General features: G+C 59.9%; 55 protein-coding genes. 42 read left to right on the top strand and 13 right to left on the bottom strand.

The window, feature by feature from the left end; translation table 11 throughout:
* Positions 1 to 200, top strand: a 200-nt coding sequence (locus tag QZR30_RS26765) for a hypothetical protein (protein ID WP_311904642.1), incomplete at its 5' end; no start/stop codon positions are given.
* 99 nt (positions 201 to 299) lie between these two features.
* On the top strand, positions 300 to 1673 hold the full coding sequence (locus QZR30_RS26760; RefSeq protein ID WP_056846827.1) for an MFS transporter: 1374 nt from the start codon (positions 300 to 302) through the stop codon (positions 1671 to 1673).
* A 59-nt stretch (positions 1674 to 1732) separates the two neighbouring features.
* Here QZR30_RS26760 and QZR30_RS26755 read toward each other — a convergent pair whose 3' ends face one another.
* From QZR30_RS26755 to flgA, 4 genes are all read right to left on the bottom strand, one after another.
* Positions 1733 to 2482, bottom strand: coding sequence for a flagellar brake protein (locus QZR30_RS26755; RefSeq protein ID WP_046069176.1), 750 nt, complete (start codon positions 2480 to 2482; stop codon positions 1733 to 1735).
* 96 nt (positions 2483 to 2578) lie between these two features.
* Positions 2579 to 3049: a flagella synthesis protein FlgN gene (locus QZR30_RS26750; protein WP_068967607.1), complete on the bottom strand. Its 471-nt coding sequence runs from the start codon at positions 3047 to 3049 to the stop codon at positions 2579 to 2581.
* Positions 3050 to 3097: 48 nt separating this feature from the next.
* Complete coding sequence (gene flgM / locus QZR30_RS26745; RefSeq protein WP_046069175.1) at positions 3098 to 3421, bottom strand: flagellar biosynthesis anti-sigma factor FlgM; 324 nt, start codon at positions 3419 to 3421, stop codon at positions 3098 to 3100.
* Positions 3422 to 3562: 141 nt separating this feature from the next.
* A complete protein-coding gene (gene flgA / locus QZR30_RS26740) occupies positions 3563 to 4327 on the bottom strand; it encodes a flagellar basal body P-ring formation chaperone FlgA (RefSeq protein WP_068967794.1) in 765 nt (254 codons plus the stop codon).
* A gap of 73 nt (positions 4328 to 4400) precedes the next feature.
* Between flgA and QZR30_RS26735 the strand changes: the two genes are divergently transcribed.
* The 7 genes from QZR30_RS26735 to QZR30_RS26705 all read left to right on the top strand — a co-directional run bounded on the left by QZR30_RS26735 (position 4401) and on the right by QZR30_RS26705 (position 10723).
* On the top strand, positions 4401 to 5333 hold the full coding sequence (locus QZR30_RS26735; protein ID WP_046069174.1) for a chemotaxis protein CheV: 933 nt from the start codon (positions 4401 to 4403) through the stop codon (positions 5331 to 5333).
* 43 nt (positions 5334 to 5376) lie between these two features.
* Complete coding sequence (cheR, locus tag QZR30_RS26730) at positions 5377 to 6204, top strand: protein-glutamate O-methyltransferase CheR (protein ID WP_046069173.1); 828 nt, start codon at positions 5377 to 5379, stop codon at positions 6202 to 6204.
* 302 nt (positions 6205 to 6506) lie between these two features.
* Complete coding sequence (gene flgB, locus QZR30_RS26725; protein ID WP_046069172.1) at positions 6507 to 6914, top strand: flagellar basal body rod protein FlgB; 408 nt, start codon at positions 6507 to 6509, stop codon at positions 6912 to 6914.
* A 3-nt stretch (positions 6915 to 6917) separates the two neighbouring features.
* On the top strand, positions 6918 to 7361 hold the full coding sequence (gene flgC / locus QZR30_RS26720; RefSeq protein ID WP_043050111.1) for a flagellar basal body rod protein FlgC: 444 nt from the start codon (positions 6918 to 6920) through the stop codon (positions 7359 to 7361).
* 16 nt (positions 7362 to 7377) lie between these two features.
* On the top strand, positions 7378 to 8097 hold the full coding sequence (gene flgD / locus QZR30_RS26715) for a flagellar hook assembly protein FlgD (RefSeq protein ID WP_046069171.1): 720 nt from the start codon (positions 7378 to 7380) through the stop codon (positions 8095 to 8097).
* A gap of 30 nt (positions 8098 to 8127) precedes the next feature.
* Positions 8128 to 9444, top strand: coding sequence for a flagellar hook protein FlgE (gene flgE / locus QZR30_RS26710; RefSeq protein ID WP_046069170.1), 1317 nt, complete (start codon positions 8128 to 8130; stop codon positions 9442 to 9444).
* 181 nt (positions 9445 to 9625) lie between these two features.
* Positions 9626 to 10723 (top strand): hypothetical protein, encoded by a 1098-nt coding sequence (locus QZR30_RS26705; RefSeq protein ID WP_442967614.1) that lies wholly within the window; start codon positions 9626 to 9628, stop codon positions 10721 to 10723.
* Between the two features lie 93 nt (positions 10724 to 10816).
* On the opposite strand, the gene QZR30_RS26700 is transcribed toward QZR30_RS26705, so the two are convergent.
* Positions 10817 to 13711, bottom strand: a complete 2895-nt coding sequence (locus tag QZR30_RS26700; RefSeq protein ID WP_311904634.1) for a ribonucleoside-diphosphate reductase subunit alpha — start codon at positions 13709 to 13711, stop codon at positions 10817 to 10819.
* A 651-nt stretch (positions 13712 to 14362) separates the two neighbouring features.
* Between QZR30_RS26700 and QZR30_RS26695 the strand changes: the two genes are divergently transcribed.
* Both QZR30_RS26695 and QZR30_RS26690 read left to right on the top strand, forming a co-directional pair.
* Positions 14363 to 15088 (top strand): response regulator, encoded by a 726-nt coding sequence (locus QZR30_RS26695; protein ID WP_046069163.1) that lies wholly within the window; start codon positions 14363 to 14365, stop codon positions 15086 to 15088.
* Positions 15085 to 16698, top strand: coding sequence for an ATP-binding protein (locus QZR30_RS26690; protein WP_311904632.1), 1614 nt, complete (start codon positions 15085 to 15087; stop codon positions 16696 to 16698). The genes QZR30_RS26695 and QZR30_RS26690 overlap by 4 nt, the downstream gene beginning before the upstream one ends.
* Before the next feature lie 7 nt (positions 16699 to 16705).
* Here the strand turns inward: QZR30_RS26690 and QZR30_RS26685 are convergent, their stop codons facing one another.
* The gene (locus QZR30_RS26685; RefSeq protein ID WP_046072543.1) at positions 16706 to 17422 is read right to left on the bottom strand and encodes a 4'-phosphopantetheinyl transferase family protein; all 717 of its coding nucleotides are present in this window, start codon (positions 17420 to 17422) and stop codon (positions 16706 to 16708) included.
* Positions 17423 to 17561: 139 nt separating this feature from the next.
* On the opposite strand from QZR30_RS26685, the gene QZR30_RS26680 reads away from it, so the two are divergent.
* The 3 genes from QZR30_RS26680 to QZR30_RS26670 are packed head-to-tail and all read left to right on the top strand — an operon-like array spanning position 17562 to position 19909.
* Positions 17562 to 17870, top strand: coding sequence for a hypothetical protein (locus QZR30_RS26680; protein WP_046069161.1), 309 nt, complete (start codon positions 17562 to 17564; stop codon positions 17868 to 17870).
* An 18-nt stretch (positions 17871 to 17888) separates the two neighbouring features.
* A complete protein-coding gene (locus tag QZR30_RS26675; RefSeq protein ID WP_043050102.1) occupies positions 17889 to 18566 on the top strand; it encodes a response regulator in 678 nt (225 codons plus the stop codon).
* Entirely contained in the window at positions 18563 to 19909 is a 1347-nt protein-coding gene (locus tag QZR30_RS26670) for an ATP-binding protein (RefSeq protein ID WP_046069160.1), read from the top strand. Before QZR30_RS26675 ends, QZR30_RS26670 begins: the two co-directional genes overlap by 4 nt.
* Before the next feature lie 134 nt (positions 19910 to 20043).
* Here QZR30_RS26670 and QZR30_RS26665 read toward each other — a convergent pair whose 3' ends face one another.
* Positions 20044 to 21042: an AraC family transcriptional regulator gene (locus QZR30_RS26665; RefSeq protein ID WP_056846824.1), complete on the bottom strand. Its 999-nt coding sequence runs from the start codon at positions 21040 to 21042 to the stop codon at positions 20044 to 20046.
* A gap of 337 nt (positions 21043 to 21379) precedes the next feature.
* Here QZR30_RS26665 and QZR30_RS26660 point away from each other — a divergent pair, with 337 nt between their 5' ends.
* The 3 genes from QZR30_RS26660 to QZR30_RS26650 all read left to right on the top strand — a co-directional run bounded on the left by QZR30_RS26660 (position 21380) and on the right by QZR30_RS26650 (position 24423).
* Positions 21380 to 22711: a dicarboxylate/amino acid:cation symporter gene (locus QZR30_RS26660; protein ID WP_046069158.1), complete on the top strand. Its 1332-nt coding sequence runs from the start codon at positions 21380 to 21382 to the stop codon at positions 22709 to 22711.
* 144 nt (positions 22712 to 22855) lie between these two features.
* Positions 22856 to 23842 (top strand): XdhC family protein, encoded by a 987-nt coding sequence (locus tag QZR30_RS26655; RefSeq protein ID WP_046069157.1) that lies wholly within the window; start codon positions 22856 to 22858, stop codon positions 23840 to 23842.
* On the top strand, positions 23839 to 24423 hold the full coding sequence (locus tag QZR30_RS26650) for a nucleotidyltransferase family protein (protein ID WP_311904628.1): 585 nt from the start codon (positions 23839 to 23841) through the stop codon (positions 24421 to 24423). Before QZR30_RS26655 ends, QZR30_RS26650 begins: the two co-directional genes overlap by 4 nt.
* A gap of 107 nt (positions 24424 to 24530) precedes the next feature.
* On the opposite strand, the gene rne is transcribed toward QZR30_RS26650, so the two are convergent.
* Entirely contained in the window at positions 24531 to 27710 is a 3180-nt protein-coding gene (rne, locus tag QZR30_RS26645; protein WP_442967613.1) for a ribonuclease E, read from the bottom strand.
* A gap of 759 nt (positions 27711 to 28469) precedes the next feature.
* Here rne and rluC point away from each other — a divergent pair.
* From rluC to QZR30_RS26630, 3 genes are read left to right on the top strand one after another with little or no spacing between them, the layout of a single operon-like run.
* Entirely contained in the window at positions 28470 to 29429 is a 960-nt protein-coding gene (rluC, locus tag QZR30_RS26640) for a 23S rRNA pseudouridine(955/2504/2580) synthase RluC (protein WP_005790558.1), read from the top strand.
* A complete protein-coding gene (locus QZR30_RS26635) occupies positions 29416 to 30078 on the top strand; it encodes an HAD-IA family hydrolase (protein ID WP_311904625.1) in 663 nt (220 codons plus the stop codon). The genes rluC and QZR30_RS26635 overlap by 14 nt, the downstream gene beginning before the upstream one ends.
* Before the next feature lie 21 nt (positions 30079 to 30099).
* Positions 30100 to 31083 carry a S49 family peptidase gene (locus tag QZR30_RS26630; RefSeq protein WP_046069153.1) on the top strand — a complete coding sequence of 328 codons (984 nt, stop codon included), beginning with the start codon at positions 30100 to 30102 and terminating at the stop codon, positions 31081 to 31083.
* A 128-nt stretch (positions 31084 to 31211) separates the two neighbouring features.
* Here QZR30_RS26630 and QZR30_RS26625 read toward each other — a convergent pair whose 3' ends face one another.
* Positions 31212 to 31790, bottom strand: coding sequence for a Maf family protein (locus tag QZR30_RS26625; protein ID WP_046069152.1), 579 nt, complete (start codon positions 31788 to 31790; stop codon positions 31212 to 31214).
* A gap of 105 nt (positions 31791 to 31895) precedes the next feature.
* Between QZR30_RS26625 and QZR30_RS26620 the strand changes: the two genes are divergently transcribed.
* From QZR30_RS26620 to QZR30_RS26525, 20 genes are all read left to right on the top strand, one after another.
* Positions 31896 to 32426, top strand: a complete 531-nt coding sequence (locus tag QZR30_RS26620) for a YceD family protein (RefSeq protein WP_005790551.1) — start codon at positions 31896 to 31898, stop codon at positions 32424 to 32426.
* Positions 32427 to 32439: 13 nt separating this feature from the next.
* Positions 32440 to 32622 carry a 50S ribosomal protein L32 gene (gene rpmF / locus QZR30_RS26615; RefSeq protein ID WP_003179396.1) on the top strand — a complete coding sequence of 61 codons (183 nt, stop codon included), beginning with the start codon at positions 32440 to 32442 and terminating at the stop codon, positions 32620 to 32622.
* 4 nt (positions 32623 to 32626) lie between these two features.
* Positions 32627 to 33637, top strand: coding sequence for a phosphate acyltransferase PlsX (plsX, locus tag QZR30_RS26610; RefSeq protein ID WP_080944651.1), 1011 nt, complete (start codon positions 32627 to 32629; stop codon positions 33635 to 33637).
* A gap of 139 nt (positions 33638 to 33776) precedes the next feature.
* Positions 33777 to 34715, top strand: a complete 939-nt coding sequence (gene fabD / locus QZR30_RS26605) for an ACP S-malonyltransferase (RefSeq protein ID WP_046069150.1) — start codon at positions 33777 to 33779, stop codon at positions 34713 to 34715.
* Between the two features lie 24 nt (positions 34716 to 34739).
* Positions 34740 to 35483, top strand: coding sequence for a 3-oxoacyl-ACP reductase FabG (gene fabG / locus QZR30_RS26600; protein WP_003189275.1), 744 nt, complete (start codon positions 34740 to 34742; stop codon positions 35481 to 35483).
* Between the two features lie 191 nt (positions 35484 to 35674).
* A complete protein-coding gene (gene acpP / locus QZR30_RS26595; RefSeq protein ID WP_003175607.1) occupies positions 35675 to 35911 on the top strand; it encodes an acyl carrier protein in 237 nt (78 codons plus the stop codon).
* A gap of 128 nt (positions 35912 to 36039) precedes the next feature.
* The gene (gene fabF, locus QZR30_RS26590; RefSeq protein WP_059396916.1) at positions 36040 to 37284 is read left to right on the top strand and encodes a beta-ketoacyl-ACP synthase II; all 1245 of its coding nucleotides are present in this window, start codon (positions 36040 to 36042) and stop codon (positions 37282 to 37284) included.
* The gene (gene pabC, locus QZR30_RS26585; protein ID WP_046069148.1) at positions 37284 to 38099 is read left to right on the top strand and encodes an aminodeoxychorismate lyase; all 816 of its coding nucleotides are present in this window, start codon (positions 37284 to 37286) and stop codon (positions 38097 to 38099) included. Before fabF ends, pabC begins: the two co-directional genes overlap by 1 nt.
* Before the next feature lies 1 nt (position 38100).
* Positions 38101 to 39222, top strand: coding sequence for an endolytic transglycosylase MltG (mltG, locus tag QZR30_RS26580; protein WP_046069147.1), 1122 nt, complete (start codon positions 38101 to 38103; stop codon positions 39220 to 39222).
* Positions 39223 to 39241: 19 nt separating this feature from the next.
* Positions 39242 to 39874 carry a dTMP kinase gene (tmk, locus tag QZR30_RS26575; protein ID WP_046069146.1) on the top strand — a complete coding sequence of 211 codons (633 nt, stop codon included), beginning with the start codon at positions 39242 to 39244 and terminating at the stop codon, positions 39872 to 39874.
* Positions 39867 to 40856: a DNA polymerase III subunit delta' gene (locus tag QZR30_RS26570; RefSeq protein ID WP_046069145.1), complete on the top strand. Its 990-nt coding sequence runs from the start codon at positions 39867 to 39869 to the stop codon at positions 40854 to 40856. Before tmk ends, QZR30_RS26570 begins: the two co-directional genes overlap by 8 nt.
* A gap of 64 nt (positions 40857 to 40920) precedes the next feature.
* Positions 40921 to 41709, top strand: a complete 789-nt coding sequence (locus QZR30_RS26565; RefSeq protein ID WP_046069144.1) for a TatD family hydrolase — start codon at positions 40921 to 40923, stop codon at positions 41707 to 41709.
* Between the two features lie 444 nt (positions 41710 to 42153).
* Entirely contained in the window at positions 42154 to 42819 is a 666-nt protein-coding gene (locus tag QZR30_RS26560) for a TetR/AcrR family transcriptional regulator (RefSeq protein WP_046069143.1), read from the top strand.
* Positions 42820 to 42945: 126 nt separating this feature from the next.
* Positions 42946 to 43914, top strand: coding sequence for a GTP 3',8-cyclase MoaA (locus QZR30_RS26555; RefSeq protein ID WP_056846816.1), 969 nt, complete (start codon positions 42946 to 42948; stop codon positions 43912 to 43914).
* A 136-nt stretch (positions 43915 to 44050) separates the two neighbouring features.
* The gene (locus tag QZR30_RS26550) at positions 44051 to 44656 is read left to right on the top strand and encodes a DUF4823 domain-containing protein (protein ID WP_046069142.1); all 606 of its coding nucleotides are present in this window, start codon (positions 44051 to 44053) and stop codon (positions 44654 to 44656) included.
* Positions 44657 to 44672: 16 nt separating this feature from the next.
* On the top strand, positions 44673 to 45233 hold the full coding sequence (locus tag QZR30_RS26545) for a DUF1285 domain-containing protein (protein ID WP_046069141.1): 561 nt from the start codon (positions 44673 to 44675) through the stop codon (positions 45231 to 45233).
* A 70-nt stretch (positions 45234 to 45303) separates the two neighbouring features.
* A complete protein-coding gene (locus tag QZR30_RS26540) occupies positions 45304 to 46017 on the top strand; it encodes a GntR family transcriptional regulator (RefSeq protein WP_311904623.1) in 714 nt (237 codons plus the stop codon).
* On the top strand, positions 46014 to 47015 hold the full coding sequence (locus QZR30_RS26535) for an ADP-ribosylglycohydrolase family protein (RefSeq protein ID WP_046069139.1): 1002 nt from the start codon (positions 46014 to 46016) through the stop codon (positions 47013 to 47015). The genes QZR30_RS26540 and QZR30_RS26535 overlap by 4 nt, the downstream gene beginning before the upstream one ends.
* Positions 47016 to 47103: 88 nt before the next feature.
* Complete coding sequence (locus tag QZR30_RS26530; protein WP_046069138.1) at positions 47104 to 48570, top strand: purine-cytosine permease family protein; 1467 nt, start codon at positions 47104 to 47106, stop codon at positions 48568 to 48570.
* Positions 48563 to 49480, top strand: coding sequence for a PfkB family carbohydrate kinase (locus QZR30_RS26525; protein WP_056846814.1), 918 nt, complete (start codon positions 48563 to 48565; stop codon positions 49478 to 49480). The genes QZR30_RS26530 and QZR30_RS26525 overlap by 8 nt, the downstream gene beginning before the upstream one ends.
* Before the next feature lie 116 nt (positions 49481 to 49596).
* On the opposite strand, the gene QZR30_RS26520 is transcribed toward QZR30_RS26525, so the two are convergent.
* From QZR30_RS26520 to QZR30_RS26505, 4 genes are read right to left on the bottom strand one after another with little or no spacing between them, the layout of a single operon-like run.
* Complete coding sequence (locus tag QZR30_RS26520) at positions 49597 to 49977, bottom strand: Rho termination factor N-terminal domain-containing protein (RefSeq protein WP_043050076.1); 381 nt, start codon at positions 49975 to 49977, stop codon at positions 49597 to 49599.
* A gap of 50 nt (positions 49978 to 50027) precedes the next feature.
* On the bottom strand, positions 50028 to 50294 hold the full coding sequence (locus QZR30_RS26515) for a hypothetical protein (protein ID WP_043050075.1): 267 nt from the start codon (positions 50292 to 50294) through the stop codon (positions 50028 to 50030).
* Between the two features lie 51 nt (positions 50295 to 50345).
* A complete protein-coding gene (locus tag QZR30_RS26510) occupies positions 50346 to 50696 on the bottom strand; it encodes a hypothetical protein (protein ID WP_046069135.1) in 351 nt (116 codons plus the stop codon).
* The gene (locus tag QZR30_RS26505; protein ID WP_235577304.1) at positions 50693 to 51979 is read right to left on the bottom strand and encodes an MFS transporter; all 1287 of its coding nucleotides are present in this window, start codon (positions 51977 to 51979) and stop codon (positions 50693 to 50695) included. Before QZR30_RS26505 ends, QZR30_RS26510 begins: the two co-directional genes overlap by 4 nt.
* Positions 51980 to 52167: 188 nt before the next feature.
* Here QZR30_RS26505 and QZR30_RS26500 point away from each other — a divergent pair, with 188 nt between their 5' ends.
* Both QZR30_RS26500 and QZR30_RS26495 read left to right on the top strand, forming a co-directional pair.
* Positions 52168 to 52647: a GNAT family N-acetyltransferase gene (locus QZR30_RS26500; RefSeq protein WP_043050118.1), complete on the top strand. Its 480-nt coding sequence runs from the start codon at positions 52168 to 52170 to the stop codon at positions 52645 to 52647.
* Between the two features lie 148 nt (positions 52648 to 52795).
* On the top strand, positions 52796 to 53617 hold the full coding sequence (locus QZR30_RS26495; RefSeq protein ID WP_046069134.1) for an SDR family oxidoreductase: 822 nt from the start codon (positions 52796 to 52798) through the stop codon (positions 53615 to 53617).
* Positions 53618 to 53721 lie beyond the last annotated feature (104 nt).

Below are 53721 nucleotides of genomic sequence, written 5' to 3'. Positions count from 1 at the left end.
TTCGAAAAATGCCGCCCGGTGCTTGTTCCATATCCTTTACTGGTTCTCCTCTGCGCTGCACTATTGAGACTTTTTGCAATGCTGCCCAAGTTCAGTCGAACCTTGCAGCGGTTCGGGGTTCACAGCAGGTGCGTTATGTATTTATCTCTATGGTGTACCTGCAGACACCGGTGCAGCGTCTGAGCTCTTATGCAAAATAATCCCCGGAAACAGACAATACCGCCTGTCCGGACCCGCCCACCCCGGACTATCATGCCGATAGCCCTGTCTCTCACTGCAAGGAGCCGCTCGGAACGCCGATGCGCCAGATCTGGAAATCTTTTCGAGCCCTTTATTTCGCTTCCTTGATGATGCTGATTGGCTCCGGCCTGCTCAGTACTTATCTGGCCTTGCGCCTTGCGGCAGACAATGTCGACAGCCTGTGGGTCGGTGCGCTGATGGCCGCCAACTATTTTGGCTTGGTCCTGGGTGGCAAGATCGGCCACCGCCTGATTGCCCGGGTCGGGCATATTCGTGCCTACGCCACCTGCGCTGGGATCGTCGGCGCAGCGGTGCTGGGCCACGGTTTGATCGATTGGTTGCCTGCCTGGATCGTGCTGCGGATGATCGTAGGCCTGGGCATGATGTGCCAGTACATGGTCATTGAAAGTTGGCTCAACGAGCAGGCGGATGCCAAACAGCGCGGCGTAGTGTTCAGTGGCTACATGATCGCGTCTTATCTAGGGCTGGTGCTAGGCCAGTTGATCCTGGTCATGCACCCTCACCTTGGCCTCGAGCTGTTGATGCTGGTCGCCTTGTGCTTTGCCCTGTGCCTGGTGCCGGTGGCCATGACCCGACGTATTCACCCGGCACCATTGCACCCGGCGCCGATGGAGCCTCGCTTCTTTATCAAGCGTGTGCCGCAGTCGCTCAGTACGGTGCTGGGCGCAGGGTTGATCGTGGGCTCGTTCTACGGTTTGGCGCCGCTCTACGCGTCCCAGCAGGGGCTGACGACTGAACAGGTTGGCTTGTTCATGGGTAGCTGTATTTTCGCCGGTTTGCTTGTGCAGTGGCCTCTGGGCTGGTTGTCGGACCGCTATGACCGAGCACTGCTGATTCGCTGCTTTGCCTTGTGCCTGGCGATAACGGCATTGCCCCTGGCGATCATGACTCAGGTGCCCTTGGAAGTGCTGTTCGTGACGGGGTTCTTTTGTTCGCTGGTGCAGTTCTGCCTGTACCCCTTGGCTGTGGCTTTTTCCAACGACCACGTCGAAGGTGACCGTCGGGTTTCGCTGACGGCCATGCTGCTGGTGACCTATGGCATAGGTGCGAGCGTCGGGCCCCTGTTGGCAGGTGTCGTCATGAAGCTATTCGGCAGCCAGATGCTCTACGCGTTTTTCAGCCTCTGTGCGTTGATCCTGGTGTGGCGAATTCGACCGAAGGCGGTCACCAATCTGCATCAGGTCGACGACGCGCCGCTGCATCACGTGGCGATGCCCGACAGCATGTCCAGTTCGCCGTTGGTCGCTGCCCTGGACCCTCGGGTGGATGAGCAGGTGGTGCAGGAGCAGATGCAAGTCAGTGTTCCTGATCCAGAGCCTGAACCAGCAATGGATGAGCCGGCTAGCGAAGAGCCAAAAGAGCCCCTGGCCCCGGACGAACATCCTCATGACTTGAGCAGGGCGCGCCCCTGAACGAAAAACGGGCAGATCCCACCAGGATCTGCCCGTTTTTTTGCCTCAGCGTTTAGAGCTTAAAAATCGTCGTCTTTGTCGAAACGCCGAGCTTCCCGCTGCAACTGATACACAAAGCGCTCCACTTGGCGTTGCACCAAGCCACTCATGTTGTGGAAGCGCACGCCGGCGAACGTGATGTTGAGCTTGTCTTCGAAGTGCAGGTAGCGCAATTCTACGGCGGTGGTCATGCTGCCAAAGGGCAGGGCAGCGACAAAGCGGTCGTAGACCTGGCCCAGTTGCAGGCGCTCGGAGATGTCGCCTTCGAAGCGAAGCTTGCAGCCAGTGGCGGAGATATCCAGCAACTTACCGTTGACTGGCACCTTGAGCTTCTCGCCACCCAACTCGATATTCACCAACTGCGCCAGTTTCAATGCGGCGCGAAAAGCATTACGGCGCTGATGGTAGACCACCTCGTCGGGCATGTTGCCGCTGTAGATGCGGTGGCCGTCCTTTTCGCTGAGGCTCAGTGTGCCGTTGCTTTCCCACGCAATCCGCACACCATCGTGAAAACCTTCGATACGAAAGGGTTCGCCATTCTCCAGGTAGCGTTCACCGTCACGGGGAATCATTTCATCCAGTACCAGCGTCTTGCTATCGCGGGAAACGTCCACCAGATAGCTTTGGAAGCGTTGGCTGCGCTCGTGGAAGGTGATGATCAAAGGATCATGGCTGTCTTGGAGCATCCGCAAAGTGCTGGCGATTTCCAGAGGCGTGGTGAGCACCTTCGGTGGCTGCGGGGCATCTTCCGCATTAAGGGCGTTGAACACGGTTCTTCCATCTCCAGGCAAAATACGACTACACGCAAGAACCGGCATTTTGCCAGTATGTAGCGCACCTTGGATAGGCCACGCTGTAAACCGGCGTCAGGCTTGGCTGCGAGTGCTTGGCTTGACCAGGCGTGATGTGGAGCCTTGGGCGTTGTACAGGGCCGGAGGTTCGCCGCCGTGGAGTATGCGTAACTGATTGGCGGTCGTGGCTTGTTGAAGCTGGATCGACTGGCCGTTGAGCTGGTTGGCTTCCTGGCACAGGGCGAGCAATTGGTTGAGTTCCTTGCTTTGTGACAGCAACTGGTCGCCGACCGATGAATGGCTGGCCAGTTGCGCGAGGCCATCGTGATCGGCCGGCAGGCCCAGGCTGATCAGGATCTCGCTGCGCTTCTTGCCATGCTGTTCAAGCAGCACGATCAGCGACTGTTTGCGCGCCAGGATTTCTTCCAGCAAGGGCATATCCCGGCCGTACAAGGCCAGGGACTCTTCTTTGAGCAGCTCGAGCAATTGCTGCGTCGGCGCCAGATCATCAATGATCAGTTGAAGCAAATGTTCGTCGTGGTGCATGGCTGGCCTTGGGTTTTAAGCGTCCAAAAGCCCTGCGCAGGCCTTTGCCTAGCGCTCGGCTTCGAAGTTGAGCAGCTTGCTGGCGACACGGTTGCTGTCGACTTTATAGCTGCCATCGGCGATGGCCTGTTTCAACTCGGCCACCCGGGCTTTATTGACAACCGGCTGGTCGCGCAGCGAGTCAGTGACCTTCTGCAACTGTTGAGCCTCATTGCTCAGGTGAACCGATTCCCCACTCTGGCTGACGCTGGCCTGTTCTGCCTTGGCGGGCAGGGGCTGTGGCTTGGCTTCTACGCTGTCCTTGGCACCGCTGGTGCGCGTACTGCCTGGCAAAGCCGGGGCGTTATTCAAACGACTGAAATCAATGACCATGTTGAAAAAACCTCTGGGTATTTGGACGCTTGCCATGTTTTCGGCCATACCCAAACAAACTTTAGGCGCGAATGACAATAAATCTCCACACGGAACTTCTCGTGCACAGTGTAGGAAAACCCAGCGTCCTCTACCAGTGTTCTATAAAGCGACCTCGACTTGCCCGGGGGCGGTCACGCGCGCCTTGATGACGCGGTTGGAGTTGAGATTCTTGACACGGATCTGTTCGCTCATGCCGCCGTTGGACAGCGCTTCACCCGGCATTCTTACATTCAACCCGCCGCTGCTGGCGGAAATCACCACCTGGTCACCTTTGCGAATCACTTCGGCCTGTTCCAGGTGAACCAATGTGATGACTTGATCGGTAACCATTGGTCGGGTGAGCCGCTGCCCAATAGCCTGGTCCACTGAGGTCATATAGCCCTGGTTGATCTGGCTGATGTCCCGTTCACGCAGGGCCACATCCTCAAAGCTGATAATACCGGTGCGTTTCAGCGGCCGCGCAACGACAACCACATCACGGAACAGCTTGACCTGGGCAGGCACGAATACTGTCCACGGCGAGGCACCTTCACAACGTACTTTCACCGTGACCCGGCCAATGGGTTGAGAAGGGCTTTCCAGGGTGGCTGTCAATTCCCTGTCGCACATGGGCATGCGCAAACGCGGGTCCAACTGATTGACCTGGATTTCATAACGCCCCGGCGTCTGTGTGGTTGCCAGATAATCTTCTACAGTGAACTCAAGAAACCCTTGGGTGACGCCGATAAGTACATCAGGCAGGGTAACGTTGTCGGCACGGGTCGCAGCACTGAGCCCCAAGGCAAGCAACGCCATCGTGGCGCAGAGCAATCTGCGATAGCGTTGGCAGCCGAAGTGTCGGGAAACTGTCGTTTTAATATCCATGAACAACAAATAGCAAAGCTCGTGCCGTTTAGTGTTGGGTACGCTTCGTACCCCTAGTTTTAGGAGTCTGGGCATGGCAGGTGTAATGGATTCAGTAAACCAGCGCACACAGCTGGTAGGGCAGAATCGCCTGGAGTTGTTGCTTTTCCGCCTGGACGGCAAGCAGTTGTATGGCATCAACGTGTTTAAAGTGCGTGAAGTGCTGCAATGCCCCAAGTTGACGATCATGCCCAAGTCCAATCCGGTCGTGTGTGGCGTGGCCAACATCCGTGGCGCGACTATTCCGATTCTCGACCTGGCATTGGCCACGGGGTCCTCAGGTTTGCAAGACCGCCAGAGTCCCTTCGTGATCATTACCGAGTACAACACCAAGACCCAGGGGTTCCTGGTGCGCTCGGTGGAACGTATCGTCAATATGAACTGGGAAGAAATCCACCCGCCGCCCAAGGGCACCGGGCGCGATCACTACCTGACGGCGGTGACGCGGGTCGATAACCAGTTGGTGGAAATCATCGACGTGGAGAAAATCCTCGCCGAAGTAGCGCCGACCTCGGAAACCATCTCCGTCGGTGTGGTGGATGCCGAGACCGCGCATAAGGCCGTGTCTTTGCGCGTACTGACCGTGGACGACTCTTCAGTGGCGCGCAAGCAGGTCACGCGTTGTCTGCAAACTGTCGGTGTGGACGTAGTGGCGCTCAATGATGGTCGCCAGGCCCTGGACTACCTGCGCAAGCTGGTGGACGAAGGCAAGAAGCCAGAAGAAGAGTTCTTGATGATGATTTCCGACATCGAGATGCCGGAAATGGACGGATACACCCTTACGGCCGAGATACGCAACGATCCACGCATGCAAAAATTGCATATCATCCTGCATACTTCGTTGTCGGGGGTATTCAATCAGGCAATGGTCAAGAAGGTCGGTGCTGATGACTTCCTGGCCAAATTCCGTCCTGATGACCTCGCATCCCGGGTAGTCGACCGGATCAAGGCAGCAGATCACAGCTGAGGGATTCTCCCCTGGCGGTCACACGATTTAAGAGGCGGTACCATTGTCTACGGGTAATTTGGATTTCGAACAGTTCCGGGTCTTCCTGGAAAAAGCCTGTGGCATATTGCTCGGTGAAAACAAGCAATACCTGGTATCCAGCCGTCTCAACAAGCTGATGGAACAGCAGGGCATCAAGTCCCTGGGTGAGTTGGTCCAGCGGATCCAGGCGCAGCCGCGCAGCGGGCTCAAGGAGATGGTGGTCGATGCCATGACCACCAACGAAACCTTATGGTTTCGCGATACTTACCCCTTTGAAGTGCTCAAGAACAAAGTGCTGCCGGAGGCGATCAAGGCCAGCCCGGGCCAGCGCTTGCGTATCTGGTCGGCGGCGTGCTCTTCGGGGCAGGAACCGTACTCGATCTCGATGTCCATCGACGAGTTCGAACGGACCAATATGGGCCAGTTGAAAGCTGGCGCGCAAATTGTCGCCACGGACCTGTCCGGCACCATGCTCACCAACTGCAAGACCGGTGAGTACGACAGCCTGGCGCTGGGCCGCGGCCTGTCCCAGGAGCGCCTGCAGCGTTACTTCGATCCGAAAGGGGCGGGGCGCTGGGCGATCAAGGCACCGATCAAGAACCGCGTGGAATTCCGCTCGTTCAACCTGCTCGACAGTTATGCCAGCCTGGGCAAGTTCGACATGGTGTTCTGTCGTAACGTGCTGATCTATTTCTCGGCCGAAGTAAAGAAAGACATCCTCTTGCGCATCCACGGCACGCTCAAGCGCGGCGGGTATCTGTTCCTCGGTGCTTCCGAAGCCTTGAACGGCCTGCCGGACCATTTCCAGATGGTGCAGTGCAGCCCGGGAATCATCTACCAGGCCAAGTAAGTCAATGTGGGAGTGTGGGAGGGGGCTTGCTCCCGATAGCAGTGTGTCAGTGATAGATTTATCAACTGAACCACCGCCATCGGGGGCAAGCCCCCTCCCATCTTTGTATTGCGGCAAGATAAATAAAAGTGGCAATGCCCATTGCCGCTTTACTGGCGCCACGCGGAAAACACTTGCCGCTTTTCTGACATAGCCGCCGGCAATCTCCCCGAAAGCCCTTGATATAGGGGGCTTAACAAGATTGGCATGCACCTTGCTATAACCCTGCTAACGAACAGCAGGTCAGCCTAAAGGTCTCCGCCATGAGCATCAGCTTCGATAAAGCGCTCGGTATCCACGAACAAGCCCTGGGCTTCCGCGCCCAGCGTGCCGAAGTCCTGGCCAACAACATTGCCAACGCCGATACCCCGAACTACAAGGCTCGGGATCTGGACTTCTCCGCCGTGCTCGCCGCCCAGCAGGACAAGACCAAGAACGGCACCTTCGCCTTGAACATGACCAACAACCGTCATATCGAAGCGCAGGGCCTGGGCAATGCTGACGAGTCGCTGCTGTATCGCACGCCGATGCAGCCGTCGATCGACCAGAACACCGTCGACGCCCAACTGGAGCAATCGAATTACGCCGAGAACTCGGTGAACTTCCAGGCCAGCTTCACCCTGCTCAATAGTAAATTCAAAGGGCTGATGTCAGCCCTGCGTGGAGAGTAAGCCATGTCTCTGTCCAGTGTTTTCAATATTGCCGGCAGTGGCATGAGCGCGCAAACCACGCGCTTGAACACCGTCGCCAGTAACATCGCCAACGCCGAGACCGTGTCTTCGAGCATTGACCAGACTTACCGCGCCCGTCACCCGGTGTTTGCGACCATGTTCCAGGCTGGTCAGAGCGGCGGCAGTGATTCGTTGTTCCAGGACCAGGACGCAGCCGGCTCCGGTGTGCAGGTGCTGGGTGTAGTCGAAGACCAGAGCAACCTTGAGGCCCGTTACGAGCCGAACCATCCCGCTGCGAACGAAAAGGGTTACGTCTACTACCCCAACGTCAACGTGGTCGAGGAGATGGCCGACATGATTTCCGCAAGCCGCTCGTTCCAGACCAACGCGGAAATGATGAACACCGCCAAAGCCATGATGCAGAAGGTCTTGACCCTGGGTCAGTGATAAGGGGCGCCAAATAATGGCCATCGTTGATACGTCTAACAACACGGCAGTCCAAGACCTGTTCAATTCCAAGGTCAAGGATGCTTCGAACAATGTAGCGAATGTTTCCAAAGCCGCGACCGGCAACCAGGCGCTGGGCAAGGATGCATTCCTGCAGTTGCTGGTCACCCAGCTGAAAAACCAGAACCCGCTGTCGCCCCAGGACAACGGCGCGTTCGTGGCCCAGCTAGCGCAGTTCAGCAGCCTTGAAGGCATCAACACCCTCAACGACTCGGTGAATAACATCTCCAGCAACTTCAGCTCCTCGCAAGCGCTGCAGGCTTCGTCGCTGGTGGGGCGGTCGATCATTATCCAGACCGACAAAGCCATGGTTGATACCAGCAAGAGCATGAACGGTTCGGTGGAGGTGCCATCGGCGGTGGGCAACGTTTCCGTCAAGATCACCGATAAGGACGGCAACGTCGTGCGCACCGTGGATATGGGCGCGCAGAGTGCCGGCAGCCAGAGCTTTATCTGGGATGGCAAGAATGAGAAGGGCGAAATCGCCCCAGCCGGCACCTACACCTTCAATGCCTCCACCAAGAACGACAAAGGTGATGCGGTGGCCCTGGCCACCTCACTGCCGGCCACGGTAACCAGCGTGACCCTGAGCAAGACCGGCGGCGAAATGCTGCTCAACCTTGCAGGCGGCATGGGCAGCGTCAAGCTGTCGCAAATTCAGACTATCGGTACATAGAGCCGGCTAGATACGGCAGAGGGAGAGAACATGTCTTTTAATATCGGCCTTAGCGGCCTCTATGCGGCCAACAAACAACTGGACGTGACCGGCAACAACATCGCCAACGTCGCGACCACTGGCTTCAAGTCATCCCGTGCGGAATTTGCCGATATCTACGCGGCCTCCAAACTGGGTACTGGCCAGAATACTATCGGCAACGGTGTGAACCTGGCGGCGGTGTCCCAGCAGTTCACCCAGGGCGACGTCAACGGCGGTGGCGGCATCCTCGACATGGCGATCCAGGGTGGTGGTTTCTTCGTGCAGAAGGGTAGCGACGGCTCGCTGGAATACACCCGTAGCGGTGCTTTCCGTGCGGACAAGGACGGCTACATCACCAACAACACCGGCACTTCGCGTCTGCAGGGTTACGCGGCGGACGAGAATGGCAAGATCACCAAGGGTGGCCTGGTCGACCTGCAACTGAACCTGGCGAACTTGCCACCGAAGGCGTCCACCAAGGTGGATTCGGCCAGCAACCTCAACTCCTCGTCGCCGGTGATCGACCAGACCAAGAATCCGTTTGATCCGAGCAAGTCCGAAACATTCACCACGCAATACGGCACTACGTTGTACGACGCTCAGGGTAACGCCCACCCTATGGTGCAGTACCTGGTGAAAACCGATGCCAACCAGTGGCAGTCCTACACCTTGATCGATGGCCGCAACCCTGATGGTTCGGCGCCTACCGGTACTGGTGCTGACGTGAAGGCGCCTGTGCCCTCGACTCTGAGTTTCGATGGTGCCGGTAATCTCAAGAGCATCGTGACCGGTGGTGTCGCCGGCAACACCTTGACCATCAAGGATTGGGTACCTGGCACAGTCACCGATGGTGTTTGGAAGCCTAACGATGCGACAGCGAACAAGGACGGCATTGCTATCAACATGGGCAACGTCACTCAGTACAACTCGGCCAGCTACCGCAATCCGCCGGTCACTGACGGTTATGCCACTGGCCAGATCACCGGCCTGAAAATCGACGGCAGCGGTGTATTGTTCGCGACCTTCAGCAACCAGCAGAGCAAGGCCATCGGCCAGATTTCCCTGGCCAGCTTCAACAACGAGCAAGGCCTGCAGCCGGCTGGCGGTACGGCTTGGAAAGAGACCTTTGCATCGGGCCAGCCGGGTTACGACGCGCCGGAATCTGGCACCCTGGGTTCGATCAAGGGCTCCTCTCTGGAAGCCTCCAACGTCAACCTGACCAACGAGCTGGTGGACCTGATCAAGGCCCAGAGCAACTACCAGGCGAACGCCAAGACCATCTCCACCCAGAGCACCATTATGCAGACCATCATTCAGATGACCTGATACCGTCGCTCAAGTACCAGCGTTCAATCAAAGGCCCCTCGATCGAGGGGCCTTTTTTTGTGTGCGCTACATAGTTATTTACTGCTCGTTTCACCACGCCCCGATGCGGGAACGCATAACGCCGATTTGGCCACGGATCAGCCAGCGGACGGTTGTCGTCCGGCGAATATAGGGGAAGTAAATGGCGGGTTATGCATTGTGGGAGAGCGGCGCGCGGGGAGCGCGCGGTTTCGACGCGGGTATCTATGGCGATGTATATGGGCGGCAAAGTCCGGCGTACGGGGCCAATGACGACAAGGCCGCCAACACTGAGTCGGTCAGGCAACTGCTCAGCCAACTGATGGATGCCGAAAAAACCTCCAAGAGCCAGACCGCTCAGGAGCTTCGCGACAAGCTGAACGATAAGCGCGAAGAGCTCGGTGACGAAAAATTCAAAGAGATCATGAAGGAGCTGATGGAGAAGGCCGACGTCTCTTGGTTGGAGTTTCTGCGGCGCCTGATGAAGTTGTGGTTTCCAGAACTGGATGATGAATCCCCAACGCCCTCACCGCCTTCCCCTGGCCCATCGCCAAGAGGTGGAGGTGGTGGAGGCGGCGGTGGCAGGCCAAGTCCCAACAATTTCGGCCCCAGCGAGCCCATGAGTAATCTGCCGATTACCGAAGGCTCCAAGCACTTCAATTACAAGCCCGATGAAAGTAACCCAGGTAAAAAACCAGACAATATCTGGAGTGGATTCAGCCAGGGGCCGGACGGCAATTGCGTCACCGTTTCAGCGATTAAGGGCGCAATGATGAAGTTTGGTCAGAAGCCCACTGACGTCTTCGCAGAGGTCAAAGAGACGAGCAATGGCTATTACGTGAAAATGCGCGATGGGAAATCGGTTAACTTTTCCAAAGATGAATTACGGCAGGCTGCCAGGTATGCACAGTTCAAGGGCGATAACCCGCAGATGTTGACTGATGCCAACTTCATGTTTGCGGCGAGCGCCAAGCGTGCGCAGATGGAGGGCAATGGCCTGGACGACAACCCGAACGAATCGAAAAAGAGCTTTGCCCATGCGATGCAAAGCCTGAACAACGGCGAAATGCCCCACGAAGCTTTGGATCGCCTTGGTTTGAAAGGGCTCTACAGGCAATCCTCGAGTAGCGAACTGGCGAGCGGCAAGCTGGGCGTCGTGGCCTATGATCGCCATTCAATGGCGGTCATCGACGGTAAAGTTGAGCTATGGGGGCGGCGAGGTGGCGCGCCGAAGCAGGGTATTGCGTACGCGTTCCTCTAGGCGTGATAAACGAAAAAGCCCGATAAACCCTGTGCAGTCGGGGTTCATCGGGCTTTTTAAATCCAGGGCGTTCAAGCCCTGGATCGGTTCAGCTTATTGGCAAGCTTCGCAATCCGGCTCGTCAATCGCGCAGGCCTTTGGCACTGGTGCCGGGCCGGCGGGGGCTGCGAGTACCGAATCATCACCGTGGTTGCCGCTGGAAACAGCATTGAGCTTACCGGTGTTGATGGTCGACTTCTCGGTGCTGGTCGCGGCCAGGGCACGGAGGTAGTAAGTGGTTTTCAGGCCACGGTACCAAGCCATGCGGTAGGTCACGTCCAGCTTCTTGCCCGATGCGCCAGCGATGTAGAGGTTCAGGGACTGGGCCTGGTCGATCCACTTCTGACGACGACTGGCGGCGTCAACGATCCACTTGGTGTCCACTTCGAACGCGGTCGCGTAGAGCTCTTTGAGTTCTTGCGGGATGCGCTCGATCTGCTGCACCGAACCGTCGTAGTACTTCAGGTCGTTGATCATGACCGAGTCCCACAGGCCGCGGGCTTTCAGGTCGCGGACCAGGTACGGGTTGATCACGGTGAATTCGCCCGACAGGTTCGATTTCACATACAGGTTCTGGTAGGTCGGTTCGATCGACTGCGACACGCCGGTGATGTTGGCGATGGTAGCGGTCGGTGCGATGGCCATGATGTTGGAGTTACGAATACCTTTCTGTACACGGGCACGTACCGGTGCCCAGTCCAGGGTTTCGTTCAGGTCGACATCGATGTACTTCTGGCCACGCTGTTCGATCAGGATCTGTTGCGAATCCAGCGGCAGGATGCCCTTGGACCACAGCGAACCCTGGAACGTCTCGTAGGCGCCGCGTTCGTCGGCCAGGTCGCAGGAAGCCTGGATCGCGTAGTAGCTGACCGCTTCCATGGACTTGTCGGCGAACTCGACCGCAGCATCCGAACCGTAAGGAATGTGCTGCAGGTACAGCGCGTCCTGGAAGCCCATGATGCCCAGGCCCACTGGACGATGCTTGAAGTTGGAGTTCTGCGCCTGTGGCACCGAGTAGTAGTTGATGTCGATGACGTTATCGAGCATGCGTACTGCGGTGTTGACGGTGCGTTGCAGCTTGGCGGTGTCGAGCTGGCCGTTGACGATGTGGTTCGGCAGGTTGATCGAGCCCAGGTTGCAAACGGCGATCTCGTCCTTGTTGGTGTTCAAGGTGATCTCGGTGCACAGGTTCGAACTGTGGACCACGCCCACGTGCTGCTGCGGGCTGCGCAGGTTGCATGGGTCCTTGAAGGTCAGCCATGGGTGGCCGGTTTCAAACAGCATGGACAGCATTTTGCGCCACAGGTCTTTGGCCTGGATGGTCTTGAACAGCTTGACCTTGCCTGGGTACTCGGTGAGGGCTTCGTAGTACTCGTAGCGTTCCTCGAAGGCCTTGCCGGTCAGGTCGTGCAGGTCTGGTACTTCGGATGGCGAGAACAGGGTCCACTTGCCGTCATCGAAGACACGCTTCATGAACAGGTCAGGGATCCAGTTGGCGGTGTTCATGTCGTGGGTACGACGACGGTCATCACCGGTGTTCTTGCGCAGCTCGATGAACTCTTCAATGTCCATGTGCCAGGTTTCCAGGTAGGCACACACAGCGCCTTTGCGCTTGCCACCCTGGTTCACGGCGACGGCGGTATCGTTCACCACTTTCAGGAAGGGGACGACGCCCTGGGACTTGCCGTTGGTGCCCTTGATGTACGAGCCCAAGGCACGCACCGGCGTCCAGTCGTTACCCAGGCCGCCAGCGAATTTGGACAGCATGGCGTTGTCATGGATCGCGTGGTAGATGCCCGACAGATCATCCGGCACGGTGGTCAGGTAGCAGCTCGACAGCTGTGGACGCAGGGTGCCGGCGTTGAACAGGGTCGGGGTCGACGACATGTAGTCGAAGGACGACAGCAGATTGTAGAACTCGATGGCACGGTCTTCTTTGTTCTTCTCTTCGATCGCCAGGCCCATGGCCACGCGCATGAAGAACACTTGCGGCAGTTCGAAGCGGATACCGTCCTTGTGGATGAAGTAACGGTCGTACAGGGTTTGCAGGCCCAGGTAGGTGAACTGCTGGTCACGCTCGTGGTTGATCGCCTTGCCGAGTTTTTCCAGGTCGAAGGTGGCCAGGATCGGGTTGAGCAATTCGAATTCGATACCTTTGGCGATATAGGCCGGCAGGGCCTTGGCGTACAGGTCGGCCATCTCGTGGTGGGTAGCGCTGTCGGCCACGCCCAGAAAGCCCAGGCCTTCGGCACGCAGGGTGTCCATCAGCAGGCGCGCGGTCACGAACGAGTAGTTCGGCTCGCGTTCAACCAGGGTACGGGCGGTCATCACCAGGGCGGTGTTGACGTCGGTCAGGGCCACGCCGTCGTACAGGTTCTTCAGGGTTTCGCGCTGGATCAGGTCACCATCGACTTCTTCCAGGCCTTCGCAGGCTTCGGTGATGATGGTGTTCAGGCGGCCCAGGTCCAGCGGCGCAAAGCTGCCGTCGGCCAGGGTGATGCGGATCGACGGGTGCGCTTGCACGGCAGCTTCTTCAGCCGGGGAACGCACGGCACGTTCCCTGGCGCGCGAATCACGGTAGATCACGTAGTCGCGTGCGACTTTCTGCTCGCCGGCACGCATCAGGGCCAGTTCGACCTGGTCCTGGATTTCTTCGATATGGATAGTGCCGCCCGATGGCATGCGACGCTTGAAGGTTGCGGTGACCTGTTCGGTCAGGCGGGCAACCGTGTCGTGGATGCGCGACGAGGCAGCAGCGGTGCCGCCTTCAACTGCAAGAAACGCTTTGGTGATGGCGACGGTGATTTTGTCATCGGTATAAGGAACGACAGTGCCGTTACGCTTGATCACGCGCAGTTGGCCAGGTGCAGTGGCGGACAGATCCAGGTTCGAATCAGCGGCCTGCGGCACGGAGCCCTGCGGGTTCTCGCGAGTTGTGTCGGTTTGCATGGGGGGTTGTCTCCACGTTCTATATTTGATTGCGAGTGCCAGGCTTTTTCCTGCAACACCCGTACCGTTTTCCATGTCGGGGATGGAGAACAGCTGCCATCCGCGTGAGCGGTTTGGTCTACTGAAAAATCTGTTGGTTCAACGCTGCGCTAGCAATAAAACGCTTGAGTTTCGAGCCACTTGTGTGGTTGGACGCTGGTGTCGAAAACCCTACATGTAGGGTCTTCATGAGCGCCGAGGTACAAGATAATGCGTTTTCGAGGGGTTAGCAACGGAGTAACCTGTGGATAACGCTGTGAGTAAAATGTGTAAGAAAGGTCGAATAGGCGTGTAGGCCGCATTGCTGCTGGATTACGCCGTTTGTCATTAAATATTTCGGGCTTGAAACAGCCTGCCCATTTTCGGAGGGCGCGAACCCTATCACAAACAAACGTGATCTCCGAATGGATTTCCAGGCTTGTTTTTAAGGGGCGAGCCATGGCTACAATCGGCCTTGATCAGGGCGATAGCATGCTTGCTCCTCATGACAACTATAGGAGCGAGCTTGCTCGCGAAAATCGTCAACGATAATGCAGCACACTTGGATAAGCGCGGTGCCCTTGCGTTCTTCGCGAGCAAGCTCGCTCCTACAATAAAGAACCGAGGTAGCGCATGGAGCAAGAAGCCTGGCAGATATTGATCGTCGAGGACGACGAGCGACTCGCCGAGTTGACCCGCGAATACCTGGAAAGTAACGGCCTGTGTGTGTCGGTGGAAAGCGACGGCGCACAGGCGGCGGCGCGCATCATCGCCGAACAACCAGACCTGGTGATCCTCGACCTGATGCTGCCCGGCGAAGATGGCCTGAGCATCTGCCGCAAGGTGCGCGAGCGCTATGACGGTGTAATCCTGATGCTCACTGCGCGCACCGACGATATGGACCAGGTACTGGGCCTGGACATGGGTGCAGACGACTATGTATGCAAACCCGTGCGCCCACGTTTGTTACTGGCGCGTATCCAGGCATTGCTGCGCCGCAGCGAGTCGGCGTTACCTGCCATAGTGGAAAACCAGCGCCGCCTGCAGTTCGGCCCCTTGGTGGTGGACAACGCCTTGCGCGAGGCCTGGTTGCACGATGGCGGTATCGAACTGACCAGCGCCGAGTTCGACCTGTTGTGGCTGTTGGTGGCGAACGCCGGGCGCATCCTGTCCCGCGAGGAAATCTTTATCGCCCTGCGCGGCATCGGCTACGACGGCCAGGATCGCTCCATTGATGTGCGCATCTCGCGCATTCGGCCGAAGATCGGCGACGATCCGATTCATCCGCGCCTGATCAAGACGATCCGCAGCAAAGGCTACCTGTTCGTCCCCGAAGCCGCCGCCGATATGCCGTTGTGAACTCGATCTTCCTGCGCATCTACGGCGGCATGTGCGCGGCGCTGATCCTGGTGGCGCTGCTCGGTGCCCTGGCGTTGCACCTGCTCAACGATGTGCGCAGCGGCCAGTACCGCGAGCGCCTGGCCCACGGCACCTTTGCGTTGATGGGCGATAACCTGCAACCCATGAGTGCCATTGAGCGGCTGCGCGCCTTGGCGGTGTGGGAGCGCTTGCTGGGCATTCCGCTGGAACTGCGCACGTTCACCCAGGCGCAACTGGACCTGGGTCAGCGCAATCGCCTGCAACGTGGCCAGGTCTTGGTGGAACAGACCGGCCCCCATGCGGCGCGGGTGCTGCGATTGGTCAGCGAACAGGAGCAGTTGGTGCTCACCGGCGAAGTGCAGCAGATCAGCGAGCAATTGGCCCGTGCGACCATTTACCTGCTGGCCGACGAACTGGTGCGCTTTCCAGTCGCCGAGCAGCCGCAGCGCCTGGCCGATATAAAGCAAGCCAAGGGCTTTGGTTTTGAAATGCACTTGGTGGCCCTTGACCAGGCCGACATGGACGACGACCAGCGCCGGCGCGTAGCGGAAGGCGATACGGTGATGGCCCTGGGCAAGGGCGGCGATTCGATCCGCGTGTTTGCCGGCATGGTTGGCACACCATGGGTGCTGGAGATCGGCCCGCTGTATCAAATGAACCCTTACCCGGCGCAATGGCTGATTCTGATCACCTTGATCGGCCTGACCCTGATCGGCTTGATCGTTTATTTGCTGGTGCGTCAGCTTGAGCGCCGGCTCAAAGGCCTGGAAGCGGCAGCTACACGCATCGCCAAGGGCAACCTGGAGGTCCGCGTGCCGGCCCGAGGAGCTGATTCGGTCGGGCGCCTTGCGGCCGCATTCAATGGCATGGCCGAGCACTTGCAACAATTGCTGGCGATTCAGCGCGAGCTGGTGCGTGCGGTGTCCCATGAGTTACGCACACCGGTGGCGCGCCTGCGGTTTGGCCTGGAGATGATCGGTGATGCCGCCACCCCCGAAGCTCGGCGCAAATACCTGGAAGGCATGGACGGCGATATCCAGGACCTCGATGGCCTGGTGGATGAGATGCTCACCTATGCGCGCCTGGAGCAAGGGGCGCCGGAGCTGAATTTCCAGCGGGTGGACCTCGATGCCTTGCTCGACCAGGTGATCGGCGAATTGTCGCCACTGCGCCCGCAGGTCGCCGTTACCCGCGGTATTTGCCTGTCATCGACGCATTGGGATGACGCCTGGGTCGACGCCGAACCACGCTACCTGCACCGTGCCCTGCAGAACCTGGTGAGTAACGCCATGCGCCACGCCAAGGGCCACGTGCTGATCAGTTACCAGGTAGGCCAGGTGCGCTGTCGCATTGACGTGGAAGACGATGGCCCAGGCGTGCCGGAAAGTGCCTGGGAGCGGATCTTTACGCCATTCCTGCGCCTGGACGACAGCCGCACCCGAGCGTCTGGCGGCCACGGCCTGGGCCTGTCGATTGTGCGGCGGATCATCTATTGGCACGGCGGGCGGGCGTTGATCAGCAAAAGTAACAATCTGGGCGGGGCGTGTTTCAGCCTGAGTTGGCCCCGGGATCAAGAGAAACCCCGATAGCGTCCTATCAAGCGCCGACGGCCACCAGGCTCAACAACTGTTCCCCCTCCAGCACAAATTGCCCCTCCAACTCCTTGCCACAACACCACTCACTCGACAGGTCCGTCAGCAACCGCAGCCGCACGTGCCCAGCCTGCGACCACTCCAATACCTCGGCATGTTCAAAGTAAAAACGCTTTTGCACGATCGGATAGAGCGCCTTGAACAGACTCTCCTTGACCGAAAACGTCAACGTCACCAGCAGCCCGAGCTGCTCACGCGGTAGTGCCGCCATGCGCTGCAACTCATCGGCCGTCAGAATCTCCCCAGCCAGGCGTTCCGCCCGTTCCAGGGCCAGCAGGTTCTCCAGGTCCATCCCCAGCCCGCGCCACTGCGTCTTGTGGCCGACAATGGCTGCCGCGTGCCCGGTGCTGTGGGTGATGGAGCCACTGATATGCCCAGGCCAGACCGGTGCGCGGTCTTCACCGATCGCCGGGATGCAGTTGAGGTTATCGAGTCGTTGCAGCGCTTCGCGGGCGCACAGGCGGCCGGCGAGAAACTCCGCTTGCCGCTTGGCCACCGAGCGCTGGATGCTCGCCGGCGGCGGCACGGCGCTACGCTGGAAATCCAAGGGGTTCAATAAGGCCGGGTCGAATCGCGTGCTCAAAAACACCGTACCCGGCAAGGGGGCAGGCAGCGGCCAACGGGCATCGAGTGGGGTACAGCAAGCGGGTAGGGGCGTCATGCGCAGCATTTTGCCGAGTTGGCGCGCCAGTGGATAGCCCGGCAGCGGTTCAGTTGTGGTTCAGAGCCTGTTCAGGGGGAGTTCAGGGGCGCTTGCGTAGTCTGGACCCCACAGCCTAAACGCGTATGAGGTAACCACCATGACTGCGATCAAGAAGCTGATGTTGGCGTTAACCATGCTCGGCGCCACCGCCGGCGTGCAAGCCTCGGATGGCGACTTTAGGGCATTTGGCAGCGAGAAAACCAAGAAATCCGGCAGCCCGATCCATCGTGTCAGCTTCGAAGACGCCGGCACCCAGACCGCGCCGTGGGGGCGGGCCCTGGGCGCTAGCGCCGCGCAACCCGACTATCGCAGCGGCTACCCGCACCTGACGGGCCATTACAATGGCATTAAACTGCGCCCGCAAGACGTGCAGGGCCGCTATGATATCCCTCGGTCGGATAGTTGAATTGCCTTGGAGAGCCTTATGAAATTGCTGGTGGTGGAAGATGAGGCGCTGCTGCGCCATCACCTGTTTACCCGCCTGACCGACAGCGGGCATGTGGTCGAAGCCGTGGCCAATGCCGAGGAAGCCCTGTACCAGACAGGCCAATTCAATCATGACCTGGCGATCATCGACCTTGGCCTGCCCGGCATGGGCGGCCTGGACCTGATTCGCCAACTGCGCACCCAGGCCAAGACCTTTCCGATCCTGATCCTGACTGCCCGCGGCAACTGGCAGGATAAAGTCGAAGGCCTGGCGGCCGGTGCCGACGACTATGTGGTCAAGCCGTTTCAGTTCGAAGAGCTGGAGGCGCGGATGAACGCCTTGTTACGCCGCTCCAGCGGTTTTACCCAGTCCACCATCATTGCCGGGCCCTTGTTGCTGGACCTCAATCGCAAGCAAGCCTCCTTGGATGAACAGCCGCTGGCGTTGACCGCTTATGAGTATCGAATCCTCGAATACCTGATGCGTCACCATCAACAAGTGGTGGCCAAGGATCGTTTGATGGAGCAGCTCTACCCCGATGACGACGAACGCGACCCGAACGTCATCGAAGTGCTGGTCGGCCGCCTGCGCCGCAAGCTGGAAGGACCGACCGGGTTCAAGCCGATCGATACTGTGCGCGGCCTGGGTTACCTGTTCAATGAGCGCTGCCGTTGATTCGCTCGCTACGTGTGCGCCTGATGCTGGCGGCCGCCACCCTGGCCGTGCTGTTCATGCTCGGCTTGTTGCCCGCCATGCAAGGCGCGTTCAGCCTGGCCCTGCAGGATTCCATCGAGCAGCGCCTGGCGTCGGACGTGACCACCCTGATCTCCGCCGCGCGGGTCGAAAATAATCGCCTGCTGATGCCGGCGCAGCTGCCGGATGAACGCTTCAACCTCACCGACAGCCGGCTGCTTGGCTATATTTACGACCGCGAGGGCCACTTGGTATGGCGTTCGCGGGCGACCCGGGAAGAAAACATCAACTACAAGCCGCGCTACGATGGGCGCGGCAACGAGTTTGCGCGCATCCGCGAAGCTAATGGCCAGGAATTTTTCGTGTATGACGTCGAGGTCAAGCTGCTGGGGGGCAAGAGTGCGGCGTTCAGTATCGTCGCCCTGCAACCGGTGCGTGAATATCAACTGACCCTCGAAGGCTTGCGCGAGAACCTCTACCTGGGCTTCGGCGCCGCCTTGCTCGTGCTGTTGACGCTGTTGTGGCTGGGCCTGACCTGGGGCTTGCAAGCCCTGCGACGCTTGAGCCAGGAGCTTGACCAGATCGAAGGTGGCACCCGTGAGAGCCTTTCCGAAGAACACCCCCGCGAACTGCTGCGACTTACCGGCTCCCTCAACCGATTGCTGCACAGTGAACGCGAGCAACGCACCCGCTACCGCGATTCCCTGGATGACCTGGCCCATAGCCTGAAAACCCCGCTGGCGGTCTTGCAGGGAGTGAGTGAGGACATGGCTCAGCGCCACGAAGACCGTGGCCAGGCGTGGGTGCTGCAATCGCAGATCGAGCGCATGAGCCAGCAGATAGGCTATCAATTGCAGCGTGCCAGCCTGCGTAAAAGCGGCCTGGTGCGCCACCAGGTGCGTTTGGAGCCGGTGTTGCAAAGTCTGTGCGATACCTTGGAAAAGGTCTACCGCGACAAGCGCGTCAACGTCTCCTTTGACCTGCCGCAAGAGTGTGACGTGCCCATCGAGAAAGGCGCCCTGCTCGAAATGCTCGGCAACTTGCTGGAAAACGCCTATCGCCTATGCCTGCGTCAGGTGCGTATCAGCCTGGTGGAAAACCTTGACGGTATTGAGTTGTGTATCGAAGACGACGGCCCCGGTGTGCCGCCCGACCAGCGCGCACGGATTCTGCAGCGCGGCGAGCGGCTTGATCGCCAGCACCCGGGGCAGGGCATCGGGCTGGCGGTGGTCAAGGACATTATCGAGAGCTACAACGCGCGTTTGACGCTAGGGGACTCGGCACTAGGCGGCGCGGCTTTCAGGATCCATTTTCCGGCGTTGTGATGTCTATCGACTGGGCTTACGCGATGATGGCCAGACAGTCGACCGCTATCTGACTGATGCCCTGCGATCCAAATGTGGGAGGGGGCATACCAAAAGTTGTGTAGATACCCGTGCTGAGCCAAGTCCACCTCCGTTTAACTCCCCTGCGCGCGATACGCCCCCGGTGTCAGCCCCGTCCACTTCTTGAATGCCCGATGAAACGCCGACGGCTCAGAAAACCCCAAATGCTCGGCAATCTCCTGCAAGGACAAATCCGCCCGCCCCAAATGGTAGATGGCAATATCCCGGCGTAACTCATCCTTCAATGCCTGAAAGCTGGTGCCTTCTTCGCGAAGGTGCCGGCGCAGGGTCTGCGGGCTGATGTGCAAATGCTGGGCGACGGCCTCCAAGTCCGGCCAGGGCGTACGATCGCGACTCAGCAAGCGGCGCAACTGGCTGCTCAGGCTGTCGCCTTCATCCGGTCGGGACAATAAGTCGGCAGGCGAGCGCTGCAAGAAATGCTTGAGGGTGCGTTCATCCTGCAACAGGGGCAGGCTCAGGTAGCGGCTGGGAAATACCAGGCTGCTGTTCGGCGCGTCGAACATGTGAGGGCAGGGGAACAACAGGTCGTATTCACTGGCATGGGCCGGCGTGGGGTAACTGAAGGTTGCCTGCTGCAGACGGATTCGCTGGCCGATCAACCAACTGCCCAGGCGATGCCAGATCACCAGCAGGCACTCACTGAGAAAGTGATCCGGGTCCCATAGCTGTGAGTCGTCCAGGCTCAGTCGCGCCATATCGCCTTCTTTCGTCAGCTGCCAGCGCGGGCCCTGCGGGAAGAGGCTATAAAACAATAAGCCGCGCTCCAGAGCCTTCTCCAGCGTGCGGCAATGGATCAGGGCGTGGCACATCATGGCGAAGGTGCCGCGTTTGCTCGGCCCATCGGCAAACCCCAGGTACTCGTCATCCAGCTCCAGCCAGAGCATTTGCAGCAGCCGGGTGAATTGCTCCGGTGCAATGCGGGCGCGAGGCTCGCTCAGCAGTTCAGGGGTGATGCCCACCTGCTGCAACAACACCGAGTAGTCGTAACCGGCTCGACGCGCACCGCCGAGGGCTGCTCGGGCGTAGTGACTGGCGATGGTACGTTCGCGCATGCAAGGGCCTCGTCCGTGGAGTGGCGGATGGTAGCCATGACCCGGCCGAGCGACAAGGCGGATATCCGCCAAATTGTAGGACGAGACCGGCTAGGTGGGCGGAAATCCGCCATATGATCGAGTGCTCAGGGGCGGAAGTAACCCGCCTGGCCCAGATGTCTAAAGGCCTTCAGCGGATTTGCGCAAAGTGGCACGCCGTTTGCGATAAGGACTACAGCGCAGGCTTTGTCCTACAGGCTTCGCCAACAACAAATCCCTCCAGTGCAGGAGGGTTCGCAATTCAAGTGTCGTGGGCAATGGCGGATATTTGCCCCCGGGACGTTTGAGGAACTTTGCAATGACGACTCGTCAGCCAATCTACAAATCCCTGTATTTCCAGGTGATCGTCGCAATCGTTATCGGTATTCTGCTCGGCCACTTCTACCCGCAGACCGGCGTGGCCCTCAAGCCACTGGGTGACGGCTTTATCAAGCTGATCAAAATGGTCATCGCCCCGATCATCTTCTGCACCGTGGTCAGCGGCATCGCTGGTATGCAAAGCATGAAGTCGGTGGGCAAGACCGGTGGCTATGCGCTGCTGTACTTCGAAATCGTCTCCACCATCGCCCTGCTGATCGGCCTGGTCGTGGTCAACGTCGTGCAACCGGGTGCGGGCATGCACATCGATGTAGCGACCCTGGACGCCTCCAAAGTGGCGGCCTACGTCACCGCCGGTAAAGACCAGAGCATTGTCGGCTTTATCCTGAACGTCATCCCGAACACCATCGTCGGCGCCTTCGCCAACGGCGATATCCTCCAAGTGCTGATGTTCTCGGTGATCTTCGGTTTCGCCCTGCACCGCCTGGGCGCCTACGGCAAGCCGGTGCTGGACTTCATCGATCGCTTCGCCCACGTGATGTTCAACATCATCAACATGATCATGAAGCTCGCTCCGATCGGTGCCCTGGGTGCCATGGCATTCACCATCGGCGCCTACGGTGTGGGTTCTCTGGTGCAGTTGGGCCAGCTGATGATCTGCTTCTATATCACCTGCGTCCTGTTCGTGGTCGTGGTACTTGGCGCCATCTGCCGCGCCCACGGTTTCAGCGTATTGAAGCTGATCCGCTACATCCGTGAAGAACTGCTGATCGTACTGGGTACCTCGTCTTCCGAATCCGCATTGCCACGCATGCTGATCAAGATGGAGCGCCTGGGTGCGAAGAAGTCGGTGGTCGGCTTGGTGATCCCAACCGGCTACTCCTTCAACCTCGACGGTACGTCGATCTACCTGACCATGGCTGCCGTGTTCATCGCCCAGGCGACCGACACCCACATGGACATCACCCACCAGATCACCCTGCTGCTGGTGCTGCTGCTGTCTTCCAAAGGCGCGGCGGGCGTGACCGGCAGTGGTTTCATTGTACTGGCAGCGACCCTGTCGGCCGTAGGCCACTTGCCGGTGGCCGGCCTGGCGCTGATCCTGGGTATCGACCGCTTCATGTCCGAAGCCCGTGCGCTGACCAACCTGGTGGGTAACGCCGTTGCCACCATCGTTGTGGCCAAGTGGGTCAAGGAGCTGGACACCGACAAGCTGCAAAGTGAGCTGGCGTCCGGCGGTACAGGTATTTCCGACACCCGCGAAGAAGATGACCTGGGTGTGGCCGAAGGCCCGGCGCCTGTCATCAAGTAAATCGCTGCTGGCGTGATCTGACGCCAAGGCAACCCGCAAACGCCCCGACTGGTTCGGGGCGTTTGCGTGTGTGTACGGCCACTTCTGGATTCTTTTGCTTTACAGTAAATGACGATTTCATTAACAACGCTGGCAGGAGGTTTGATGGACAGTGTGGATTTGAATGTCCTGCGTAGCGTCCTTGAGTGGCGCCGCGCCGGGCAGCGCGTAGTGTTGTACAGCGTGGTGCAGACCTGGGGCAGCGCGCCGCGCCCTCCTGGGGCGATGCTGGCCTTGCGCGGCGACGGGGTGGTGATTGGCTCGGTGTCCGGTGGCTGCATCGAAGATGACTTGATCGCCCGCCTGCAGGACGGGCGGCTGGCTGATGATGGGCCACCCGTCCAATTGGTCACCTACGGCGTCACCCGCGATGAAGCGGCGCGCTTTGGCTTGCCGTGCGGTGGTACGCTGCGCCTGACCGAAGAGCGGGTGGATGACTGGTGCTGGGTGGCCGAACTGCTGGCGCGCTGCGAAGACCACCAGGTCGTCGCGCGTGAATTGGACCTGACCACGGGCGCGGTAGCCCTGAGCGCCGCGAGCAAGACCGATGTGGTGAGCTTCGACGGCGAGCGTCTGCGTGCCATTTATGGGCCGCGTTGGCGCCTGTTGTTGATCGGCGCCGGGCAGTTGTCACGCTACGTCGCGCAAATGGCGCGCTTGCTGGATTTCGAAGTGCTGATCTGCGACCCCCGTGAAGAATTCGTCTATGGCTGGGAAGAACAGCACGGTCGCTTTGTGCCAGGCATGCCCGACGAGGCGGTGCTGAATATCCAAACCGATGAACGCACCGCTATCGTCTGCCTGACCCACGATCCGCGTTTGGATGACATGGCATTGCTGACAGCGCTGGACTCCACCGCGTTCTACATCGGCGCGCTGGGGTCGCGGGTCAATACCCAGAAGCGTCGAGAGAATCTCGCAGCCCTGGGCTTGTCGGAGGACGCCATTGCACGTTTGCACGGGCCGATTGGCTTGCATATCGGTAGCCATACCCCGGCGGAGATCGCTTTGTCGTTGATGGCGGAAATTGTCGCAATCAAGAACGGCGTGGCACCGGTGCAGAAAAAACCCTTGGCGGTGGTGGCGCAGTGACTGTCACGGCGATCGTGCTGGCCGCAGGGCAGGGCAGTCGTTTTCGCGCCGAAGCCGGTGCTGATCAGGACAAGTTGCTGGCCGTTTGCGTGGGCCTGGATGGCGTTTCCCGACCGGTGATCGAGCAGGTGCTGGTTAACCTGCCCGCGACGCTTGTTGAGCGCTGGGTGGTGACCTCACCGGAGCACCTTGAGGTGATTCATTTAGCTGAGGCGTACGGTTGCAAGGTCCTGCTGCTGGAATCGGCTGGTATGGGTGACAGCATTGCCGCAGCCGTTGCGGCCAGCGCCTCGGTGGATGGCTGGCTAGTTGTGCTGGGTGATATGCCGTTTATTCGATCCGCGACGATCGAGCGCGTGCTGGCCGATCCGGGAAGTATCACTGTGCCGGTGCATGCCGGGCAGTATGGGCATCCGGTGGCTTTCGGTCGTGTATTTGGGCCTGCGTTGATGGCGTTGACCGGGGACCGTGGCGCTAAGCCTTTGTTTGCACAAGCACAGGTGCGGGGCGTGCAGGTGGATGATCCTGGGGTGCTATGGGATGTGGACGTGCCGCAACGGTTGAGTTTCAGCGCCGACTGAATGTGGGAGGGGGCAAGCCCCCAAATTTGAGCAGTAGTATGTTCGAATTTTTTGCAAAAAAAGCCCCGCCTGATCACTCAGGCGGGGCTTTTTAGTGGCTGGCAGAATCAGGCGAGAGGTTTAGGCTCGTGCTCTTCTTCCTGGGCCACGTGCTCTACCACGGTTTCAGCAACCGGAGCCGGAGCGGCTTCGACCACAGCCGGTGCAGCGGCTGCCGCAGCAGCAGCGGCCTCAGCTTCCTTGCGACGACGACGCACTTCACGTGGGTCATTCGGCGCACGACCGTTCTCGGTCAGAGCGCTGGCAGGTGCGGCTTCAACCACCGGAGCAGCCACTTCGGCAACCACAGGGGCTTCAACCACCGGCGCAGGCTCTGGAACCGGTGCGGCTTCAACCACTTCGGCAGCCGGGGCTGGCGCTTCCTCAATCACAGGGGCAGGCGCTGGCGCTTCAACCGGGGCGGTAGGTTCGGCAGTCCACTGGAAGGCAGTCTGTTCTTCGCGAACTTCACGCACGGCCGGGGCGGCTTCTTCGACAACCGGTGCTTCTGCTGCGGCTTCAACCACTGGTGCAGGCTCAACCACCGGAGCCGGTTCAACGGCAACCACTTCGGTTTCTGGCTGTGCGTCGCGAACCGGGGCAACTTCCACCTCCGGAACCACTGGGGTTTCGACAGGGGTAGTGGCTTCGACCACTGGCGCTTCAACAGCTGGCGCTTGAACCTCTGGGGTCTCGGCAGCTAGCGTTTCTACCACAGCGTTTTCTTCGACAGCGGCAGTAGCACGCTCGGCTTGCTCGTGGGCCTGGGCTTGCGCAGGTGCGCTGATGACCGAGCTGGCGACGGCCGCGGTAACGGCCAAGCCAGCAGCCAGTTCGGCGCCTGTTGGTTCGTTGTTGGCAGCTTCTGCGTTTTCACCGGTTTCTTCCGAACCTTCGATCACGTTGCCGTTGGCGTCACGCTGACGCTCACGACGGTTGCTGCGACGACGCTGGCCACGGGAGCGGCGGCGTGGACGATCGCCTTCGGCGTTGTCCTGGCCGTCTTCCTGCAGTTGCTCTTCGCCGGTCAGTACTTCTTCTTCGCTGGCGGCAGCGGCTTGCTCAGCGCGTGGTTGACGCTCCTCACGCGGTGGGCGCGGCTGGCGCTCTTCACGTGGGGCACGCTCTTCACGCGGCTGGCGCGCCGGGCGTTCTTCGGTGCTGGCAGCAGCGGCAGCAGCAACGGCTGGCGCGGCGTCCAGCGGCTCACGCAGTTCACGCACGCGCTCTTCGCGCTCGCCACGCGGCTTGCGATCTTCACGCGGGGCACGTGGGGTACGTGGTGCGCGCTCTTCACGCGGTGCACGTTCTTCACGGGCGACGGTCGGGGTGTCTTCGCGGGCTTCGCGAGGTGCACGCTCTTCACGTGGCGCGCGTTCTTCACGCGGTGCACGATCTTCGCGAGGCTTGCGCTCTTCGTCACGGCGACCGTTGCGGTTACGGCTTTGCTGGCGACCGTTGCGACGTTCTTCGTTGCGCGCCGGGCGCTCGGTGGCAGGCTTTTCGACCACTACCGGGGCAGCAGGCTCTTCCTTGGTGGCGAACAGGCTGACCAGCGATTTCACCAGGCCCTTGAACAGGCTTGGCTCAGGCAGGGCGGCCGGGGCGGCAACCGGAGCAGCGGCTTCGGTAGGCATCGGTGCGTTGGCGCGGGCCGGCGCGGTCTTCACGGCGGCTTCCTGGCGGACCAGGGTGCGGGTCGCAGCGGCTGGCTGGACTTCTTCCACTTCGGCAGCGGCAGCAGCGATTTCATAGCTGGACTGGCCGCTATGGGCTTCCGGGCTGTCATCACGCAGGCGCTGGACTTCGAAGTGCGGCGTCTCGAGGTGATCGTTCGGCAGGATGACGATACGGGCACGGGTGCGCAGTTCGATCTTGGTGATCGAGTTGCGTTTTTCGTTAAGCAGGAAGGCGGCAACCGGAATCGGCACTTGCGCGCGGACCTCGGCGGTGCGGTCTTTCAGGGCTTCTTCTTCGATCAGGCGCAGGATCGCCAGGGACAGCGATTCAACGTCACGGATGATGCCGGTGCCGTTGCAACGCGGGCAGACGATGCCGCTGCTCTCGCCCAGGGATGGACGCAGGCGCTGGCGGGACATTTCCAGCAGGCCGAAGCGCGAGATGCGGCCGACTTGCACGCGAGCACGGTCAGCTTCCAGGCATTCGCGGACTTTCTCTTCCACGGCGCGCTGGTTCTTGGCGGGGGTCATGTCGATGAAGTCGATCACGATCAGGCCGCCGATATCACGCAGGCGCAGCTGGCGGGCGATTTCTTCAGCCGCTTCCAGGTTGGTCTGCAGGGCGGTTTCTTCGATGTCGCTGCCTTTGGTGGCGCGCGCCGAGTTGATGTCGATGGACACCAGGGCTTCGGTCGGGTCGATGACGATGGAGCCGCCGGAAGGCAGTTCGACCACGCGCTGGAAGGCGGTCTCGATCTGGCTTTCGATCTGGAAACGGTTGAACAGCGGTACGCTGTCTTCGTACAGCTTGATCTTGCTGGCGTACTGCGGCATCACCTGGCGGATGAAGGTCAGGGCTTCGTCCTGGGCTTCAACGCTGTCGATCAGCACTTCGCCGATGTCCTGGCGCAGGTAGTCGCGGATGGCGCGGATGATCACGTTGCTTTCCTGGTAGATCAGGAATGGCGCGGAACGATCCAGGGACGCTTCTTTAATGGCGGTCCACAGTTGCAGCAGGTAGTCGAGGTCCCACTGCATTTCTTCGCTGCTGCGGCCAAGGCCTGCAGTGCGAACGATCAGGCCCATGTCGGCCGGTGCGACCAGGCCGTTCAGCGCTTCGCGCAGTTCATTGCGCTCTTCACCTTCGATGCGACGGGAAATGCCGCCGGCACGTGGGTTGTTCGGCATCAGCACGAGGTAACGGCCGGCGAGGCTGATGAAGGTGGTCAGGGCGGCGCCCTTGTTGCCACGTTCTTCTTTCTCGACCTGGACGATGACTTCCTGGCCTTCGCTCAGGACGTCCTTGATATTCACGCGGCCTTCGGGGGCTTTCTTGAAGTATTCGCGGGAGATTTCTTTGAGGGGCAGGAAGCCGTGGCGCTCGGAGCCGAAATCGACAAAGGCAGCCTCAAGGCTTGGTTCGATGCGAGTAATACGGCCTTTATAGATGTTGGCCTTCTTTTGCTCGCGTGCACCGGATTCGATGTCCAGGTCGTAGAGGCGTTGGCCATCTACCAGTGCAACACGCAACTCTTCGGGTTGAGTTGCGTTAATCAGCATTCTTTTCATGTTGTACCGTCGGTTTCCGGGCTGCCGGAAACGGCGTTCGGCACACACGACTTCTCACGGTCGGTGTCAGGTGCGTCAAGAGTGGTTGGCCACTCCAGTGTCCAGCAATAACCGGCCAATTGGGCCGCTATCGCGACGGACGCGTCCTGCTCGTTAGCGGTGGTGACAAAGGCACCACTTCAACAAAAGCTAAGGTCAGGAGGAGGAATCAACCGGCGACTGTGGACGAGATGAAGCGTCTAAATATAAGCCTAGTGCTACACAGTCCGACGGTTGTGCATCTCCACCCTACACGTATCCCTGATAATTCGGGTGCTGCCGCGCGCAGAATCCGCAGCGGGTTGGCATTTACCGTGTTCTCCAATGGGGAGTCCACGCTCATGGCTAAACAAGACTAGGTGTGGGCGACTGCGCTCTCACTCAGCTCTTAACAGGCGTTGTTTCCGAAGCATTCGCCATGGTCTGGCTCAAGACTGACTGCACTTTGTGAACTGGCCGTAAATATCGGCGCAAAAGGCGAGTATTCACTCTGCTTTCTGCACTCGCTTCAGGCCTCATGTCACCTGCGCTTGTTACAATCCCGAGCCTTCCAAGGTGGCGAAAGCCCCGTAGGACGGCCTCGCGTCCTGATGAATTGCGATGGTCAGGGCCGGCAGTTTGCCGCATGTCCTCTGTCCAGGCCGCTTTTGGCGGCGTTCGCGACTATAGCAGCAATGATTAAGTGCTTCAATTCCATAAAAAATTGTTATCATCGCCGGCATGACGACTACCACCCCCCCGACCCCCAGCGTCCAGCTGCTTGAGGTCTCGCCGGAATATGCCGGCCAACGCATCGACAATTTTCTCCTGGCCCGGCTCAAAGGCGTGCCCAAGACCTTGATCTACCGCATTTTGCGTAAAGGCGAAGTGCGCGTGAACAAGGGCCGGATCAAGCCTGAGTACAAGTTGCAGGCGGGCGATATCGTTCGCGTGCCGCCTGTGCGCGTGCCTGAGCGCGACGAGCCTGTGCCATTGGCCCAGGGCCTGTTGCAGCGCCTGGAAGCCTCGATTGTCTTCGAAGACAACAAACTGATCGTGATCAACAAGCCCTGCGGCATTGCGGTTCACGGCGGCAGTGGCCTGAATTTCGGCGTGATCGAAGCCTTTCGCCAGTTGCGCCCGGATGCCAAGGAGCTGGAACTGGTCCATCGCCTTGACCGTGATACCTCCGGCCTGCTGATGATTGCCAAGAAGCGCAGCATGTTGCGCCATCTGCACACTGCCTTGCGTGGCGATGGCGTGGACAAGCGTTATATGGCGTTGGTGCGTGGTAACTGGGCCAGTTCGATCAAGAGCGTGCGTGCGCCACTGCAGAAAAGCAACCTGCGTTCCGGCGAGCGTATGGTCGAGGTGGACGAGGAGGGTAAGGAAGCCCTGACGCTGTTCAAGGTGCTGCGCCGTTTCGGCGACTTTGCCACCATGGTCGAGGCCAAGCCGGTCACTGGTCGTACCCACCAGATTCGTGTGCATACCCTGCATGCGGGCCACTGCATTGCTGGCGATACCAAGTACGGCGACGAGGGTTTCTCCAAGGAAATCCGCGACCTGGGCGGTAAGCGCCTGTTCCTGCACGCCTATATGCTTACGGTGCCGCTGCCCGATGGCGGCGAGCTGAAATTGCAGGCGCCGGTCGACGAGATGTGGGCCAAGACCGTGGAGCGTTTGAGTGTCGCACCCTGACTACAAACTGCTGATCTTCGATTGGGATGGGACGCTGTGCGATTCCATTGGTCGGATTGTCGAGTCGATGCACATGGCGTCAACCCGTTCAGGCTATGAGTTATGCAGCGACCTGGCGGTTAAAGGCATCATCGGCCTGGGGTTGCCTGAGGCTATTCGCACCCTGTACCCGCAGATCGGTGACCAGGAACTGGTTGCGTTCCGTCAGCACTATGCCGATCACTACATCGCTCTGGAAACCGAGCCGTCGCCACTGTTTGACGGCGTAAGGCAATCCTTGGCGGCGTTTCGCGCCGAGGGCTATCACCTGGCTGTTGCTACCGGTAAGGCTCGCCGTGGCTTGGATCGGGTGCTCAAGGCCCATGGTTTCGAAGATTATTTCGACATCACCCGCGCCGCGGATGAAACCGCCAGCAAGCCTCATCCTCTGATGCTGGAGCAGATCCTGGATCACTGCGGTGTATCGCCGCGCCAGGCATTGATGGTGGGTGACGCGTCCTTCGACCTGATGATGGCGCGCAATGCCGGCATGGACAGCGTGGCCGTCAGCTATGGTGCCCAGGCTGGCGAGGCGTTGAAGCAATACGAGCCCAGGCTGACGATTGATCATTTTTCTGAATTGCAGGCCTGGCTTAGCCGGGCCCAATGAGTTTTTGCTGGGGTTAATGGCATGAGTGACGAGTGGAAAGCGCCCGAAAAGGCCGAGAACAGTGATGATAAAAGCTGGAAGCTGCTGGAGAAGACCCTCCTGGCCAGCGTCCAGGAACAGCGTCGTTCGCGGCGCTGGGGGATTTTCTTCAAGCTGCTGACCTTTGTTTACCTGCTCGGCATGCTGGCGCTGTTCAGTCCGCTGATGGACATGGAAAAAAGCGCCACCCGTGGCAGTCACTACACTGCCTTGATCGAAGTGCGCGGAGTGATTGCCGACAAGGAGCCCGCCAGCGCCGACAATATCGTCACCAGCCTGCGCGCCGCGTTCGAAGACTCCAAGGTCAAGGGCGTGATCCTGCGCATCAATAGCCCGGGCGGCAGCCCTGTGCAGTCGGGCTATGTCTATGACGAGATTCGGCGCCTGCGCGCACTGCATCCGGATACCAAACTCTATGCAGTAATTTCCGACCTGGGCGCCTCGGGGGCCTATTACATCGCCAGTGCCGCTGACCAGATCTATGCCGATAAGGCCAGCCTGGTGGGCTCCATTGGGGTGACGGCAGCCGGTTACGGGTTTGTCGGCACCATGGAGAAGCTGGGGGTGGAGCGGCGCATCTATACTTCCGGCGAGCACAAGGCGTTCCTGGATCCGTTCCAGCCGCAAAAGGCCGATGAGACCCAGTTCTGGCAGGGCGTGCTCGATACTACCCATCGCCAGTTCATTGCCAGCGTGAAGCAGGGTCGTGGGGACCGACTGAAGGATAAAGACCATCCGGAACTGTTTTCCGGTCTGGTGTGGTCGGGCGAGCAGGCGTTGCCATTGGGCTTGATCGATGGCCTGGGCAGTGCCAGTTCGGTGGCGCGGGATGTGGTTGGCGAGAAGGAGTTGGTGGATTTCACGGTTGAGGAATCGCCGTTTGATCGCTTCTCCAAGAAGCTTGGTGCCAGTGTGGCTGAGAAGCTTGCCCTTTATATGGGCTTCCAGGGCCCGACGCTGCGCTGATTTATAAGGCGGGTGAGGTCAATGTGGGAGGGGGCTTGCCCCCGATGACGGTGTGCCAGCTAAAGATAAGCTGGCTGATCCACTGCTATCGGGGGCAAGCCCCCTCCCACATTTGGCCGGTGATGTATTTAAGGGATTTGCACGCCCTCGGCGAGCAGCATATCCACCAGTCGAATCAGCGGCAGGCCGACAAGGCTGGTCGCATCCGGTCCTTCGGTGCCCTGGAACAAGCTCACGCCCAGCCCCTCGGCCTTGAAGCTGCCCGCGCAGTCGTAGGGTTGCTCGATCCGCAGGTAGCGCTCAATACGCTCTGCATCCAGCTCGCGCATGTGCACGGTAAAAGGTACGCAGTCGACCTGGCAATGCCCCGTCTCACTGTTAAGCAGTGCCAACCCGGTAAGAAAGCTCACCCGTTTGCCGCTGGCCGCCAACAATTGCTCGCGGGCGTTTTCAAAGGTGTGGGGTTTGCCGATGATCCGGCCTTCCAGTGCTGCCACCTGATCGGAGCCTATGATCAAATGCCCAGGATGGCTGGCCGCAAGGGCGCGGGCCTTTTGTTCGGCCAGGCGCTTGACCAGCTCAGTGGCTGATTCATAAGTGCGGTGGCTTTCGTCGATATCCGGCGAGCCGCAGGTGAACGGCAGGTGCAGGCGGCTCAGTAATTCCCGGCGATAAACCGAGCTGGACGCGAGTAATAACGGCAGCATATACGTCTCCTCAAGGCAGTCGCCGATTCTAGCGACGTGACCGGCTGACGCACAGGGCTGAATTTCCTTTGACATGGCTGGGGGCATCCCTATAATGCTGCGCCTATGTTGAATGACCCGATTCCACCTCACGTTGACCCGCGCAAATTGGCTGATCGTGGCACCACCCTTCAAGGTGAAGTGCTGCTGGCCGATTTGGAGAGACTCTGCGACCCGCTTTCCGACACTGTCGGTACGGTGCAGGCTAAATTCGTTTTTGAACGAGATGAACGTAAGTCTGTGGTAATACACAGCTTTATCGACACCGAAGTCAAAATGGTTTGCCAGCGTTGTCTTGAGCTGGTCACCCTGCCGATCCACAGCGAATGCAGTTATGCTGTGGTGAAAGAGGGTGCGAATACCCAGTCGTTGCCGAAAGGTTATGACGTGCTGGAACTGGGCGAAGATCCATTGGATCTGCATGCACTGATCGAGGAGGAGCTTTTGCTCGCCTTGCCCATTGTGCCTGCTCATCATCCGGAAGAATGCCAGCAGCCGGAGGGTCTCGATGACGAGGCCGAGCCGAGCGAGGACGAGGTAACGCGGTCCAACCCGTTCAGTGTATTGGCGCAGTTAAAGCGTGACCCAAACGTTTAGGAGTTAATCAATTATGGCTGTTCAGCAGAACAAAAAATCCCGCTCCGCCCGTGACATGCGCCGTTCGCACGACGCTCTCGAGGCTAGCACCCTGTCCGTGGAAAAGACCACTGGTGAAGTTCACCTGCGTCACCACGTATCGCCAGAAGGCGTATACCGTGGCCGTAAAGTGATCGACAAGGGCGCTGACGAGTAATCACTTGTCTGCTCAAGTCATCGCGATTGACGCAATGGGCGGGGACTTCGGTCCCCGCAGCATTGTTCAGGCCTGCATTGCCAGCCTGACTGCAACGCCCTCGCTGCACCTGACCCTCGTCGGTCAACCCTCCCTTCTTGAAGAACTGATTGCCAGCCATCCGGCGGTGGATCGCGCGCGCCTGACGATTACGCCAGCCAGTGAAGCCATCAGCATGGATGAAAAGCCGGCGGCCGCCCTGCGCGGCAAACCCGATTCTTCAATGCGAGTGGCCCTGGAGTTGCTGCGTGATGGCAAGGCGCAAGCCTGTGTCAGTGCCGGCAATACGGGGGCGTTGATGGCCTTGTCGCGGCATGTGCTCAAAACCTTGCCCGGTATTGACCGGCCGGCGATGGTCGCGGCGATCCCGACGCAGAAAGGCTATTGCCAGCTACTGGACCTGGGCGCCAATGTCGATTGCAGTGCCGAGCACCTCTTGCAGTTTGCCGTGATGGGCTCGGTGGCCGCCGAAGCGCTGGGCGTTGCCCGTCCGCGTGTAGCCTTGCTGAATATCGGGACCGAGGACATCAAGGGCAACCAGCAGGTCAAGCTTGCCGCCACCTTATTGCAAAGTGCGCGGGGCTTGAACTATATCGGCTTTGTCGAAGGTGACGGCTTGTACCGTGGCGAGGCCGATGTGGTGGTGTGTGACGGTTTTGTCGGCAACATACTGCTCAAGTCCAGCGAAGGCCTGGCGACCATGATTGCCTCGCGTATCGAGGCATTGTTCAAGCGCAACCTGGCGTCGCGCATGGTGGGTGCCTTGGCGCTGCCGTTGATGCGCCGCCTGCAGGCTGATCTGGCGCCGGCTCGGCATAATGGCGCGAGCTTCCTGGGGTTGCAGGGCATTGTGGTGAAAAGCCATGGTTCGGCAGGTGTCGAGGGCTTCCAAAGCGCGATTGCGCGGGCCTTGATCGAGATCCAGGAAAACCTGCCGCAACGCTTGCACGGCCGTCTTGAGGATCTGTTGCCTTAGGCGAATTGGCCCGGGAGTGCTTAAATGTGACCGGCCAGTTCAATTGACCATCCAATCTGTCAGTTTCGTGTGCTCCCGGCATTCATTTTAAGATCGGGAGCGACTATTTCCGACGACCAGATCATTAGGGGCTTGTTACATGTCTACATCCCTCGCATTCGTCTTTCCAGGGCAGGGTTCGCAGTCCCTCGGCATGTTGGCCGAGCTGGGCGCGCAATATCCGCTGATCCTGGATACCTTCAAGGAAGCTTCCGACGCCCTGGGTTACGACCTGTGGGCGCTGACCCAGCAGGGGCCGGAAGAGCAGCTCAATCAAACCGATAAAACCCAGCCGGCCATCCTGACCGCTTCGATCGCCCTGTGGCGCTTGTGGCTGGCAGAAGGCGGGGCGCGTCCGGCATTTGTTGCCGGGCACAGCCTGGGCGAATACAGCGCTCTGGTGGCGGCGGGCAGCCTGACCCTTGGTGAAGCGGTCAAGCTGGTCGAGCGTCGTGGCCAGTTGATGCAGGAAGCCGTTCCGGCCGGGCAGGGCGGCATGGCCGCGATCCTGGGCCTGGACGATGCGGTGGTAATCGAGGCCTGCGCCGAAGCGGCGCAAGGTGAAGTGGTCAGCGCGGTGAACTTCAACTCCCCTGGCCAGGTGGTGATCGCCGGCGCCAAGGCGGCTGTTGAGCGCGCCATCGAAGGCTGCAAGGCCCGTGGTGCCAAGCGTGCGCTGCCATTGCCGGTGAGCGTGCCGTCCCACTGTGAACTGATGCGCCCGGCTGCCGAGCGTTTTGCCGAGTCCATCGCAGCCATCAACTGGCAGGCTCCACAGATCCCGTTGGTGCAGAACGTCAGTGCCGCGGTTGCACCCGACCTCGAGACTCTCAAGCGCGACCTGCTGGAGCAACTCTACAAGCCAGTGCGCTGGGTTGAATCGGTCCAGACCCTGGCCGCCAACGGCGCTACCGAACTGGTCGAGTGCGGCCCGGGCAAGGTCCTGGCGGGCCTGAACAAGCGTTGCGCCGACGGTGTGTCGACCGCCAACCTCAACACCCCTGAAGCCTTCGCTGCCGCCCGCGCGGCACTGGCCTGAATTGCGAAATTAGGAGAAGCCTGCATGAGTCTGCAAGGTAAAGTTGCACTGGTTACTGGCGCAAGCCGTGGCATTGGCCAGGCGATCGCCCTGGAACTGGGCCGTCAGGGCGCCGTTGTGATCGGCACCGCCACTTCCGCATCGGGCGCCGAGCGTATCGCCGCGACCTTGAAGGAAAATGGCGTGCAGGGCACCGGCCTTGAGCTGAATGTGACCAGCGATGAGTCCGTGGCTGCCGTATTGGCCCAGATCACCGCACAGTTCGGCGCGCCGGCAATTTTGGTTAACAACGCCGGCATCACCCGTGACAACCTGATGATGCGCATGAAAGACGACGAGTGGTACGACGTGGTCGATACCAACCTGAACAGTCTGTTTCGCCTGTCCAAGGGCGTTTTGCGCGGCATGACCAAGGCGCGTTGGGGCCGAATTATCAATATTGGCTCCGTAGTGGGTGCCATGGGCAACGCAGGCCAAGTAAACTATGCCTCCGCCAAGGCCGGCCTGGAAGGTTTCAGCCGTGCACTGGCGCGTGAAGTCGGCTCGCGGTCGATTACGGTCAACTCGGTGGCCCCAGGGTTCATCGACACCGATATGACCCGCGAACTGCCGGAAGCACAGCGTGAAGCCTTGCTGACGCAGATTCCGCTGGGCCGTCTGGGCCAGGCCCAAGAGATCGCGAATGTGGTCACTTTCCTGGCATCCGACGGTGCGGCATACGTGACTGGGGCTACAATCCCGGTGAACGGCGGGATGTACATGAGTTAAATTGTGACGGATCGCTTCAAAAAAATGTCATACGAGCTGTCTAAAATCCGTTATAAAGCTGCAACTTAATTTATAGGCAGATGGTCGGCAGGGTACAGGGTGAAGCTTTCAGTTGAAAAGCTGAAATGGCTTTCTATACACTTACCCACTGGCCAGCTGCCTGAATTTGTCCATTAGGAGTTAAACAAGGTATGAGCACCATCGAAGAGCGCGTCAAGAAAATCGTCGCCGAGCAACTGGGCGTTAAGGAAGAAGAAGTGGTCAACACTGCTTCCTTCGTAGAAGACCTGGGTGCCGATTCCCTTGACACCGTTGAGCTGGTGATGGCTCTGGAAGAGGAATTCGAGACCGAAATCCCGGACGAAGAAGCTGAAAAAATCACTACTGTTCAAGCTGCCATCGACTACGTTACTAGCCACCAGGCGTAATAGTTTGTAGTCGTCGCTTGCTGTCAGGGAAAAACCGCACTGCTGTAACGGCGTGCGGTTTTTTCTTTAAGCGGTGATGAAAAGCAAGCTGCGAAGCGAAGTGTCGTCATTAGAAAAAGGAGAGTGCTGTGTCGCGTAGACGCGTCGTAGTCACCGGTATGGGTATGTTGTCGCCACTGGGCACGGATGTGCCAAGCAGTTGGCAGGGCATTCTGGCTGGCCACAGTGGTATTGGTCTGATCGAACACACGGACCTTTCTGCCTATTCCACCCGTTTTGGCGGCTCGGTAAAGGGCTTCAATGTCGAGGAGTACCTCTCGGTCAAAGAATCCCGCAAGCTCGACCTGTTCATTCAATACGGCCTGGCCGCCGGTTTTCAGGCAGTGCGTAACGCTGGCCTGGAAGTCACCGACGCCAACCGTGAGCGCATCGGCGTGGCCATGGGCTCGGGTATTGGCGGCTTGACCAATATCGAAGAAACCAGCCGCACGCTGCACGAATCCGGCCCTCGTCGAATTTCACCGTTCTTCGTACCGGGCTCGATCATCAATATGATTTCCGGCTTCCTGTCCATCCACTTGGGGGCGCAGGGGCCTAACTACGCCATTTCGACGGCGTGCACCACGGGCACTCACTGCATCGGCATGGCGGCGCGCAACATCGCCTATGACGAAGCGGACGTGATGATCGCCGGTGGCGCCGAAATGGCCGCCTGCGGCCTGGGCATGGGCGGCTTCGGCGCCTCCCGTGCGCTGTCGACCCGCAATGACGAACCGACCCGTGCCAGCCGTCCTTGGGACAAGGGCCGTGACGGCTTCGTACTGGCCGACGGCGCCGGTGCCCTGGTGCTGGAAGAGTTGGAGCACGCCAAGGCGCGTGGTGCCACCATCTACGCCGAGCTGATCGGCTTTGGCATGAGCGGCGACGCCTACCATATGACCTCGCCACCGTCCGACGGTGCCGGTGCTGCGCGCTGCATCACCAACGCCCTGCGCGATGCGAAGGTCAACCCCAACCAGGTTCAGTACATCAACGCCCATGGTACTTCGACGCCGACCGGCGACCTGGCGGAAGCCGAGGCCATCAAGTCGGTGTTCGGCGAGCACGCCTACAAGCTGGCGGTCAGTTCCACCAAGTCCATGACCGGCCACCTGTTGGGCGCGGCGGGCGCGGTGGAGGCGATCTTCAGCGTGATGGCAATCAAGGATCAGGTCGCCCCGCCGACCATCAACCTGGATGAGCCTGACGAAGGCTGCGACCTGAACTTCGTGCCTCACGAAGCGCAACCGATGCCGATCGACGTGGCGATTTCCAACTCGTTCGGTTTTGGTGGCACAAACGGGTCCCTGGTGTTCCGCCGGTTCGCCGAGTGATGCACAGCTGGGTCGACGGTCAACCAGCGGACTCCGTGCCCCTGAAAGATCGCGGCCTGGCGTATGGCGATGGCTTGTTCGAGACCATCGCCGTCAAGGCCGGGCAGCCGCTGTTGCTCGACCGTCACCTGCAGCGCCTGAATGAGGGCTGCAGGCGTTTGGCATTGGTTGCCGACCACAGTGTGATTCGCAGCGAAGTGCTGGCCTATGCCGCCGCCCTCGGCGACGGTGTCCTCAAGTTGATCCTTACCCGTGGCGACAGCCTGCGCGGCTATGGTCTCAACCCTGGCGCTCCGGTGCGCCGTATCTTGCAGGGCAGTGCGCCCGCGACTTATCCCCCCGGCCATGGTGTCGAAGGCATCCGCCTGTTTCCGTGTGCGACCCGCTTGGCCGAACAGCCGTTGCTGGCCGGTCTCAAGCACCTCAATCGTCTGGAGCAAGTGCTCGCACGCGCAGAATGGCAAGATGCCGATCATGCCGAAGGCTTGATGCTGGATATGTCCGGTCGGGTTATCGAAGGCGTGTTCAGCAACTTGTTTCTGGTGCGCAACGGCTTGTTACTAACCTCTGACCTGAGTCGATGTGGCGTGGCCGGCGTGATGCGCGCCGAGCTGCTGGCCCAGGCTAAAGCGCTGGGCATCCCGGTAGTCGTGGCCGAGGTCAGTGTCGAGCAGTTGCGACAGGCCGATGAAGTCTTCGTCTGCAACAGCGTATATGGCATTTGGCCGGTGCGCGGATGCGCTGCGATGAGCTGGCCGGTTGGGCCGCTCACCCGTAAACTGCAGGGTATTGTTCGCGCGCTATTGGATATTTGAGTTGATACGAAAACTGGTGTTACTGCTGCAGATCAGCCTGGTCTCGGCGGCGTTGCTCGTGGGCTTTTCGGCCTGGAAACTCGACTCTGCCCTCAAGCAGCCCTTGAAGCTGTCCCAGGAGCAGTTGCTCGACGTACCGGCTGGCGCTACCCCGACGGGCACCTTCAATCGTCTGGAAGCTGACGGTGTGCTCGACGATGCCTTCTGGCTGCGCCTGTACTGGCGTTTCAATCTCGAAGGCCAGCCACTGCACAGCGGTGAATACCGCATGACTCCCGGTCTTACCGCCGAGGGACTGATTGGCCTGTGGCAACGTGGCGAAGTGGTGCAGTACAGCCTGACGCTGGTGGAAGGCTGGAATTTCCGCCAGGTGCGCATGGCCCTGGCCAAGCACGAAAAGATCGTGCAGACCCTTCCAGGGCTGACTGACAGTGAAGTAATGGAAAAGCTCGGCCACCCGGGTGTATTCCCCGAGGGGCGTTTCTTCCCCGACACTTATCGCTTCGTGCGCGGTATGACCGATGTCGAATTCCTGAAAAAAGCCTACAACCGCCTCGACGATGTCCTCGCTCAGGAGTGGAGCAAGCGTGCCGCCGATGTGCCGTACACCGACCCTTATCAGGCGCTGATCATGGCGTCCCTGGTGGAGAAGGAGACCGGTGTACCGCAAGAGCGTGGGCAGATCGCTGGTGTGTTTGTGCGTCGCATGAAGATCGGCATGTTGCTGCAGACCGATCCGACTGTGATCTACGGCCTGGGTGAACGCTACAACGGCAAGTTGACCCGCGCCCACCTCAAGGAAGCCAACCCTTACAATACCTACATGATAGCCGGCCTGCCGCCGACACCCATCGCCATGGTCGGTCGCGAGGCCATCCACGCGGCGCTGAACCCGGAACCGGGCAGCAGCCTGTATTTCGTCGCCCGTGGCGATGGCAGCCATATTTTCTCGGATAACCTGGATGCGCATAATGCCGCCGTGCGCGAGTTCCAGCTCAAGCGGCGTGCCGACTACCGCTCCAGCCCGGCGCCGGTGGTGAAACCACTGGACGACGCAGCCCCACCCGGCGACGCACCGACCGAGCCCGCGCCGGACACTATCGTGCCGCAAAGCCCGCAATGACTCTGACTAAGGACTGCCCGTGACTGGCTTGTTTATTACCCTGGAAGGCCCGGAAGGCGCCGGCAAAAGCACGAACCGTGACTACCTGGCCGAGCGCCTGCGTGCTCAGGGCATCGAAGTGGTGCTGACCCGTGAACCGGGTGGTACGCCACTGGCCGAGCGGATTCGCGACGTCCTGTTGGCCCCGGGTGACGAGCAGATGAACCCGGACACCGAGCTGCTGCTGGTATTTGCCGCCCGTGCCCAGCACCTGGCCGAAGTAATCCGCCCGGCCCTGGCACGCGGTGCGGTGGTGATCTGTGATCGTTTCACCGATTCCACCTACGCCTACCAGGGTGGTGGCCGAGGCTTGTGCCTGGAACGCATCGCTACCCTGGAAACCTTCGTGCAGGGGGATTTGCGCCCCGATCTGACCCTGCTGTTCGACCTGCCGGTGGAAGTGGGCATGGCTCGCGCCAGTGCCCGGGGGCGCCTGGATCGTTTCGAGTTGGAGGGGCAGGCATTTTTCGAAGCTGTGCGCAGCGCTTTCCTGCAGCGTACCAAGGCTGAGCCTGCGCGTTATCACCTGCTGGACGCCGCCCAGCCGCTGGCCCGGGTGCAACAGGCCATCGACGCACTGTTGCCGACACTGTTGGAGCGCACCCGTGGCTGAGTCCTACCCATGGCAGGACAGCCTCTGGCAGCAACTGGCCGGGCGTGCCCAGCACGCCCATGCCTATTTGCTGCATGGGCCGGTGGGCATCGGTAAACGCCACCTCGCCGAGCGCCTGATGGCCAGCCTGTTGTGCCAGCGCCCGGTCGATCTGCAGGCGTGCGGTGAGTGCAAATCCTGCCTGCTGCTCAAGGCTGGCAGTCACCCGGACAACTATGTGCTGGAACCCGAGGAAGCGGACAAAGCGATCAAGGTCGACCAGGTGCGTGACCTGGTCAGCTTCGTGGTGCAGACCGCGCAGATGGGCGGGCGCAAAGTGGTGTTGATCGAGCCGGTCGAGGCGATGAACATCAACGCCGCTAACGCCTTGCTCAAAAGCCTCGAAGAACCCTCCGGCGATACCGTGTTGTTGCTGGTAAGCCATCAGTCCAGCCGCTTGTTGCCGACTATTCGCAGCCGCTGCGTGCAGCAGGCATGCCCATTGCCGAGCGAGGCCATGAGCTTGCAATGGCTGGCGCAGGCATTGCCGGAGTGCACCGCAGAAGAACGCGTCGAATTACTGACCCTGGCGGCCGGTTCGCCCTTGGCGGCAGTCAAGCTGCAAGCCCAGGGCGTGCGTGAGCAGCGGGCGTTGGTCGTGGATGGCGTGAAGAAGCTGCTCAAGCAGGAGCTGTCCGCCACGCAACTGGCCGAAGGCGCCTGGAAGGATATCCCCCTGTTGCTGTTGTTCGACTGGTTCTGCGACTGGTCCAGCCTGATCTTGCGCTACCAGCTGACCCAGGATGAAAACGGCCTGGGCCTGGCGGATATGCGCAAGGTCGTGCAATACCTGGCGCAGAAAAGTGCCCAGGACAAAGTGCTGAACATCCAGGACTGGATTCTTGCGCAGCGCCAGAAGGTGCTCGGCAAGGCTAACCTCAACCGCGTGCTGTTGCTCGAGGCGCTGCTGGTGCAGTGGGTCGGCCTGCTCGGGCGGCGTTAATTTCCGTGGCCGACGGGTGTATCGTGGGCCAGACCCTTTTCGTGACTTAAAGCCCTGACTCCCTATGCTCGTAGATTCCCATTGCCACCTTGATCGCCTCGACCTTGCCCAGCACGGCGGTTCCCTCGACGCCGCCCTTGAAGCTGCCCGCCAGCGTGGAGTAGGCCACTTCCTGTGTATCGGTGTCAGCGCTGAGAACGCCGCCGACGTCAAGGCCCTGGCTGAGCGCTACACGGACGTGGATTGCTCCGTGGGTATCCACCCGCTGGATCTCAAGCCCGGCGAAGCCCCGGCCCTCGATTGGCTATTGGGCGAACTCAACCACCCACGGGTGGTAGCCATCGGTGAAACCGGCCTGGACTACCACTACGAGCCCGAAGCCGCCGAGTTGCAGCAGGCCTCGTTCCGCCTGCACCTGCAAGCTGCCCGACAGACCGGCAAGCCGGTGATCGTCCACACCCGTGGCGCACGGGCCGATACCTTGGCGCTGCTGCGTGAAGCCGCGCTGCCACAGGCCGGAGTGCTGCATTGCTTTACTGAAGATTGGGACATGGCCAAGGCCGCCCTGGACCTGGGGTTCTATATTTCCCTGTCGGGTATCGTCACCTTTCGCAATGCCGACGCGCTGCGTGACGTAGCCCGCCAAGTGCCGGCCGACCGCCTGCTGGTGGAAACCGACTCGCCCTACCTGGCGCCTATCCCCCATCGCGGCAAGCCGAACCTGCCGGAATATGTGCGTGACGTGGCTGACTACCTGGCAATGCTGCGCGGCGAGTCCTACGAGCATTTTGCCGAGCAAACTACCGAGAACTTCAAGCGACTGTTTCCGCTGGCCCATGTAGCAGTTGGATAAACGCTCGAATTCCAGGCAAAAAAAACCCGGGTTCTGGGGGGGGAATCCGGGCTAAGACCATTAGGAGTAAAACAAGGGCACACAGTCCGTCGGTACCCAGGTCGACGCGTCACTTGGGGGAGATGTCGCGCCGACAGTTGAAGTATTGATCACTATCTCATTCAGTCCAGTCGGATCTGATCGTTTTTTAAACAGATTTGGAATACGCCCGCTTCTCTTGAGTTCTCATTGCTCAGGTGGGCAGGTTCAGGTGATACGTATTATTTCTGACTGATAGAGGCAGGATCGTTGGCGCATTGAAAGTTATGTGCCTGGCGGGTTCACATAGACATTGCCCAACGACCGTTCAGTCGGGATAATCCCTCGCATCGGGTAAATCGTATCGCCACGTATCTGTGGCCCTGCGCAACCCTCCCTATTCCGACCTTTGCAGACCTCTTCCTCATGCACAAAGAACCCCGTAAGGTCCGTGAGTTTCGCCGCCGTGAGCAGGAAATTCTCGACACTGCACTCAAGTTATTCCTCGACCAGGGCGAAGACAGTGTCACCGTCGAGATGATCGCGGATGCCGTGGGTATCGGCAAAGGCACAATCTACAAGCACTTCAAGTCCAAGGCCGAGATCTACCTGCGCCTGATGCTCGATTACGAGCGTGACTTGAACGAGTTGCTGCACTCGGCCGACGTCGACAAAGACAAGGAAGCCCTGTCCCGCGCTTACTTCGAGTTCCGCATGCGTGACCCGCAACGCTACCGCCTGTTCGACCGCCTGGAAGAGAAGGTGGTCAAAGGTCACCAGGTGCCGGAAATGGTCGAGGAGCTTCACAAGATCCGCGCCTCGAACTTCGAACGCCTAACGCTGCTGATCAAGGGCCGTATCAGTGAAGGCAAGCTCGAAGACGTTCCGCCGTATTTCCACTACTGCGCCGCCTGGGCTTTGGTGCATGGCGCCGTGGCGTTGTACCACTCGCCGTTCTGGAGCAATGTGCTGGAAGATCAGGAAGGCTTCTTCCAGTTCCTGATGGACATCGGTGTGCGCATGGGCAACAAGCGCAAGCACAGCACTGAACTGCCAGGCGCTGAAAAGAGTGGTGAAACCCCGGCTACGTAAGTCATTCGCCAATGATTTACTGCCAGGCGCAGTACCCCAGGAATATACTCAGGCAAGGACCTTGCTAAAAGCTGATTTATAAGTCAGCTTTTAGTGCGCCCGAATTATCCTCTGCCGGAGTGATCCATGATCGTTGATCGTCAAGGCAGGCGTTTTCGCAATTTGCGAATCAGCCTGACCTCAGCCTGCAATTACGCGTGTACCTATTGCGTGCCAAATGGCAAGCGGCTGGTGGCTGCCCAAGACGAACTTTCGGCCGAGGCCATGGCTCGGGGGGTGGCTTACCTGATCGAAGCAGCCGGTATCGAGCGCTTGCGCATTACCGGCGGTGAACCGCTGGTCAGCCCCAAGTTGGAAGCTTTCATGGGCGCGGTAGGGCAGATGGGCCTCAGCGACATCAGCCTGACCACCAACGGCCAACTGTTGGCGCGCAAGTTGCCGTTGCTGTTGACCGCCGGCATTCGACGCATCAATGTTTCCCTCGATACCCTGGACGCCGATGCCTTCCGCAGCATCGCCCGTGGCGGCGACCTGGTCACCGTGCTCGACGGCATGGACCAGGCCAGCGCTGCCGGGATCAAGATCAAGGTCAACATGGTGCCGTTGCGCGGCCAGAACCTGGACCAGGTGATGCCGCTGCTCGATTACTGCCTGGAGCGCGGCTACGAGCTGCGTTTTATCGAACTGATGCGCATGGGCCACCTGGCCAAGGACTCCAACGCGTTCCTGCAACAGTTCGTCAGCTTGCAACAACTGCTCAGCCTGATCGGCGAACACCACGAATACTTGCAAGCCAATGCGCCCGTCGACGCCACAGCAGTGCGCTACGAAGTGCCGGGCAAGGGCTTCTTCGGCGTGATCGCCAACGAAAGCGTGCCGTTCTGCCGCACCTGTTCGCGGCTGCGCTTGTCCTCCACTGGATGGCTGCATGGGTGCCTTTCATCGAGCAATCGCCACTACGTCGGTGACTTGCTCGATCAGCCGCGCCACCAGGCATTGCCGGCCCTGCAGGGCTTGCTGATGAAGGCCCTGGGCGACAAACAGGAAGTAGCGTTTTCTGGCGGCGCGACGGTCATGAAGATCATCGGCGGCTAATGTAGATCTTCCGAGTTCACACAAATGAATGTGGGGGCTCGCTCCCACATTTGATTGGGGGCGCTGCTCAATGGCGCGGATTCTGCATCTCACCCCCATTCGCCGGTTTTCCGTCACCGGCTTCTGGAGGATTAGGATGCGTAGTCTGGTTTTGCTGCTGGCGTTGTTGGCCCTGGGCGGTTGCATGACCGTCAGCGATATGGCCGAAGGCACCCGCTATCAGATGAGCGACGCCGGGTTGCTCGACCACAGCGATACCCGGCGTACTGCCTCAGTGCGCATACAGCCGGACTCCTTTGTGTTTATCGCCCAGGGCGCCTTCGTACCGCCGGGCAGTGCGTATCCGCGGCCTAACGTGGTAGCCGAGGAGGCGTTCAACGGCTTCGTCGAATATTTCCCGATGGTGCGTCGTGCGCGCCAACCGGAAGGTCTTGAGCAGGCCATGGCCGAAGCCCGCGAGGCGGGTGCCCACTACTTGCTGTATTGCCGTTTTGCGGCAGCCGATGACCGTATCGGCAATGCCGACGAATGGACTGACCAGCAAGCCCTGGACCGCCTGGGGCTGGACAGCGGCGTGATCCAAGTCATGTTGATCGAGACCAGCACCCAGTATTTGATCGATACTGCCCGAATTCGCAGTCGTGGCGGTTTACTGACGTTCCACGACACATCACCACAAGATCTGATTGCCCGTCCCCTGGCGCAATACGCCCGAGGCTTGTTGGGCATGAGCAATCAGTAGACCTGAGGAGAACCCCATGACCGATTCCGCCAAGGCCAATGATCTATTGGCCCAACTGCCCAAGGGCAAGGGACCGGCGCCGGTGCACCTGTGGAACCCGGATTTCTGCGGCGATATCGACATGCGCATCGCCCGCGACGGCACTTGGTTCTATCAAGGCACGCCCATCGGGCGCAAGCCGATGGTCAAGTTGTTCTCCAACATCATCCGCCGCGATGGCGATGACTATTTTCTGGTCACCCCGGTGGAAAAAGTCGGGATAACCGTCGATGACGCGCCGTTTGTCGCCGTCACCCTGGACGTGCAAGGGCAGGGCGAGAGTCAATTACTGCGCTTTACCACCAATGTCGATGAGCAGGTCGAGGCCGGCCTCGAGCACCCTCTGCGGGTGGTGATCGACCCCGACACCCAGGAACCTGCGCCCTATCTGCGGGTGCGCGCTAATCTTGAAGCCCTGGTGCACCGCAATGCCTTCTATCAATTGGTGGAGCTGGCGGTGAGCCGTCCGATAAACGGTCAGAACTGGCTTGGCGTATGGAGCGGCGGGGTTTTTTTCCCCATTGGCCTGGAACCTTGAAGCCGATTTTGTCTTTGTTCTGAAATAATTCCCTTGCCGGGAATGGGTGCTTTCGGTTATCAATTTGTACATGATTAGACATGTCCGATTTGATAAGAAAAAACGCGTCGTCGACGAACTCATTCGCCGTATCGAGGGTGGAGTGATGGCCGACGGTTTCCTGCTGCCGGGCGAGCACCAACTGGCCGAGGAGTTTGCAGTCAGCCGTGGCACGTTGCGCGAAGCGCTGGCCGAGCTTAAACGTCGTCACTACATCGCGACCCAAAGCGGTGTCGGCTCCATCGTCACCTTTGACGGCATGGTGCTGGACCAGCGTAGCGGTTGGGCTCAGGCCCTGGCGGATACGGGGGCGCAGGTGTCCACCGAGATCCTGCGCTTCGAGGCCGTGACCCGTGCGGACCTGTTGAGCCGTTTCGGCACCGAGCAATTCATCGCCCTTGACCGCCTGCGCCGCGCTGCCGACGGGACCCCGGTATCTCTGGAACGCTCGCTGATGCCCGCCGTCGGCGACCTGGAAAGCCTGCCGCGCATCGGCCTGATCGACAATTCCTTGACCATCACCCTGGCGGCCTACGGCTATGTGGGCGCCGATGGCGACCAATGGATCGGTGCCGAGCCCCTCAGCGACGAAGACGCCGAACGGCTCGGGCGGCCGATCGGCACGGTCTTTCTCAAAGCCTCGCGCACCACCTATGACCGTCGCGAGCGTTTCATGGAGCATGTTGAGAGCCTGCTCGACCCTGTGCACTTTCGCCTGCACCTGCAATTCGGAGCGTCGAAATGACAGCAGAACATCGCGCACTTGGTGCCTTCTACGGCTTGGCCCTGGGCGATGCCTTGGGCATGCCCACCCAGTCGTTGAGCCGGGAGCAGGTACGCCAGCGTTTCGGAGCCATCACCGCCCTGGAAGATGCGGGCGCCGACCAGCCCATCGCCCCGAACATGCCTGCCGGCTCCATTACCGATGACACCGAGCAAGCCATCCTGGTCGCCGAGTTGTTGGTGCAAGGCCAGGGTCAGATCGAACCCACGGTGCTGGCTCAGCGCCTGATCGATTGGGAGGCTGTGATGCGCGCCAAGGGTTCCCAGGACTTGCTCGGGCCGTCGACCAAACGTGCCATCGACATGATCCTGGCCGGCCACACCGCGGCAGAGTCGGGGCGCTACGGCACCACCAATGGCGCGGCCATGCGCATCACGCCAGTGGGCATCGCGGCCGATGTCAGCGATCCGGAGCCATTTATCCGGGCGGTGATCCAGGCTTGCCAGGTCACCCATAACACCAGCCTGGGCATTTCCAGCGCAGCAGCCGTGGCGGCGGTGGTCTCGGCCGGCATCAACGGAGTGGACCTGGGAGAAGCCCTGAACATCGGCACCCAGATTGCGCAGCGGGCCGAAAACCACGGCCATTGGATCGCCGGGGGGCGCATTTCCACGCGCATCAGCTGGGCGCGCACCCTGAGCGTTGGCAGTGGTGATACAGCGCTGTTTGCGGACCTGCTCTATGAATTGATCGGCACGTCGGTCGCCTCCCAGGAGTCGGTGGTGGTGTCGTTCGCCCTCGCGCAGCAAGTGGCGTCGGGCGAGATGAATGCCTTCGAGGCCCTGTGCCTGGCTGCCAGCCTGGGAGGCGACACCGACACCATCGCCGCGATCCTCGGCGCCATGCTGGGGGCGTGCCTGGGCATGCAATGCTGGCCCGAGGCGCTGATCGAGCAGGTCAAGCAGGTCAATGGCCTTGAGTTGTGGCCGCTGGTTCAAGAACTGCTCAAATTGCGTTGAGCAGCACAAGTCAAAGAAGACCGGGATACCGCTGCACATTGCACATCTGCCACAACCACAATAATACAGGCATCAGGAGCACCCCCTCATGAGCAGCACCTCTTCCGGCCAGGGGGCCGGGCAATTGGAAACACGCGGTATCGAGCCGGTCCCTGAAAGCGAATGCAACGGCCACCCGCTGCAGCTGTTCTGGGTATGGTTCGCCGCCAATATCAGCATCCTCGGTTTGCCGCTGGGCGCGACCCTCGTGGCGTTTCGTGGCCTGGCCATCTGGCAGGCGATCATCGTTGCGATCCTTGGCGCCGCCGGCTCCTTTGCGGTGGTGGGGATTATTTCCATCGCCGGTCGCCGAGGTCGCGCGCCCAGCCTGACCCTGTCCCGCGCCATCTTCGGTGTACGCGGCAATATCGGCCCAACCCTGGTCTCGCTGATGTCGCGCCTGGGCTGGGAAACCGTCAACACCACCACCGCCGCCTTTGTGCTGTTGTCGTTGTGTTCGATCCTGTTCGGTTCGCCAGTGGCGGCGAAAAGCGCGCCGCTGTTGACCCTGGTCTTTATCGCTATCTTCGTGCTACTGACCCTGGCCGTTTCCGGTCTCGGCCATGCCACCTTGCTGGTGATCCAGAAGTGGGCCACCTACGTATTCGGCGGCTTGAACATCCTGGTGGGTGGATTCCTCTGTGCCACCATCGACTGGAGCGCGGTGTTCAACGCCACCCCAGCGCCGCTGAGCGCAATGATCATCGGTGTCGGCACCATGGCCGCAGGTACGGGGATCGGTTGGGCCAACGCCGGTGCCGACATGTCGCGCTACCAGCACCGCAGCGTCAAGGCCGTGCGCCTGGTGGCGTCCGCCGCGTTTGGCGCGGGTATTCCGCTGGTGCTGCTGATCACTCTTGGCGGCCTGCTGTCGGTGGGTAACAATGACCTGGCGTCGGCCACCGACCCGATCATCGCGATCCGCGACATGCTGCCGACCTGGATGGCCGTGCCATACCTGATTACGGCGTTCGGCGGCTTGTTGCTGTCGAACAACCTGTCAGTGTATTCCGCCGGTCTCACCACACTGACCCTGGGCTTGAAGGTCAAGCGCGTGCATGCGGTGATCGTCGATATCGTGGCGATCTTCGCAGGTTCCATCTACTTCATGCTGATCGCCGACAGCTTCTATGGCCCGTTCATTACCTTCATTTCGCTGCTGGCGGTGCCGATCACTGCGTGGGTCGGGATTTTCGTGGTCGACCTGATTCATCGTCACTACTACAGCCCCAAGGACCTGCTGGACGTCAGCCCAAGCAGCGCCTACTGGTATCGCGGCGGCGTGGAATGGCGGGCGTTTGGCGCCTGGGTCGTGGCCATAGTGCTGGGGTTCAGCTTCACCACCATCGGCACCACCGCCGACAACACCTGGTTTGCCGGGCCGTTGTCCGACTCCTGGCTTGGCCATAACGGCCTGGGCTGGATCGTCACGTTCCTGGTGGCTGGCGGAATTTATGCGGTACTGGGCGGCGCGGCCGACCGGCGCGCGGCTTTAGTCGAGAGTCCGAATGTCTAGATTGCTGCACACCGGCCAGGTCATCGTCGACCTGGTCATGGCCCTCGACACCCTGCCGGCAACGGGCGGTGATGTGCTGGCGAAATCCGCCAGTTTCCAAGCCGGCGGTGGCTTTAACGTGATGGCTGCCGCTCGGCGCAATGGCTTGCCGGTGGTGTACCTGGGCCGCCACGGAAACGGGCGCTTCGGCGACCTGGCGCGTGAGGCAATGCAGGCTGAGGGCGTTGAGATGGCCTTGGCGGCCAGCAGCGACAAAGACACCGGCCTGTGTGTGTCCCTGACCGAAGCCAGCACCGAGCGCACATTCATTTCCCATATCGGCGTCGAGGGCGAGCTGAGTGCCGCAGACCTGGCCCGCGCGGTGCCGCGTGCGGATGATTATGTGTATGTCAGTGGTTACAGCTTGCTCCTTGAAGGCAAGGCACAGCCGTTAATTGACTGGCTGTTGGCATTGCCACGAGAGATCGTTGTGGTGTTCGACCCGGGGCCGCTGGTCAAGGCGCCGGATTCAACGTTGATGCGTGGGTTGCTACCGCGTATTGATATCTGGACCAGCAATGGCCCGGAAGCTCTGGCGTTTACCGGGGCGACGGATATCGCCGCCGCGTTGCGCGAACTGAATCGATATTTAGCTGCACAAACGTTGCTCGTAGTACGTGACGGGCCGAATGGCTGCTGGGTGGGACGCACAGGTGAGGTTGAACATGTGCCCGGGTTCAAAGTGCATGCGGTGGACAGTAATGGTGCGGGGGATGCACACGCAGGGGTGTTTATTGCTGGCTTGGCGACGGGTTTGAAGCCGGCTGAAGCAGCACGCCGGGCTAATGCGGCGGCGGCGTTGGCAGTGACTCGTTGGGGACCGGCTACTTGTCCAGGCGCAGCCGACGTTGATGCACTAGTTTCCAGGTAAACATAGATCCAAATGTGGGAGAGGGCTTGCCCCCGATAGCTGAGTGTCAGTCAATACATCTGTTGACTGGTCCACTGCAATCGGAGGCAAACCCCCTGCCACATTTTGATTGGTGTTTAGCCTGCTTTTTTCAGCGCTTGGATCAACTCATCCTTGCGCATGGTCGAGCGCCCGGGGATATTTTTGGCCCGCGCTTCCTTCATCAGGCTTTCCTTGGTTTGCGTACCCAGCGAGGCCCGGCTGCTGCGCGGGTGTCCTTCACGGCTGGCCGCCGCACGCTTGGACGACTCATGCCGATCCTCGGCTTTCTTCGCCGGGGCCTTGCGCCGGCCCGAACCACCGGCTTTTTCACCGCCGCCAGACTGCTTGTTGACGGTGGCCCAGGCACGGGCTTCGGCTTCTTCCTTGGATAATCCCTTGTGCTCATAACTGTCTTCGATATGAGCGGCCTTGCGTTTCTGTTCGGTGGTGTATTTGGCTTTGCTTCCACGAGGCATCGCTAAAACTCCTGCTGGCCCCTGTTACCAGGGGCCAGCCCAGAAATGGATTACTGAGAGACTGCACCGTCCAGCTTGCGCGCCTCATCCACACCCGAGGCAGTCAGCTTGATCGGCAGGTTCAACGAGTATTCACCGGCGTCATCGGTGGTCACATGCCCATCCTTGATCAATCCGCGGTCCTGCAGGAACGCCAAGACACTGGCGACCTCCTTTTCACCGCGGTAATTGTCCAGCACCTCCTTGCCCAAGCCTTGCGGATGGGCGTGCAGCAGACGGGTGAGGACTTCTTTTTCAAGGTTTCTATCGACGTTCATGTGTACCTCTTCACTGGGAAATGGTCGGGTGTCGGTCGTACTACGGGTATCTCAAGGCGCGGGTTGTTTCGGCGCACCTGGGACGTTTGAGTCATCCCCTTTGTTGATTTTCGGCTCATTGTTAGTGGTGCCGGGACCCATCTTGCCGTTGCCGACGGCAGCCGGCGCCTGGCGCTGGGTGTCGTTGCCCTTGGTGCGTGGGTCCGCGCCGTTGTCGATGATCGCGCCACCATTGGTATCAAGGCCGGTGCCCATTGAATCCTGGGATTCCTGGGTGGCGGGGCTAGGCGGGCTACCGACTGGATCAGTCTTGCCGGTAGATGATGTGGCGGCAAACGCGCCCAGGGATGCGGCGGACAACAGGCCGGCGAGGGCGAGGGCAGACAATTTGGAATTTTTCATGAGGGTGTCTCCATATGATTAATGTCCTTACCCTGTATTGGTCCCCCCTCATTCGGTGATCGTGCCTTGATGTCGACGAACGGTATCAATTCGCCTGTATTCGTTTTATGTGCCCAAACGCTGCGCGTTATCAGGCGAAGTGCGGCGATTGCCCAATTGAGTGCGGCGATAACCAGTACGCTCAGCATCATTGCCCAAAGACCGTAATCGACAATGATCTTGCCCGCGAGCCAGGGAAACCCGAAGACGCCGACAAAGTACGCCATGCTGAACAGCAATAACGCCTGGGACGTGGTGCCACTGGGTGCCTCATTGGCCACCAGCCCATTGATCACCGAATACGTCAGGCCATACCCGACCCCCAAAATAGCGGCGGCCAGCAAATAGCTGAGGTTGCCGCTCACACCAAATGCAAACAGCGCGATCGCACCGAGCATTATCCCGGACAACACGCAGGCAGCCTGATAGGCATCGCGCTTGACCACAAAACCGGCGACCAGCAGACGGCTGGTGATCGCTGCCGTCAGGAAGCCGGCAAAGAACAATGAGTAGTCCAGCCCATGGGCAGCGGCGTAGCTGGTCTGGAACGATGACAGCCCACCAAATACGCAACCACCCAGGCCGACCATCAGGATGGCGAACACCGCTTTGGACGACAGTACGCGGCGGCTAGCGAACCAGGTGATCCTCGACGCAGGCACATTCGCATGCCCCTTGAGCAGGGCGCCCATGCGCCAGAACATCACCACGCCGGCAAGGCTGGCCAGACCGGCGATATAGAACGCAGTCGTCAGGGGCAGGTCCAGCGCAATGGCGGCGCGCCCTAGTAAAGGGCCGGAGCCTATTCCGCTCAACATACTGCCCGACAGCAGGGCGAAATACCTGGCACGCTGGCAGGGTTCTACCAGCAGAGTCACGATGATCGGGCCCAGGGTATAGAACACGCCCCAGCCCAGACCCAGAGACAGCCCGAACAGCATCAAGCCCTGACCAAACCCAGGCGTCAGGGCGAACCCCAGGCAGGCCAACACCAGCAATACGCCGGCGCTCGCAATTGCTCGCGCCGCGCCCAGCGCATCCGCCAAATGCCCGGAAAGAAGCACCGCCACAAAAGTGCTGAGCATTGCCGTGGCAATCACACTGCCAGCGTCGTGCTCATTGCCGCCGCGTGAATGAATCAGCAGCGACAGCAAAAAGGTCGAGCCATAGGAGAGCGACAGCAGGAAACTGGCGAGGCAGAACAGCGCGAAAGTCTTTGCGCCGACTGGAGACGTGGCGTGCATGAGCAGGACCTGATCGTTGGATTTATGCCAACTGTTTACCATGGGTATCCAGCGGGATTGTTCTGTGTTTGCCGGTGCTGGCATCCCGGTGCAGCGGAGTAAAACATGCTCCTGGGTATGAAATTGCGCTGCAATCGGTCACTGAACCGCCTTAGTATGTGGGCTCTGAATTTACCCAAGGCTTGCCCATGACCATCGAGATTCGCCCCGCCGTGCCCAGCGATGCTGCGCAGATCCTGACCTTTATCACCGAGCTGGCCGAGTACGAGAAAGCCCGGCATGAGGTGATCGCCAGCGTGGTGGATATCGAACGCAGCCTGTTCAGCGAAGGTGCCACGGCCCATGGCCTGATGTGTCTGCGCGACGGCCTGCCGATTGGTTTTGCGGTGTTCTTTTTCAGCTATTCCACTTGGCTGGGCAGCAACTGCCTGTACCTGGAAGACCTTTATATCAACCCGGAACAACGTGGCGGCGGGGCGGGCAAGAAGTTGCTGCGCCACTTGGCCAAGATCGCCTGTGACAATGGTTGCGGTCGCTTTGAATGGAGCGTGCTGGACTGGAACGAGCCGGCAATCGCCTTCTATAAGTCCATCGGCGCCCAGCCGCAGGAAGAGTGGGTGCGCTATCGTATGGAAGGTGATGCGCTGAGGGATTTTGCCCAAGGCTGACGGTCTTCGGAACCGGCTATGAATGGCCGGTTTTTTTTGCGATTACTCACAATGTGGGATTGAAATTTATATATTGAGATATTTCAAGATCTAGGTTTATAGTCGCCTGCATCAGCACTCACTATCAAAAAATAAAACAGGTGAAGCGATGCAGGCACAACCGTTGTCACTACCCGCGGTGCCCGAGCCGACTTACGGCGAGCGTTTGAAGAACAAGGTAGTGATCGTCACCGGCGCTGCCCAAGGCATTGGCGAAGCGATTGTCGCCTGCTTCCAGGCCCAGCAGGCGCGTTTGGTGATTGCCGATATCCAGGGCGAAAAAATCGAGAAGATCGCCGCCCATTGGCGCGAACGCGGTGCGCAGATCCATGCCCAGCCCGTCGATATCACCTCCAAGGATCAATGGCGGGCGCTGGTCAACCTGGCGATCGAACGCTTCGGCCGCGTAGATGTGCTGGTCAACTGCGCCGGGGTCAATGTGTTCCGCGACCCCTTGGCGATGACCGACGAAGACTGGCGCCGCTGCTTTGCCATCGACCTCGACGGCGCCTGGTACGGCTGCCGCTCGGTGTTGCCGCACATGATCGAGCAGGGCATCGGCAACATCATCAATATTGCCTCCACCCATTCCAGCCACATCATTCCCGGGTGCTTTCCCTATCCCGTCGCCAAGCATGGCCTGCTCGGCCTTACCCGCGCCCTGGGCATCGAATACGCGTCCAAGGGCATCCGTGTGAATGCCATCGCCCCGGGTTATATCGAAACCCAGCTCAACGTCGACTACTGGAACGGTTTCGCCGACCCTCACGCCGAGCGCCAGCGCGCGTTCGACCTGCACCCGCCCAAGCGCATCGGCCAGCCCATCGAGGTGGCGATGACCGCGCTGTTCCTGGCGACCGACGAGGCGCCCTTTATCAATGCCACCTGCCTGATGATCGATGGCGGGCGGTCGGTGATGTACCACGACTAAAGCGTTTTCCAATAACAAGAAGGAGGTGGTTCATGTTCAAGAAGGCACTCGGGGCTGTGGCGCTGGCGCTGGCGTTCAGCGGCGTTGTATCGGCTGAAGAAGTG

The organism is Pseudomonas sp. rhizo25 (assembly GCF_031931935.1).
Classification (GTDB): Bacteria; Pseudomonadota; Gammaproteobacteria; order Pseudomonadales; family Pseudomonadaceae; genus Aquipseudomonas; species Aquipseudomonas synxantha.
The sequence above is the reverse complement of the archived record's forward strand: the minus strand, read 5'-3'. Positions and strand labels throughout refer to the sequence as shown.

What these genes read in the sequence shown, in the direction of transcription:
- QZR30_RS26760 (WP_056846827.1), top strand. Translation starts at nt 300, where the DNA reads ATGCGCCAGATCTGGAAATCTTTTCGAGCCCTTTATTTCGCTTCCTTG.
- QZR30_RS26750 (WP_068967607.1), bottom strand. Translation starts at nt 3,049, where the DNA reads ATGCACCACGACGAACATTTGCTTCAACTGATCATTGATGATCTGGCG.
- flgM (WP_046069175.1), bottom strand. Translation starts at nt 3,421, where the DNA reads ATGGTCATTGATTTCAGTCGTTTGAATAACGCCCCGGCTTTGCCAGGC.
- flgA (WP_068967794.1), bottom strand. Translation starts at nt 4,327, where the DNA reads ATGGATATTAAAACGACAGTTTCCCGACACTTCGGCTGCCAACGCTAT.
- QZR30_RS26735 (WP_046069174.1), top strand. Translation starts at nt 4,401, where the DNA reads ATGGCAGGTGTAATGGATTCAGTAAACCAGCGCACACAGCTGGTAGGG.
- flgB (WP_046069172.1), top strand. Translation starts at nt 6,507, where the DNA reads ATGAGCATCAGCTTCGATAAAGCGCTCGGTATCCACGAACAAGCCCTG.
- flgC (WP_043050111.1), top strand. Translation starts at nt 6,918, where the DNA reads ATGTCTCTGTCCAGTGTTTTCAATATTGCCGGCAGTGGCATGAGCGCG.
- flgD (WP_046069171.1), top strand. Translation starts at nt 7,378, where the DNA reads ATGGCCATCGTTGATACGTCTAACAACACGGCAGTCCAAGACCTGTTC.
- flgE (WP_046069170.1), top strand. Translation starts at nt 8,128, where the DNA reads ATGTCTTTTAATATCGGCCTTAGCGGCCTCTATGCGGCCAACAAACAA.
- QZR30_RS26705 (WP_442967614.1), top strand. Translation starts at nt 9,626, where the DNA reads ATGGCGGGTTATGCATTGTGGGAGAGCGGCGCGCGGGGAGCGCGCGGT.
- QZR30_RS26700 (WP_311904634.1), bottom strand. Translation starts at nt 13,711, where the DNA reads ATGCAAACCGACACAACTCGCGAGAACCCGCAGGGCTCCGTGCCGCAG.
- QZR30_RS26695 (WP_046069163.1), top strand. Translation starts at nt 14,363, where the DNA reads ATGGAGCAAGAAGCCTGGCAGATATTGATCGTCGAGGACGACGAGCGA.
- QZR30_RS26685 (WP_046072543.1), bottom strand. Translation starts at nt 17,422, where the DNA reads ATGACGCCCCTACCCGCTTGCTGTACCCCACTCGATGCCCGTTGGCCG.
- QZR30_RS26680 (WP_046069161.1), top strand. Translation starts at nt 17,562, where the DNA reads ATGACTGCGATCAAGAAGCTGATGTTGGCGTTAACCATGCTCGGCGCC.
- QZR30_RS26675 (WP_043050102.1), top strand. Translation starts at nt 17,889, where the DNA reads ATGAAATTGCTGGTGGTGGAAGATGAGGCGCTGCTGCGCCATCACCTG.
- QZR30_RS26665 (WP_056846824.1), bottom strand. Translation starts at nt 21,042, where the DNA reads ATGCGCGAACGTACCATCGCCAGTCACTACGCCCGAGCAGCCCTCGGC.
- QZR30_RS26660 (WP_046069158.1), top strand. Translation starts at nt 21,380, where the DNA reads ATGACGACTCGTCAGCCAATCTACAAATCCCTGTATTTCCAGGTGATC.
- QZR30_RS26655 (WP_046069157.1), top strand. Translation starts at nt 22,856, where the DNA reads ATGGACAGTGTGGATTTGAATGTCCTGCGTAGCGTCCTTGAGTGGCGC.
- rne (WP_442967613.1), bottom strand. Translation starts at nt 27,710, where the DNA reads ATGAAAAGAATGCTGATTAACGCAACTCAACCCGAAGAGTTGCGTGTT.
- rluC (WP_005790558.1), top strand. Translation starts at nt 28,470, where the DNA reads ATGACGACTACCACCCCCCCGACCCCCAGCGTCCAGCTGCTTGAGGTC.
- QZR30_RS26630 (WP_046069153.1), top strand. Translation starts at nt 30,100, where the DNA reads ATGAGTGACGAGTGGAAAGCGCCCGAAAAGGCCGAGAACAGTGATGAT.
- QZR30_RS26625 (WP_046069152.1), bottom strand. Translation starts at nt 31,790, where the DNA reads ATGCTGCCGTTATTACTCGCGTCCAGCTCGGTTTATCGCCGGGAATTA.
- QZR30_RS26620 (WP_005790551.1), top strand. Translation starts at nt 31,896, where the DNA reads ATGTTGAATGACCCGATTCCACCTCACGTTGACCCGCGCAAATTGGCT.
- rpmF (WP_003179396.1), top strand. Translation starts at nt 32,440, where the DNA reads ATGGCTGTTCAGCAGAACAAAAAATCCCGCTCCGCCCGTGACATGCGC.
- fabD (WP_046069150.1), top strand. Translation starts at nt 33,777, where the DNA reads ATGTCTACATCCCTCGCATTCGTCTTTCCAGGGCAGGGTTCGCAGTCC.
- fabG (WP_003189275.1), top strand. Translation starts at nt 34,740, where the DNA reads ATGAGTCTGCAAGGTAAAGTTGCACTGGTTACTGGCGCAAGCCGTGGC.
- acpP (WP_003175607.1), top strand. Translation starts at nt 35,675, where the DNA reads ATGAGCACCATCGAAGAGCGCGTCAAGAAAATCGTCGCCGAGCAACTG.
- pabC (WP_046069148.1), top strand. Translation starts at nt 37,284, where the DNA reads ATGCACAGCTGGGTCGACGGTCAACCAGCGGACTCCGTGCCCCTGAAA.
- QZR30_RS26565 (WP_046069144.1), top strand. Translation starts at nt 40,921, where the DNA reads ATGCTCGTAGATTCCCATTGCCACCTTGATCGCCTCGACCTTGCCCAG.
- QZR30_RS26560 (WP_046069143.1), top strand. Translation starts at nt 42,154, where the DNA reads ATGCACAAAGAACCCCGTAAGGTCCGTGAGTTTCGCCGCCGTGAGCAG.
- QZR30_RS26555 (WP_056846816.1), top strand. Translation starts at nt 42,946, where the DNA reads ATGATCGTTGATCGTCAAGGCAGGCGTTTTCGCAATTTGCGAATCAGC.
- QZR30_RS26550 (WP_046069142.1), top strand. Translation starts at nt 44,051, where the DNA reads ATGCGTAGTCTGGTTTTGCTGCTGGCGTTGTTGGCCCTGGGCGGTTGC.
- QZR30_RS26545 (WP_046069141.1), top strand. Translation starts at nt 44,673, where the DNA reads ATGACCGATTCCGCCAAGGCCAATGATCTATTGGCCCAACTGCCCAAG.
- QZR30_RS26540 (WP_311904623.1), top strand. Translation starts at nt 45,304, where the DNA reads ATGATTAGACATGTCCGATTTGATAAGAAAAAACGCGTCGTCGACGAA.
- QZR30_RS26535 (WP_046069139.1), top strand. Translation starts at nt 46,014, where the DNA reads ATGACAGCAGAACATCGCGCACTTGGTGCCTTCTACGGCTTGGCCCTG.
- QZR30_RS26530 (WP_046069138.1), top strand. Translation starts at nt 47,104, where the DNA reads ATGAGCAGCACCTCTTCCGGCCAGGGGGCCGGGCAATTGGAAACACGC.
- QZR30_RS26525 (WP_056846814.1), top strand. Translation starts at nt 48,563, where the DNA reads ATGTCTAGATTGCTGCACACCGGCCAGGTCATCGTCGACCTGGTCATG.
- QZR30_RS26520 (WP_043050076.1), bottom strand. Translation starts at nt 49,977, where the DNA reads ATGCCTCGTGGAAGCAAAGCCAAATACACCACCGAACAGAAACGCAAG.
- QZR30_RS26515 (WP_043050075.1), bottom strand. Translation starts at nt 50,294, where the DNA reads ATGAACGTCGATAGAAACCTTGAAAAAGAAGTCCTCACCCGTCTGCTG.
- QZR30_RS26510 (WP_046069135.1), bottom strand. Translation starts at nt 50,696, where the DNA reads ATGAAAAATTCCAAATTGTCTGCCCTCGCCCTCGCCGGCCTGTTGTCC.
- QZR30_RS26505 (WP_235577304.1), bottom strand. Translation starts at nt 51,979, where the DNA reads ATGCACGCCACGTCTCCAGTCGGCGCAAAGACTTTCGCGCTGTTCTGC.
- QZR30_RS26500 (WP_043050118.1), top strand. Translation starts at nt 52,168, where the DNA reads ATGACCATCGAGATTCGCCCCGCCGTGCCCAGCGATGCTGCGCAGATC.
- QZR30_RS26495 (WP_046069134.1), top strand. Translation starts at nt 52,796, where the DNA reads ATGCAGGCACAACCGTTGTCACTACCCGCGGTGCCCGAGCCGACTTAC.